This is a genomic window from Chryseobacterium sp. HR92, from assembly GCF_045689405.1.
GTDB classification, from domain to species: Bacteria; Bacteroidota; Bacteroidia; order Flavobacteriales; family Weeksellaceae; genus Chryseobacterium; species Chryseobacterium viscerum_A.
Genome location: NZ_CP139139.1, coordinates 57672 through 115342, shown reverse-complemented (window position 1 = coordinate 115342; position 57671 = coordinate 57672). Strand labels below are relative to the sequence as shown.

Genomic DNA, 57671 nt, shown 5'->3' with positions numbered 1-57671 from the left:
GCTTCTGCTACAGGTATTACCATTACAGCAAAGAAAATGAGAGCTGAGTTCCCGGAATCTATGCTGAATCAGTATCCTGAAGACGAAATCAATTCTAAAACAGTATACGAATGTGCTATCAAAGAAGACCCTATTGCTATTGAGGTTTTCAGATATACAGGTCAGAAGCTGGGTGAAGCAATAGCCAATTTTGTGATGTTCTCTTCACCTGAAGCCATTCTTCTATTTGGAGGGGTAATCAAGGCAGGAGATTTTATTTTAAAGCCTGCTAAGCTTCATATGGAAAGAAACCTTCTGCCAATCTTTAGAAATAAAGTAAAACTGGTATTCAGTGAACTTGACGAAGCTGATGCTGCTATTCTTGGAGCAAGTGCTTTGGTTTGGGAAAAATAACTGATCCTTTTTAAATAATATAGAGCATCCTTTTTAGGGTGCTTTCTTTTTTTCCACAGATTGCACAGATTTTCGCAGATGCGTATGTTGTATTTTTTTGTGTTATCTGTGAAAGTATTGGTGCTATTGGTGTTTAAAATAATTTGTCACATCTATTATTAGAAAATGTTTTATTTTTCCCACGGATTGCACAGATTTTCGCAGATGATTATGTTGTAGTTTCTTTGTGTTATTGGTGAAAGTATTGGTGCTATTTGTGTTTAAATCTAAGAGTAGAAGACGAAAAAAAAACTACAGATTGAGTTGAGATGCTTCGGCTCCGCTCAGCATGACATTGCTAATACTAATTGCTTAAAAAAAACGTGGGTGTTATCTCTGTTATTTTACATTCACCTATACAAATGGCTTCTAATTGTGTTTAAAAGTAATTTGCTACATCTATTATTGCAATTGGAGTTTAAGACATAAAATCATACTTAAATGAAAAAGTTTTTCCTATTTTTGATTGGTCTTTTCTGCATCAGGAAAAGATAATAAAACAATATAATTACCAAAAATGGATAACAATAATTTAGAACAGATTACTTTCGGAGGCGGATGCTTCTGGTGTGTAGAAAGCTGTTTCAATATGCTGAAAGGGGTAAAATCTGCTATTTCAGGATATTCCGGGGGACATAAGGATAATCCGACTTATCAGGAGGTTTGTACAGGAGAAACAGGACATGCAGAAGTGGTACAGATCACTTATGATCCTGCTATTATTTCTTACGAACAGCTGATGGATGTATTTTTCTTTCTTCATGATCCTACTCAATTAAACAGACAGGGAAATGATATCGGAACTCAATACCGTTCTGTAATTTATTATAAAGATGATGCTGAGAAAGCAAAAGCTGAAGAAGCTATCAAAGTATCTCAGGAGTCAGGAAGATGGGCCGGAACTTATGTGACAGAATTAACTCAATTCGATAAATTCTGGGCGGCAGAACAATACCATCAGGGATATTATAATGAAAACCCAACACAGCCTTACTGCAGCGCTGTGGTAGGTCCTAAAATCCAGAAGTTTAAAAAGTATTTTGGTGAACTGGGAATGCTGAATGCAGAATAGGACTTTTTAAGTTTTGGCTAAAGCCGTATTGATGATATATATTGAGTTGGAAACGAGCTAAAGTCCGTTCCTATTGATATCAACCGAATAGCTGCCAACCGATACAAAATAACAGAAGCGAAGAGGAAATCTCTTCGCTTCTTGTTTACGCAAAAATAATTGTTTATATGAAAAAACTAATATCCTGGATTCTGGGTGAAATCTTTTGAGGCATCAAGCGTTGCCTGAGGAATCGGGAAAATTCTTCTGTAAGGCTGGGTAGCTCCTTTTGCGGTTCCCGGCAAATCAAATTTTCCAAACCTGATCATCGCCTTTCTTCTGTACATTTCCCAATACAATTCATATCCTGATTCTTTAAAGAGCGTATCGACATCCAAAGAAGTAAGCGCAACTCCCGGAGCATTATTCTTTAAAGCATCATTTGTTCTTGTTGTTCTTAATTTATTGACATCTGACAACGCTGCTGATATATTACCATTTCTAAAGAAAGCTTCAGCTCTCATCATATAGATCGTTCCTAATCTGTATAATGGAACATCCATTCCGCTGGTTCCGTTGTTTCCGTAACCAGGATCAAATTCAAATTTGAAATTCCTTACTCCTCTGTTGATCTGAGCCTGTGTGAATACTGCTTCTGAAGGATTATCAAAATTAAGTTCCGGAGTAAAATCTGCGGCAAGTGTTGTGTTTTTCTCTGTGAACAATTTATATACTTTGATTCTTCCGTCTGCGGTAAGGTCAAAGCTACCGTTGGCAAGAATTTTAGGTCCGTATTGCTGGCCAACCTGTAATCCACGGTTGAAGTGAAACCACGGTTTTCCCGTACCTTCCACTTTGCTTGTTGACGGCACACTTACATCGGTTCCGTCATTTCTGAACCATGTTCCGTCATCATACTGATAGGTTCTCTGGAAACGTGGATCATCATGATTTCCGTTCCATGAATAATAGAATTCCGGAGTAACACAAGATGCATTGGTCCCTCTATTATCCGGTGATGGCTTCTGGATTCTTTCCATAGACATATACGCCAGGTCATTGTCTGCATTTCTGTTTGAGTTCTTTTTCTGAACAATAGTAAAGATCATTTCCTTACTTGTATCATTGTTGATATCAAAATTGTGGAAGTAGTTTGATTCCAGACTAAAAAACCCACCATTAATCAGCATATCAGAATACTTGATCACCATATCCATGTCATTCCCTCCTCCACTTAAAGCCTGTTCCTTAAAATTGAAAGTACCTGCTGTTTTATTCTTTAAAACAGCTCTGTTAAGATACATATCAGCTAACAGTGCATATGCAGCCTGTTTTGTAAACCTTCCTGCGTGGGTGTTCTGAGTTTTAATATCGGCTAAGTTGGGAATAAGTCCCTCTACTTCAGTAATTAATGCATCAATGGTAGATTCTGCCTTTCTGATCTGAATGGGAGCATTTAAATTATCCGGATCTCTATACGGAGCCTGTCCGTACAAATCGATTGTAGTATATGTGTAAAATGCCAATAACCCTTTGGCTTCTGCCAGAAATAAAGTTTTATTATTGATATTGCTTTTGCTGATACTTCCTATAGCAAATATAGATTTTGTAATTCCTGAGTTCAGCTGATTCCAGGTGGTTTTTACCACATCATTATTGGCATCCCAGGTGAATTCGTGCATGGCTCTCCACTTACCACCATCTCCCCAGTCACTTCCTCTTGTTGGCAGAATGGCTTCATCAGTAGAATATTCCTGTAAAGCAAATACACTTCCATGATCTACAAAAGTTCCGTCACCAAGCTGTCCGTAAGCAGCAGCAAGAGAGGCTTCAGGATCTGCATTTTCAGTTCCCATTACCTCATCAATCACTTTTTCATCCAGATTGGTACATCCTACTAAAGACATCACTGCGATAGACAAAACGATTTTATTTATATTTAAAAATTTAGATTTCATGTTTTCTTTTAACTTAGATTAAAACTTAATAGTAGCTCCCAGAATGAAGGTTTTTGCAGACGGATATGTGGTGTAATCAATTCCTAAAGACTGATTTCCCTGCACCTGCTTGTTGGTGTCAACAAGTGGATCATAACCTGAATAGCTGGTAATGGTAAACAGATTCTGTGCGCTTACATACAAATTGATACTCTTCAAAAATTTCAATTGATTCATGTCAAAAGTATATCCCAATCTTACGTTGCTTAAGCGGATAAAGTCTGATTTTTCAAGATATAAAGAAGATAATTGCGGCTGATTGGTAAAGCTTGCTCCTGAATCATAATATTTCTTCAGCACGTTTCTGTCTGAAGCTAAATTATTGATATTCAAATCCAAAGCCGTATTATTCACAAGATAACCTCCTGTTTGTCCAATGAAAGAAAATGCAAAATCAAACTTCTTGTACTTCATGTAAGAATTGATTCCGAAAGTAAAATTAGGAATGGCTCCTTCAAAAATCTTCCTGTCATTCGGATCAATCTTTCCGTCTCCGTTCAGATCTTCATAAATGTATTTCCCGTTGGCATCAATTCCTAAATAATTATACATATAGAAAGATCCTGCTTCATACCCGTTTCTGTAGATATTTGCGGTAACTCCTGAAAGTCCGGGACCTGAAACTTCACCAGAATTAATTCCTGAAACCGGAAGATCTTTCACCACATTATTTACCGTAGCTCCATTAATGTCAAGATTCCATGTAAAGTTTTCATTTTTAATAATTTCTGAGCCCAGAGAGAATTCAAAACCTTTATTTACAATTTTTCCATCCGCATTCAGCCAAACGAAATCTGTAGGACTTAATGGGGTGGAAGGAATAAATAATATCGGGTTTTTAGTCGTTTTGTTATAGTACTCCAATGAACCATATAATTTGTTTCTGAATAAGCTGAAATCCAGTCCGATATTGGTTTGTGCTACGACTTCCCATTTCAGATTGGGATTGGGTGTTCTTACCACCTGAACTCCATTGATCAGGTTTAAATTATCATATAAATAATACCCTGCACTCTGTGATAACAGGTAACTTGCTTTTGTAATTTTATTGAGAACTTCCTGATTTCCGGTTTCTCCCCAGCTGCCTCTTAGTTTCAATTCATTGATAAAAGAAACATCTTTAAGGAAATTTTCATTTGAAATAGTCCATCCTACAGCAACTGACGGGAAATATCCATATTTATTGTTATCTCCAAAACGTGTGGAACCATCTGCTCTTAAAGAAGCTGTTAAGAAATATTTTTTATCAAAATTATAATTTACTCTTCCAAAGTAAGACTGCAGTTCATTTTCCTGAGAAGTTCCTGGTTGTGGAATAAACACATCCCCGGAATATCCCGGGTTAATTTCTGGTGCAATTCCCGCTCCCTGATTCACAAAGTTTCTTACACCAAGGTAAGTAGCAGTAGCTTTAAATTTCTGATAAGAAAAACCTCCTAATACGTTGAAATTATGTCTGTTTAAGCTAAAATCATACGTTAAATAATGTTCCAAAAGAATATTATAAGAATCAAGATTGGCCTGAGAATAAATTCCTTTTGGGCTTCTGTCCGTAATGTTCGGGAACATTGTGGTATTTCTTTCGGATAAGCTTCTGTCAACCCCTAAATTAAATTTATAATTCAATCCCGGTAAAATTCTCAGTGTTGCTTCTGTATTCCCCAACACTCTGAAAGTATTCGTCTTATCTTCGTAAACGCTCAATAAATAAAGTGGATTGTAATGTGCGTTCATGTTGAAATTGGTATAATTTCCGTTTTGATCATACACAGAACGTGTAGGATTTGCCATTAAAGCATGGATAATAAGCTGTCCGTCAGACCCGGCATTTCCACCATTGGGAATTCCTGTTTCTCTGATATCACTTGCGGTAAGGTTTAACTTAACCTTTAGTCTTTTGTTATCAAAGAAAGACTCTTCCGCATTCAAACGGGCGGTTGTTCTTTTAAAGCTGCTGTTCAGCACAATACCATCCTGATCCATATGAGAAAGGGATGCAAAATAATTCCCTGTTTCTGTGGCTTTTGAGAATGAAACAGAATGATTGGATGAAACTGCATTCCTGTAGATTTCGTCCTGCCAATCTGTATTTCCGCCATGGTCATAAGATTTATCAATTCCTGCAGCTCTGTACTCATCCGCAGTCATTAAATCTAATTTCTTAATCACTGAAGAAAAACCTAAATAAGTATCATACGTAAACATCGGCTCTCCCTTCTTTCCTCTTTTTGTAGTTACCAAAACCACCCCGTTTGATCCTCTCGCTCCATAAATTGCGGCAGCAGAAGCATCTTTTAAAACCGTGATGGATTCGATGTCACTTGTATTCAAAAAGTTGAGTGGATTCTTTGCTGTTGTATTTCCCAACCCTACATTCGGGCTTTGTGCACTCACCGGATCATTATTCAAAGGAATACCATCTACAACGAATAAAGGTGTACTTCCGCTTCGGATGGAACCAATACCTCTGATGGATACATTCACTCCCGCTCCGGGTTCTCCACTGGACTGAACGATACGGACACCGGCAATTTTTCCCTGCATCAGGTTATCCACGGAAATATTCATCCCTTCTTTAAAATTCTCCGCTTTCAGCTGGCTTACTGCTCCAGTTAAATCAGATTTTTTCTGAGAACCATATCCCACCAGAGTTACCTCTTCAATAGACGTTGATTCTTTTTTGGATTCTAATTTTACAGAAATCGAAGTACTGGAGATTTTTACAAGCTGCGTTCCATATCCGTCATAAGAAACAGATAAGGTCTGCCCTATGCTGGCTGAAACTGAGAAATTTCCTGATGCATCGGTAGAAGCAGTTTCACCCGTTTCTACAACAGTGACTTTGGCGCCTTCTATTGCAGAACCGTTCTGATCCGTTACGTTTCCGGAAATGGTTTCGTTTACCTGCGAAAACACAGGATAGTTTGAAGTAAATCCTTTAGCATCAGCTTGGTGGGCCACCAAAAAAATTAATGCAACCGGGATTAGCTTTTTAAACTTAAAAAAATTAATTTTGTGGTACATATCAATAAGTAAAGTAATTGCAAGACGTTACATTGCTTATCAAAAAGCCGCTGTTGTTCCCGCAACAGTGGTTTTCGTTTCAGGCAACTGTTAGTTTTTATTTCGGCATACAAAGTAAAAGGATCTGCCACAATTCTATTTTAACATAATATTATCTTAAAGTCAACAAAATATAAATATCTCAAATTGAGAGAATAGAAACAGACTAAATATCAAACCCTTATACGACTCTATTTTCCCAATATTCACAGAATTTTAAAAATTACTTAACATAATATACAAGTCATTACCTGCAAAGAGTGATTAATTTTGTGTGTAAAATGTATCGAAATGAAAAAGGCTGTTTTACTGGGCTACTGTTTATCTTCATTTAACCTATTCTGGGCACAATCTCAACCTCTCAATGACTTAAAGATTAATGAAATTCAGGTTATTGGCTCTCATAATTCCTATAAAAAAGCCATTCTTCCTGAAGTATACAGTTATTTATCCCAGAAAGACACTCTCAATGCTTTACCCAGGATTCAGTACGAGCATATTCCTATCCCCCAGCAACTGGATCTCGGACTTAGAAATCTGGAAATTGATATCTATGCAGACAGCAAAGGAGGAAAATATGCCCATCCAAAAATTCTGGATCTGGTAAAGACCACCGAACCGTTTGATCCTGAAGGCAAAATGAAAAAGCCGGGTTACAAGATGATTCATATTACGGATATTGATTATCAGACATGGTATTATACATTGGAAGAATGTCTTAAAGATTTGAAAAAATGGTCAGACAAGCATCCTGATCACGATCCGGTTTTTATAACGCTTGAACCTAAAGATGGAAAGGCCAATCAATTTGGAACAGAGCCGGAACACTATACTGCAAAACTTTTTGACGATCTGGATAATGAATTGAAAAAGTACCTGGGAAAAGATAAAATTATCACTCCGGATGATATCAGAGGTTCTTGTAAAACACTGAACGATGCTGCTTTAAATAAAAACTGGCCTAAAGTAAAAGATGTAAAGGGAAAATTCCTTTTTGTAATGGATAATAACGGAGAAAACAGAGACCTGTATGCAAAGGATCATCCTTCATTGAAAGGCAGAATGATTTTTACCAATTCTACTCCGGGAACTCCAGAGTCTGCCGTCTTGTTCATGAATGAACCAAAGAAAGATGATGCTATGATTAAAGATCTGGTAAAAAAAGGATATATCATCCGTACCAGAGCAGATGCGGATACGATGGAAGCAAGAAGTGAGGATTATTCAAGATTTGAAAAGGCAAAAGAAAGTGGAGCACAGATCATTACAACGGATTATTATTATCCCAGCAAATTATTCAAATCCAACTATAAGGTAAGTTTTGACAACAACACCTATGAAAGAAAGAATCCTTTGGCAGGAAAGTAGTCCTGTTTTGCTGTTAGATTTATAATTGAGGAGGCCGTCAGATTGACGGCCTTTTCTTTCTTATTTAAACACGAATGACACAAATACTTTTCACAAATAGACACAAATATCATATGAGATAAAAATGAATATTTAGGAAACATCTCAACTTACAGCTTTATTATTTCTTTTCTTTTCAAATCTATTTCAAAATGATCTGCCGGATCTCCGTGAGAGAGTAATGAAAGGATTTTAAAAACTGATTGTAATTGCTTAATAAATAAGTTTTCTTTCGGATCATTTTCCTGATATAGTTTCACTAATATTTGATACTGCTCCAGCCTTTCTTTGGGAATATCCCTTTTCGCAAGCTCATCTGCAGCTTGAAATTTATACAGATCCAGCAACAAATCATCAAAAGACCACTTTTTAAAGGTTTCAGATCTGATTCCCTTCTCTTTCAGCTGATCATTATTTTGGATGAGTAACAACAGATCTTCACCATTCAGTTTGCTTCCTTTTTGAATAAACTCTTTTGGCCAGTCATCAGGAATCATTCTCAAACGAACCAATTCTTTTAAATGAAAAAGCATAAAATCATGATACGATTTTGTTTTTAAAATGTCTTTATTCCAAAGAATTCTGGTTGTATCATGTTGTAAGGCATCAAACTCTTTTTCGTACAGAGGAAACAATTCATCAAACCGTGGAACCTCATTTACAACTTCAGTTTGTACCTCCATCCTATCGGGAGATTGTATGGTCAGAATTTTATAGGCAGGCAGATAAGCGGCCAGTGAGGGAACCTGAACATTGACTAAAACATTCTCACCAAATTTTCTGATTCCTGTATCATTACTATGCATATGTCCTGCAAAATGAATCTGTAATCCTGCTTCAGCAAATACTTTTGCGACTTCTTCCTGCGGAACACGCTCCAGCTGCCACTTTTTTTCTCCCAACAGGTTTTTAATTTCGTTAGTTGCCCCATCATTAAAATCAATCATCGGATAATGGGTAAATGCAATTAAGGTTTTCTTGTTTTTCTTTGCTTCATCAGCAAGTTTCCTTACCCACTGTATTAAATGCTGTTTGTTGGTCAGCACATTATTATAACCAATACTTGCTCCTTTATAATTGGAAGCATTGTTAGGATTCTCATTGATATTTTTCGGAATATAGGTATTTCCATCTATAGCAACCACCCACACATCTTTCACAGGTTCAACAACATAACTCAAATCCGGAACAGAAAAACCTTCGGCCACTTCATACATTCTTTTGGAATACTCTGCGGTCTCCAGACCTTTTTTGTAAGTATAATTTTTAAAAGTACCATGATCAAAAGGCGTACTCCAGAACAAATCTTCTTTTTTGGGATAGAAGCCAAAATCTTTCAATTCATTCAATATTTCAAGATACCCGGATTCTGCAATATCTTTTGTAATGATCTTATCTATTGATTTTCCGATATTTTCTCTACTATAAATCCCAAACGGCTTCCCATTTTGTCCGAGGAAATCATCTTTTCCGCTATCATTTAGAAGCGGTCCAACAGGATCATGATTTCCTGTTGTTAGATAAAAATTAATCCCATATTTCTGATGATACTGTTCTAAAATTCTATGAAGCCCGCGAAGGTTATAAGCCTGCCCATCATCAGAAAAATCACCGGGCATGGCTACGATTTTAATTCCTTTCGCCGCAATATCATCCAAAGCTTTGAGAAAAGCAAAATAGTTCTCATTGAAAATTCTTGTGGAATGCAATTGAGAATCCATCGTTCTCATAATCGTGGGTTTCTCCGTTTTAGGGTTCATAATTCCCTTGAAATCATGATCCGAAAAACTGCCGTACAGATCCTGAAAATGTACATCAGAAAGAAATGCGATCTGTACAGGCTGCTGCGCCGATAGAAACGTAGATATAAAAATTAAACAGGAGAATATTCTTTTATTCATCTTAAAATAAGACGAAATTACAGGAATGGACGGGGAGTTGTTTTAATTGAATTTTAAATAATTGTGAAGGAAGGTTATTCTCCTATTAATAAAGCTCCTGCATTCTTTCCTGCATATTTTGTGATCATATGCCTGCTCGCATCTCTTAGACTTTTACCGTTATCTGGGTTGATTCCGTCCATTGTAAAAAACTCTACTACATTATCATATTTTGTATACCAGGAGTTACCTAACCCGTTTTCTACTGTCAAAGTATCTGGCCTGGTAATTTTCTTAAAATATTTTAATCTAACAGTGTCAACGGGCAATAACTGATGTTTTGGGTTTTTATCATTACAAGAAGTTAATTTATATTCATCCCCATCCCAATACATACATTGATTCTCTTGATCAAATATTTTTAACCCTCCTTTTCCAGAAGAAAAACTTGCAAATAAAATTAATATCACAGCTCCTATTCCCATCCCATTTTTTGCCATCTGTGGAATATTGAAAATGGGCTGATTTTTTATTACTATCATGATATTTGACATTGTTTCAGAAAGTGAATTACCTTTCGTTACAGTTACATTCACTTCAGTATCATCAGTATCATTCTTATAATTTATTTTTCTTTCTTCTCGATAATGGTTAAAATCAATAAACCCAATGTATTTGCAATATAAATCTAGTATTAATGGTTTTATTTTTTTCTTTTTGTTGTTATCTACAATATCTTCATGATATCCCAACATGGTCCTATAGCTTAAAGTAAAATTAAATTCGTCTAAAAATATCCTCTCCAAATATTTAAAAATACCACTAATTGACGTTTCTGAGCTATCATTACCCGCTTTAGAATATACTTCTTGAAGTAATCTCTTTTTCTCTTGTAAATTTTCTATCATGATCTTAGTAATTATTTGGAAAAAATAAGACGTTTCCATTAAAAAAAAATGCGGAAATCCGTAAATATCAATGGTATAAAGTTTCCAAAATCTTACCAAAAAACTACTATCCCCCACTTTCCTTTTTGCTGCAATTTTGTAATCGAGATCAGGGACAAATACAAACATTAAAAACAAAATCTAAAAACTCTGATTTCAAAAATCACCAGATAAAACGGAGGAAAACTCCGGATTGGGAAGCAGATGTTTCTCCTCCGTTTTTGAAGGTTCACTTCCCTAAAAAATTAAGAAGCGCTTCGAAATTTTAATTGTGTACAGCCTGAGATAAATAGATCTCAGGAGGAAGAAAAACAGTCAAAAAACTTCTAAAATTTTAAGGAATGATCGAGATTATATTAATGCTATTCGGTTTAGCATTCTCAACCAATAATACTAATGCAACAACTGCAAATGACAATAACCCAACTACTGAAACTGTTCAACCTCAAAGTGGTGCTTCAGATCCTGGAGGGTCCACAGGGGAAAGTGGGGGAAGCGATACGGGAGGGGAAACAACTCAAACTCCACCAAAAAAATAGTCATCGCAGGAAAGATTAAATTCATAAATTAACAAACTCAATCAGAACAGACCTACAGTGTCTGTTCTTTTTTTTAAATTTATGCTAAACTTTTTCCATGAAAAAAATATTAATTATTCTTCTATTGTCACTTTTATTCTCCTGTCAAAAAAATGCAGTGGCAATAAAACAAAACTTATTTTATGACAAAGCGTATGAACTACATACCAAAGGAAAAACAGATAGTGCATATGTATATTATGATCAGGCCGAAGATGTTTTCAGGCTCCATAAAGATAGTACAGGGATGGGAAAATGTATTGTCAATAAAGCTATTATTTTAACAGACAAAGGGGATTATTTTGCAGGTCAAGAATTATCGCTTAAAGCACAGCAGTATTTTGACAAAAATAATAAGGATCAATATTCATATATCTGTGCAAATTATAACAACTTAGCTATAGCCAGCAATAACACAAAAGACTTCCCTAATGCTATAAAATATTATGACTTAGCTATAAAATATGCTGATTCCCAAGAAAACAAACTAACCTATCAAAAGAATAAAGCCAATACTTATAAAGATGAAAAAAAATACCAGGAAGCCATCACAATTTATGAGAGTATTCTTCCTCAAATAAAAAATACTAATAAAAAATTATACGCAAGACTTCTTTCCAACTTTGAAAATGTTAAGTCTCTAGATAACCCTCTTTATAACCCGGAGCCACAATTATTACATGCTATTGAAATTGAAAAAGAGATTGATGATAAATGGGCTCAAAATGCTGGATATGCCCACCTCTCTGATTACTACACACATAACGACAAAAAAAAGGCCTTAATATATGCTGAAAAAATGTACCAAATAGCTAGGGAAATTAGAAGTCCGGCTGACCGGCTAGAAGCATTACAGAAGCTCATTTTATTGGATTCTGAAAAAAGTGCAGAAAATTTTCAAACCTACTTGTCATTGAATGATAGTATCCAAAGAGAAAAGGATAAAAGTGACAGCAAATTCGCTTTCATAAGATTTGATGTAGAAAAAATTAAAAGACAAAATGCAGAAAAGGACAACAGTATTTTGAAACTTTTGATTGGAGTAGCAACATTAATTGTTGTTATAATATTTACCGTCATTGGTTACAGAAGAAGACAATTAAAATTAAAACAAGAAAAAGAGATCGAGGTAAAAAACACCCAGCTTAGAATATCGAAAAAAGTCCATGACGTAGTTGCCAACGGCATTTATCAGGTGATGACAAAGATTGAAAACCAGGAAGATTTTGACCGGGATAAAGCGCTTGACGAACTGGAATTTGTGTATGAAAAATCAAGAGATATTTCCTATGATAAAATTGGCGAAGAAAAAGAGTTCAGTAAAGTAATTTCAGAACTTATTGCTTCCTTCAATAGTGAAACTGTAAAAACATTTACTGCAGGAAACAGTCCTGCAATTTGGGAAGCTATTTCTGCTACAGTTAAAGACGAAGTTCACCAAATGATTCGCGAACTGATGGTGAATATGAAAAAACACAGCCATGCCAGCCATGTGGCCGTGAAGTTTGAAAAAATAAACAATCTCGTTGAAATTCAATACAAAGACAATGGAATAGGAATTTCCGGAGACCTTATTTATAAAAATGGTCTGCGTAATACGGCATCCCGCATAGAAGCGATTAACGGAACTATTACTTTTGACACAAAAATTGAAAAAGGGCTGAAGGTAAATCTTTCATTCCCTGTTTCCTAATCATATAGTTATGTTCAAAAAAGTTTTAATCGTTGAAGACCAGGAAATAATGAACCAGGGAATCCTGAATACGATAAAAGAATTAAATATCCCTGATTTTGATTATGTAATGTATTGTGATGAAGCTTTAAGCAGGATCAGAACAGCTTTGGAAAAGAAAAGTCCTTACGATCTTCTTATTGCTGATCTGTCGTTTGAAAAAGATCATATTCCTCAGCAACTTCGTGACGGGCAAGAACTTATTTCTGAGGTAAAAAAGGTTCAGCCTGGATTAAAAATAGTTGTGTTTTCTGTAGAAAAGAAAGCCAAAATAATTGATGATCTGTACAAGATATATCAGGTTGACGGATTTGTAAGCAAGGCAAGGCGTGACGGGCAGGACCTGAAAAACACAATACGGAAAATCTTTAATGGAGAGACTGTAATTCCACAGGAAGTTCTGAATACAATGCGCCATATTTCTTCTGAGTTTGATGTGTATGATATGAAACTACTTGAACTGCTTGCCAAAGGACACAAACAGAGTGAAATAAGTACCTATCTGAAAGACCACCGAATGACACCATATGGGATCAGATCTATTGAAAAGAGATTGAATGAACTTCGGGACAGCCTTGGCGCAAAAAATAATATTGAAATGATCGTAATCTGTAAAGATATTGGCCTCATCTGATCCTATCTGTTGAAAAGATTTTTTTCTCCCTTTTTACGGGATCACGTAATGATGAAATAATAAATGACTATACTTTTGAGGTCTTAACCTATTTTTTTAATTAAATCGTATAACCATGTTCAAAAAAGTTTTAATCGCCGAAGACCATGAAAGCATCAATATTTCCGTTCAGAAAACCCTTGAGGATCTTAAAATCCCCAACATTGATTATGTTTATTATTGCGATGATGCCATAGGTAAAATCCAGAAAGCTTTACGGGAAGAACATCCCTATGACTTATTGATTACAGATCTTTATTATGAGGAAGATCATCATGAACAGAATCTTAAAGACGGAAAAGACCTCATCAGAAAAGCAAAAGAGATACAGCCCAATTTGAAAATCATAGTATTTTCGGCAGAACATAAAACGGGAATTATAGAAAATCTTTTTTCAGATTATCAAATTAACGGTTATGTTCGTAAAGCCAGAAACGATTCAAAAGACTTGAAAAAATCAATTACCTCAGTGTACATTGGTGAAGAATATTTATCTTTTGATCTCAAGCAGGATATGAAAAAGCTCAACAGCTATGAGTTTTCTACGTTTGATATCACACTTGTTTCTCTGCTTTCCAAAGGAGTTTTACAAAAAAATATTCCTATACATCTCGAAGAGAGAAACATTAAACCCGCCAGTCTCAGCAGTGTGGAAAAAAGATTAAACAGCCTGAAAGAAGATCTGCAAATAAACAGCAATGAGCAGCTGGTAGCCTTCTGCAAGGATATCGGAATTATATAAAAAACATTTCATTTCACTTAGAACCTTTCAAAAAATTTGAAAGGTTTTTTTATTTTTTGCCCATTTTACGGAAACCCGTAACGGACCAAAATTTAATGCTCATATTTTTGGACTGTTAAACAATAAACAATTTTTATTATGAAAAAGTATTATGTAAACAAAAAGGCTCAAGCCAATGGAGACCATGAAGTGCATCATGAAGACTGCATATATCTTCCAAATGTTGATAACAGAAAATATTTAGGGATATTCTCTTCATGTAAAGAGGCAGTAAAGGAGGCAAAAAAAGATTATTCGAAAGCGAATGGATGCAAAACATGCTCTAATGAATGTCATACAAGTTAAAAAAACAGTAATCATGGGAAAATTCGTAATCACACAAAGAATCAACAACGAGTATCAGTTTAATCTGAAGGCCGGAAATGGCGAAATTATTTTAACCAGCGAAGGATATGTTCAGAAAGCATCCTGTCAGAAGGGAATTGAATCTGTAAAAGTTAATTCACAGGATCTGTCAAAATACGACAGAAGAGTGGCTAAAAACGGAAAAGATTATTTCGTGTTAAAAGCAAGAAACGGTGAAATTATTGGAAATAGTCAGATGTACAGTACAAAATCCGGAATGGAAAATGGCATCGCTTCCGTAAAATCAAATGCTCCAACGGCAGAAATCGTTGACGAAACTTTAAAAAAATAAAAACTATGGATCTTAAAATTAAACTTGAGCAACTGCATCAGAAAGTAGTAGGCCTTAAAGACCAGATCGGAACAGAAGAAGCTACAAAAAATGCTTTTGTAATGCCTTTCATTCAAATCCTTGGTTATGATATTTTCAATCCTACGGAAGTAGTTCCTGAACACGTCTGTGATATTGGGACAAAAAAAGGAGAAAAAGTGGATTATGTAATCAAAAATAATGATGAACCCATCTTCATCATTGAATGTAAGCACTGGAAAGAAAGCGCTGATGCACATAATTCGCAGCTTCACAGGTATTATCATGTTTCTAAAACGAGATTTGGAGTTTTAACCAATGGAATTGTGTACAACTTTTATACGGATTTGGAAAAGCCTAATATTATGGATGAAAAGCCGTTTTTTACCATCAATATTGAGGATCTGAAAGACAGTTCTATTAAAATTCTGGAAAGCTTTACCAAGAAAGATTATAATCTGGAAAGTATTCTTGATTCTGCAGAAGCATTAAAATATATCAAAGCCATTAGAAAAGAATTTGAAAAAGAGATTGAAAACCCGTCTGACGAACTGGTAAAACTATTAGTGAACCGTTTCTTTGAAAAGCCTTTAACAGCCAATAGAATGGTTTCTTTCAAAGAATATGCTAAAAAGGCTTTAACGACTTCTATTAATGAATCCATCAGCTTCCGGTTAAAATCTGCATTAAGCATCAATGAACAAATAGAAAAAAGAGAAGACGATGTGAAAACATCACAACCCATCGACGAGAATAACGATTCCAAAATTGTAACAACTGAAGAAGAGTTGGAAGGATTTCAAATTGTAAAAGCTATTCTGAGAGAGAAAATTCCGTCTTCAAGAATTGCTTACAGAGATACTCTTTCCTATTTCGGGGTGTTGTTGGATGATAACAACAGAAAGCCACTTTGCAGATTACATTTTAATACAACGAATAAATATCTGGAGACTTTTCACAACGGAAAAGAAGCAGGAGAAAAGATGTTATTAAATACACTGGATGAGATCTACAATTATAGAAATCAGCTTCATCTGACGCTGGAAAACTATTCATAAAACTAATAGCCATGAAAACTTTTATAATTATTCTGAAAGCTTTACGGTGGATTTTGGGTTTTTCATTTCTTCTTATTTCGTTGGGTCAATTTATAGAACAGAGTTTTGAGGCATCAATTGTAATGCTGATATTGGGTATATTTTTAATCCCGCCAACAGGTAATTTTATTATTAATAAAATAAGAATGATCAATCTTGATGGAACTCATAAAATCTTACAAACCATAGACTATTCTGATCTTCATACTATTTTACCCGTCTATCAACAAAATGTATTAAACCACAAAAAAGCATTAACTGAAAAGCAAAAATTAAGGCTTGGGAGAAAAATTTATTATAATACCCTTTGTACTGCTATTTCAGATTTTAATCTCACCCAAAGCAAAATCCTTAAACTGAACGAGATTAAAGTGTATTTCAACTTATCTGATCAGCAAGTACTCTTAGAAAAAAATAGGATCTCAGAAAAAACGGTAAAAAATCTGGTTCAGAAATGTTATGAAGATCGTGTATTGACTGATTTAGAAAGTAAACAAATCACAAACATTGCTATCTTTCTTCAATTTCCATTAGATAAAGCTGAAGAGATCAAAAATAAAATTGCTTTCTCATTATTTAACAGAATACTTGAAGAAAAGATATCAGATAATCGTCTTTCTCCAATAAAAGAAACAGAGCTGAAACAGGTAACAAGAAATCTGAAAATTGACCATCAGAGTATTAAAGTATTTCTTTCTGACCGAAAAATTAAAAGTTTACAGCATGCCAAGTTATTATGGAATCTTGACCATGGTATTTTTCCAGTTATTTACAATCCTTCCATAACGTTAGCAAGAGATGAACAATGCTATTTAAATGTTAATGCAACTCTTATTGAAAACAAGTTGGTTCATGCAGGATATTCACGCACAAGTACCGGTGTTTCTTTCAGAGTTATGAAAGGAGTAAATGCCAGAATTGGCGGCGGAAGATACCGCCCCGTAAAAGAAAATATAAGGGAGACTCATCCCGGAACTCTCTATCTTACCAACTCAAGAATTGTTTTCAATGCCGGAGGGAAAAGCTTCCAAATTCCTTTCTATAAATTGATTTCACACAACGCAAGAGGAGGAAGTCTTGAATTGATAATCCAAAATAAAAGCTATTCACTGCGTATAAATTATAAAGAAACTGAAATATTTACACTTGCATTATCAAGTTCTCTCCGGCAGTACAAAAATGCCAATGATCATCTGAAAATACAGGCGATGAGAGAAATCTCTATGAATGAAAATTTCATCTGAAGACAAAATCAATTAACTATTAATATTCAAGATATGAAAAAACTAATCCCGTTCATCATACTTACCTTCAGTATGCTTATCTTAAATTCTTGCTTAAAAGCCAATGACAATGCAGGACATGGCGGAAGATGTACAGGTTCTTCCTATTGCACGGCCTGCTCCAACTGCTCAAGATGTGGGCACTGTAGTGGCGGTGGAACCTGTGGGGTTTGCGGAGGTGGATCTTCCGGAAGAAGCTCATCATCGGGTAGTTCCAGTAAAAAAAGTAAGGCTGGAAAATACAAACCTTCTGATTCTTATAAATCCTCAAAAACAAAATCCAGTAAACCACCAAAAGTATTTATTGATGAAGTTAATTTCAATATTAATTCCAACAACAGATACATTGCAGGAATACAAGCAACAAATATTTACGAGAAACCATCCTTAAAATCTAAAATAATAGCAACAGTCTCTAAAAGGGCCAAATTGATTGAACTTTCAAGAGATGGTTCATGGTACAAGGTACAGGTAAAATCAAGTAGAACAACAGGATATGTTCATTATAAAGATATAAAATAATCAAAAAAAATGAAACCATTTCTCACCTTCTGTGCGTTATGTTGTTTCTTCGGTATTTTCAGACTTCCTATAGAATATTATACTTTCCTCAGAATTCTTATTTCCATTGGAGCTTTATTAGTTTTATACAATACTTTAAACTTTAAACAACATTATTTCAGTATATTATTTCTAATCATTCTCATTCTTTTCAATCCAGTTTTTCCTTTTTATTTATATCGGAAAAGCATTTGGGTCCCGATTGATATCATCACAGGAATTTTATTTCTGCTGATCAATTTCATAGAAAGAAAAGAACAAAAAAAAGAAGAGGAAATTACCGAAGAAACTACAGAACCTTCATTACCCATTCATCAAAGAACTGTTTCAAGAGACAGAATTATTAATCCTAAAAAAACCAAAGAAGAATAGCCATCATGGAAAACAATCATATAACAGAAAACCTCAAAGCTCATTTTTTACGATTGTATCAAATGGCTATCTGCGATGATGATTTCAGTGCATTAGAATTAAAAATGCTCTACAAATGTGCAGAAGAAAGGGGAATTCCATCCAAAAATTTAGATGAAATCCTTTTAAATCCTATCAATTTAAAATCATTGGTACCACAGACTATTGAGGAGAAAGTAGATTATTTATATGATCTCACCGTAATGATCTGGGCAGATGGAATTGTTTCGCCAAACGAATATTCTGCAATGCAAAAATACGTTCTGATGTTTGGCTTTTTGGAAGAAAATGTAACGGCAATTGTAGACTATCTCATTGAAGCCGTAAAAATCGGAAAGAACAAAAGTGAAATTTTATATGAATTAAAAAACTAACTCATCATGGACACCGCCAGTATAAAAAATTTATTCAAACTCAAATCCGTTCCGATAGAACCGAAACCGGAACCGCTTCCCTCAAATAATGACACCCCAGATGATGAATCTCTGGAAGAAACCAGAAAGAGAACTTATCATGAATCAGGATATAGAGACAGTTCGCGAACCAACGGAAATCATTCTACGCTATCTATCTGCCTCGATGCCGTTTATTCCAAATTTCAGAACGAAGAAAAGGAAATGGTCGAAAAACAGAAAAATCTGAAAGAATCCTACGTCAACGAACAAAAAAACAGAGAAACTGAAATTAAGGCGCTGACAGTATCACAGGAAACAAAAGAAGAGCAGCTAAAAAACAAAAATATAGAAATTGAAAATCATCAGCATACAATTGAAAATTTGAAATCTGAAATCCTTGATCTACCCAGAAACCCGGAAAAGCACAATATAAAAGCGACAAGAGGAGCTTCTGCAAAATTCTGGATCGGACTTTTTCTCTTGCTTCCCATCACTTTATATTTAGGAACATTTTATATCTCAACTTCTTATTCAGCTTTTTTCAAAAGTTTTGATGCAAGAAGTACTGTTATTCAAAGTGTTTTGGATGCACAGGCTTTCAGCAAGGCATGGAACGAAGGAGTTATTGAAGGGGCTTTTGTAACCTTGATTCCGTTTGTATTTCTCGGACTGGGTTATTTGATTCACATGTTTTGGGAGAATAAAACGAGAGCCAATTATATCAAACTGGGATTATTATTTATCGTAACATTTATTTTCGATTGCATTCTAGCCTACGAAATTGAGTCAAAATTATATGAATTAAACAAAACTTTTGAATCACCACCATTTGATATTAAAATTGCTTTTACCAAAATTCAATTTTGGGGAATTATTTTCGCTGGATTCATTGTGTACATTATTTGGGGACTGGTTTTCGACTTTGTAATGAAAGAACATCGTGAAAAAGATAAGATCAAAAACGAACAGGAAATCAGACAGAAGAGGATTGAGTTCTTTCAGGACAAAATCAATATTTTGAAAAAAGACATTGAAGAAATCCTTGCCAGTATCGGAACGATAAAAGAAACTGTTATCAAAACCCGGGGAAGAATCGAAGAGCTTCAAAATATTATTGACGGGGTCATTATTCCGACCAAAGATTACAAACTGTATGCTTCGGAATATGTTCAGGGCTGGATCACTTTTATCGGTGAAAAAATAGCCGTATCAAGAACGGAAAAACAAACAATGATTGATGACTGTATTGCAACTTACAATATTAATCTGGAAACTGTAGGGGCTAATTCCGACAATCAAAATTTAGTGTATTTATCATCTTTATAATTACCTGTCATGAAAAAAATATTCTACTTGTTAATGATCATTTCTTTGGTTTCTTGTTGCAAAGGCAAAAACGATGGAACAAACATAGTAAAGAAAGGTCCTATTGTTGATTCAAACAATATCAATATCAGCATTTTGATTGATTTATCCGACAGAATTGATCCTAACACAAATCCAAATCCTACAATGCAATATTTTCAGCGGGATGCAGAATATATCAAAGCCATTGAAAAAGGATTTTTAAATCATATTAAATCCAAAAGAATCATCACATATGATGATCAGATGCAGGTATTCTTTAACCCGGAACCTTCAGACCCAAAAATGAATGAGCTTACAAAAGAATTGAAAGTTTCCTTCAATAAAGATATTCCCAGAAGTTATTTTGATTCTGTCGACAAAAAATACTCTGAATTGCCTTTAAATATTTATCAGTCAGCTATAAAAGATGGAAAATACGTTGGATCCGATATCTGGGAATTTTTCAAAAACAAAGTAAAAGATTATTGCATAAAAGATGATCACAGAAATATTCTGTTCATTTTGACCGATGGCTATATGTATCATCAAAACACCAAGTTTGACGAAAAAAAGGACAACTCTTATAAAACATCTTATTTAACAACCAAACTTATAAAAGCCAATAACTTAACAACCTCTGGTTTTAAAGATACCATTGAAAAAAATGGCTATGGATTTGTAAAAGCAAATGATGATCTCAAAAATTTAGAAGTAATTGTTCTCGGTATTAATCCTGAAAAAGGAAATCCTTTTGAAGAAGCAGTCATTAAAGAATATTGGGAAAATTGGTTTAAAGAAATGAAAATTAAAAAGTATCAGATCAAATCTGCTGATCTCCCCTCCAATCTGGAACCCATTATATTAAAAACGATTTCAGAAAAATAAAAACACTCTCCAATATATTTAACTATCAAAAAAGCGAAGAATTAAATTTCCTCGCTTTTATTTATTTTCTTATCATTTCCGTATGTGGAATATCATCTTCAAGATATTTATTCCCTGTATCTACAAATCCGAATCCACTATAAAATCTTAAAAGATAATCCTGCGCGGATATTTTGATTTCAGAAGTATGAAAACGGTTTTCTATTGTTTCTATAGCATATTGTATCAGCTGTTTTCCCAGACTTTTTCCTCTCGCCTGTTCGGTAGTCAAAACCCTGCCGAAGGAAGTTTCATCATACTTTATGCCCTTATCAAATACACGGCAGTATGCCAGTATCTGTCCGTTTTCTTCAGCCCAGATATGGACTCCTTTCTGGTCATAATTATCCAGATCAGGATAAGGGCAGTTCTGTTCAATAACGAAAACATCAATACGAGCTTTCAGTACAGAATACAATTCAGGAACGGTAAACTCATCAAAGGTTTTAATTTTCCAGACAATATTACTCATCGAAACTTATATTATTATTGGTTAAAAACTCATTGGTTTTTTGGATAAAATTAAGAATGTTATCTCCACCCTCTTTCTTTTCTGCTGAGGTAACGTATAGTTCAGGAAGATCTTCCCAGGTTTTATGAAGCTCTGCTTTATAATCCTCAACATTCTTAACAGCAACATTGGGCTTTAGCTTATCAGCTTTAGTGAATACAATTGAAAAAGGTATTCCGCTTTCTCCACACCATTGTATAAATTCAAGGTCAATTTTCTGTGGGGTGTGTCTTATGTCTACCAATACAAAAAGATTGACAAGATTTCTCCTGTTCAGAATATAATTCGTGATCAGCTTTTCAAAATCCTTTCGCTGAACTTTTGAAACCTTTGCATACCCATAGCCTGGTAAATCGGTAAGATACCAGTTTTCATTCACTAAAAAATGATTGATCAGCTGGGTTTTCCCTGGAGTCTGTGATGTCTTAGCCAGGTCTTTATGATTCATCATTGCGTTGATCAATGATGACTTTCCTACGTTTGATCTTCCGATAAAAGCATATTCAGGAATATTGGGTTCAGGGCATTCCTGCCATTTTCCGCTGCTCTTTACAAACTCTGCTGTCTTGATAATCATTTTTGAATGTATTTTAGAAAAATAAACCATTAAGAAAAGCTCTTAATGGTCATTTTATGATGTTATTTATTAAACTTTATCTTTTATCCAGTTATACAGGATTTCATTGAATTCATCCGGTTTTTCCATCATGGCTGCATGGCCGCAATGATCTATCCAGAATAAATCCGAATTAGGAATAAACTTGTGCATGTCTTCTGCCACTTCCGGAGGAGTCACATTATCCTGTTTTCCCCAGATCAGACACGTAGGTGTTACAATCTTCGGAAGGTCATTCAGCATATTGTGTTTGATAGCACTTCTTGCCAGCATTACTGTTTTTATTCCTTTCATTCTGTCATTTACCACCCCGAAAACTTCATCTACAAGATCCTCTGTCGCAATCTTTGGATCATAGAAAACTTCTTCCGTTTTCTTTCTGATATAAGATCGGTCATTTTTCCTTGGAAAACTGTCCCCGAAAGTTCTTTCATATAATCCGGAACTTCCTGTAAGCACAAGATTTTTTACCAAATCAGGTCTTGCTAAAGTCAAGATAAGTCCCACATGTCCTCCCATTGAGTTTCCCATAATGGTAACCGGGCCTGAAATATGACTTTCTATAAACTTGATAATATATTTTGCGATAGTGGTAAGATTCGTATTGAGTACCGGCAGATCATAGATCGGCAGCTGAGGGACATATACTTTGAAGCCTCTTTCCGAAAAAAAATCTACCATCTTATCGAAATTACTCAAACCACCCATTAACCCGTGCAACAGCACTAATGGATGTCCTTCTCCCGCTTCTACATAGGAATATTTCTTTTCTTTTTTTGTACTAAATATCATAAAACGCCTTAATAAAGCCTTGCAAAAATACAAATTAAACCTCAAAAAAATTTTGATTATCCTAATTTAAGATAAAAATAATATAATATTCTCCTTTTTAACTTTTTTTTTCAAACACGCTTTATTATGGCTTAAATAATACTTTTTACAAGTGTCTTCATATCAGTATTTTACATTATTAAGATTCAATCTTTAATAAAACTTATTAACATTGAGTCAAAAAGTGGGAAAAAGTGGGAAATTTTGGAAATTATTATATAAATTTGTCCCAAATGAAAAATTTCATTGGGACATATGAGTGTAAAATTGACGACAAAGGCCGCTTAAAAGTTCCTTCATCTTTAATTAAACAGATGGAAAACTTCGAAGACAAGGCATTTGTAGTCAAGAGATCTGTGTTCCAGCCTTGCCTGGAAGTCTATCCTATGAATGCATGGGACAAACTGATGGGCAAAATTAATAAACTGAACAGATTCATAAAAAAGAATGCTGATTTCATACGAATGTTTACGGCAGGAGTAAAGACAGTAGAATTGGATAATGCGGGAAGATTACAGATCTCCAAAGACCTGACGATTTTTGCAAATCTTCAAAAAGATATTGTGATTACCAGCGCGGGAGAGCTCTTCGAAATTTGGGACAAAGACGCCTATGAAAAGGTAATTGCCACCAATGAAGCTGATTTTGCAAGCCTTGCCGAAGATGTGATGGGCTCTTTCGATGAAGAATAACTGTAGGTTATTAATTGATTATTATTAAATAAAAAACACAATTAAGCATGTATCATAACCCCGTTTTGTTGAAGCAGAGTGTTGATGATTTGGTGACGAATCCTGACGGAATATATGTGGACTGCACCTTTGGAGGCGGAGGCCACTCCAGGGAAATTTTGAGCAGACTTTCTGATAAAGGGAGATTGTTCAGTTTTGACCAGGATCTGGATGCACTTAAAAATACAATTGATGATCCTAGATTTACATTAGTTAATCAGAATTTCAGATTCCTGGAAAACTCATTACTGATGTACGGAGTTCCTCAGGTAGATGGTGTTTTGGCCGACCTGGGTGTTTCTTCACACCAGTTTGATGAAGCAGACAGAGGTTTCTCTACAAGAAGCAATGCTCCTTTAGATATGAGGATGAACGTAATGCAGAACCTTGATGCCAAAAGAGTAATCAATGAATATGAAGAAAGTGAACTTGCAGATCTTTTCTATCACTATGGAGAATTAAGAGAAGCAAGAAAGCTGGCGAGAGAAATTGTTCACCATAGAAAAACAAAAAGCATAGATACCACGGAGGATTTGAAAAAGCTTTTCAGCTACATTCCGCCTCATAAGGTTAATAAATTTTATGCTCAGCTTTTCCAGGCGATAAGAATTGAAGTAAACCAGGAGCTTGAAGTATTAAAGGAAATGCTGGTACAGGCTTACAATGTTTTAAAACCGGAAGGAAGGTTGGTAGTTATTTCCTACCACTCTCTGGAAGACCGTTTGGTAAAAAGATTCCTGAAAAACGGAATGTTCGAGGGAGAGCCGGCAAGAGATATCTACGGAAATTATAAAAAGGCATTCGAATTGATAAAGAGTAAAGCAATCATTCCTGATGATCAGGAAATTGAAGAAAACTCAAGAGCAAGAAGTGCCAAAATGAGAACAGGAATAAAAGTATAAAATGTGAATGAGTGAATCGTCAATAGTGAATCATTTAACAAAATAAAATTGACCATTGACATGAAGTAAATTCACTGCGAAGCAAATTGATATAATAAATTGGCAAAAAGAACAACAAATCGCCCCCAGAAAAGACTCACTTTTATAGATATTATAAAAGGAAACTTTCTGAACCGTGATGAGATCAAAATACATTACAAGTATTTTCTCTTGTTGTTTATACTGATGATGGCCATGATTTATACCAACCATCTCGTCAATAAAAAAATTAAAATTGTAAACGCCTTAAAAGAGGAAACAGAAGAATACAAATCAAGAAACGCTTACGCCCAAAGTAAGCTGATCAAAGTAAAAATGGAATCAGAGCTGGGGAAAGAGGTTGCCCGGGATTCATTGATGACCCTGGAAAACCACCCTCACAAATTGCTAATAAAACTGGACAGTACAGATGCAAAAGCAAAATGAATACGACAATAAACGTAAGAAAACGTTACGATGGGGCTACCTCTTTGCAGTGGTAGCTTTGTGCGTGTTTGTAATGTTCTTGGCAAGAATTGTTATTCTTCAGAATACCAATGTTCAGGAAATTAAAGACGATTACATTAATAAAAACTATCGTGAAGCCACTTTAAAGGCTGCCCGCGGTAATCTTTTTGCGTCGGACGGGTCTATTCTCGCAACCACAGTGATGCGATATGACATCTATCTTGATTTCAAAACGATGAAAGATACAGTGTACTCCAATAACATAGGAGCACTAACGGATTCTCTAAGCAAAATGTTCGGAAAATCCAGAGGAGAGTTCAGACAGAAATTTGACGAGCAGAAGAAAAAGAAAAATCAGTACTATACTTTGGTAAAAGGACTGGATTTCGATCAATATGACAGAATCCGAAAGTTTCCGATCTTCAAAAAAGGTAAAAATAAAGGAGGATTTATCGTTGACAGAAACTATAAAAGAGAATTAGCCACTTCAGAAATCGGAGCCGGAACCATCGGTATGGATAACGGAGAGCTTAGATCAGGGCTGGAAGGTGCTTTCTCTAAATATTTAACAGGAACTGACGGAAAAAGGCTGGAGCAAAGAATCAACTCTTCCCAGTGGAAACCTATTGACTTCTGGAAAGTGCAGGAACCGGTAGACGGAGAAGATGTATACACTACCTTAGACCTTAGGATTCAGGATATTGCGCACTCCGCACTTGAGAAGCAAATGATTAATTTCGAGGCCAAACACGGTACCGTAATCGTGATGGAAGTAGAAACCGGAAAAGTACGTGCTCTTGTCAATTTAAGAAGAACAGATTCAGGAGATTACGAAGACTCTTACAACTATGCGCTGAAAGATAATATTGAGCCTGGATCCACCTTTAAAACCATTTCGCTTCTTGCCGCAATGGATGATGGATTTATTGATGAAAATACGACAGTAAATGTAGGAAACGGAGTTTGGGTCTATGCAAAACAGAGAATCTCTGACGGCCACGGAGGTGGAACTTACGATATCAGTGATGTATTGGCAAAGTCCAGTAACGTAGGAACTTCAAAACTAATCACAAAGTATTATGCAGAAAAGCCACAAATTTTCCTTGACCACCTGAAACGTTGGAAATTATTCGACAAAATGGATATCGAGCTTCCGGGTATCACAAAACCAAAGATCGTAACTCCACAAAATAAAAGATGGAATGCCGCAACGCTGGCTTCTATTTCTTATGGATACTCTTCCAATATCAACCTGCTGCAGTTGACAACCTTCTACAACGGAGTTGCCAATGGAGGAAAAATGCTTAAGCCTTTATTCATTGACAAAATCATGAAAGACGGAAAGGTGATGTATAATGCCAAGCCTGAAGTAATGGTAAATAAAATGGCTTCTGAGAAAGCGATTAAAATGATGACCAGTGCTTTAACCAAAGCAGTAGAAAAAGGAACAGGACGAAGCATCTTTACACCCAACCTGAAAATGGCAGGAAAAACAGGAACCGCAAGATTTGAATACTGGCTGCCTGGCCCAATGAAGTACCGTGCATCGTTTGCGGGCTTCTATCCGGCAGACGCACCAAAATATACTTGCTATGTCATGATTAGTGAACCTAATACGGCAAAAGGATTTTATGGAGGTTCCGTATCAGCACCGGTGTTTAAAGAAATTGCAGGAAAAACATTCCTGAAAACACCTCAGAATATCGAAAAAGAAATGCTTGTAGACAAAAAGGTAAACCTTAGCAAAATGGTTGAACCTAATGTAAAAGTAGCAGTAAATGATAAACAAATGCCAAATGTGGTGGGATTAATCGGTAAAAACGTAATCCCGCAATTGGAAAACTTAGGATACCGTGTCGACTATAAAGGAGTGGGAAGAATTAAAGAACAGTTCCCTCTGGAAGGCACAACGATCAGTAAGAACCAGAGAATTTATTTGTCTCTGCAAAATTAAGAACAAAGTTCCGTAAGGACCATTTAAAACAAAATAGGGCAAAGCCTTATTGATAAAGATGATTATAACAGAATTAGTAAACAGAATCCCAGTACTGCAAATTCACGGTGATAGCAACCGTGAGGTGACTGAATTGGTGATCGACAGCAGAAAGGTTACAGAAAACTCTCTTTACATTGCCATGAGAGGAACAGTGGTGGATGGTCACTCATTCATTGCATCTGCCATTGAAAAAGGAGCCGCCGCAATCGTTTGCGAAGAATTTCCTGAAACATTGACTGAAAACGTAACATATGTTCAGGTAAAAGATTCATCTAAAGCTTTAGGTCACCTTGCTTCTAATTTCTATGGAAACCCTTCTCAGAAATTAAAACTGATTGGAGTTACCGGAACTAATGGAAAAACATCTGTTTCTACCCTTCTTTTTGATGTTTTCAAAAATCTGGGCTATGAATCTGCATTGCTTTCCACTGTTGAAATCAGAATCGGTGAAGAGATTATTCCTGCTACCCACACCACTCCTGATGTGATTACCATCAACAGGATTTTAGCGGAAGCAGTAGAAAAAGGATGTGAATTTGCTTTCATGGAAGTAAGCTCACACGGAATCGCCCAAAACAGAATTGAAGGATTACACTTCAAAATAGCAGGTTTTACCAACCTTACTCATGATCATTTAGATTATCATAAAACGTTTGAAGAATATTTAAAAACCAAAAAAAGATTCTTCGACCAATTAGAAGATACAGCTATTGCCATTACCAATGTTGATGACAAAAATGGGAATGTTATGCTTCAGAATACTAAGGCTGCAAAGAAGTCTTATGCTTTGAAAACCATGGCAGACTATCATGGAAAATTATTGGAAGTAGATTTCAACGGGATGCTGTTGAATTTCAATGGAAAAGAATTCTGGACGACATTAACCGGGAAATTCAATGTATACAACTTGCTGCTTGTATTCGGAATTGCTGCTGAACTTGGCTTTGAGCAGGATGAAATTCTTCAGGCGGTCAGTAAACTAAAAAGAGTTTCCGGAAGATTTGAAACCTTCAAATCCGATGGCGGAATTTTCTTTATTGTAGATTATGCACACACTCCGGATGCATTGGAAAATATCCTGGACAGCATCAATGATATAAGAACCAAAAACGAAAGATTAATCACTGTATTTGGGTGCGGAGGAGACAGAGACCACTCCAAAAGACCTGAAATGGGAAATATTGCCTCCAAAAAATCAACACTGGCAATCATCACTTCAGATAATCCGAGAACAGAAGACCCTGCACAGATCATTAAAGAAATTGAAGCAGGTGTTGAACCTCAGAACTTCAGCAAGTACACTTCAATTCCGGATAGAAGAGAAGCCATAAAGATGGCCATAAAGTTTGCAGAACCTAAAGATATTGTTTTAGTTGCCGGAAAAGGCCACGAAAACTATCAGGAGATCAATGGTGTGAAACATCATTTTGATGACAAAGAAGTAATTAATGAGCTCTGGAAATTAATGTCTAAATAGATTGAAAGATTAAACTCATTTAACGATTTAAAAATTTGATGATGACGAAGAATTTTGAAAATTTCCCGGTATATATCAAAAGTTTAGATCTTATTCAAAAAGTTTATGAGTTTCTTCAAAATCCAAGCTTTGAAAAAGAATTTGAATTTAACAACCAGATAAAAAGAGAGTTTTTCGATTAGTAATAATATTGCGGAAGGCTCAGAATATAATAACAATAGACAATTTATTAGATATTTAAAAATTGCAAAAGGCAGCTGTGCTGAAGTCAAAAGCATGCTGATTGTAAGTAAAAGATTAAAATTAGGTGACGAGAATAAAGCGGAAGAAATTATTACCCTTTCAAGAGAAGTTTCTTCAAACATATCAAAATTCATTAAGTATTTAAGTGAGAATATTGAGAAGCCCAATCTTTAAATCTTTAAATAAATTAAATTTTTAAATAATAAAAAAACAGAAACATGCTATACTATCTATACGAATATCTAACCAACCATGGAATCCACGTTCCGGGATTAGGATTGTTGAAATACATTTCCTTCCGTGCCGGAATGGCTGTACTATTCTCTCTGATTATTGCTCTTGTCTACGGAAAAAGAGTAATCAATTATCTGAGAACAAAACAAATGGGAGAATTGGTGCGTGATCTGGGATTGGATGGTCAGAAACAAAAAGAAGGAACTCCTACTATGGGAGGGCTTATTATCATTTTGGCAACCATTATTCCGGTATTGCTGTTTACCAGAATTACCAATGTGTATATTGTTCTGTTGCTGGTTTCAATGTTCTGGATGGGGGCCATTGGTTTCCTGGATGATTATTTAAAGAAAATCAAAAAAAACAAAGACGGTTTAAGTGGCAAATTTAAAATTGTAGGCCAGGTTGGTTTAGGACTGATTGTAGGAATCACAATGTATTTCCACCCGGACATCACCGTTAAAAGAAAATATGCAGATGCTAAAGTGGTGAACAGAAACAATGTAGAGCAAAACTTTATGCCGACTGAAAAAATTACCGTTTCCACCGTCCCTTTTGCCAAAAACAATGAGTTCGATTATAGTGGAATTTTGTTTTGGATGAATGATAAAGATGCCCATGAGTGGGCATGGATTGTCTTTATTCCTATTGTTATCTTCATTGTAACAGCTGTTTCAAACGGCGCCAATATTACAGATGGAATTGACGGTCTGGCAGCAGGAACAAGTGCCATTATACTGTTATCGCTGGCTCTCTTTGCTTACCTTTCCGGGAACATCATCTTTGCAGACTATCTCAATATCATGTTCCTACCCAATATGGGTGAAACCACCATTTTTGCCGTAGCAATGGTAGGTGCGGTGATCGGATTCTTCTGGTACAATACCTATCCTGCACAGGTTTTCATGGGAGACACCGGAAGTTTGATGCTGGGAGGAGTAATTGCCGTTTTAGCCATTATTTTAAGAAAAGAATTGCTGATTCCTGTATTATGCGGAATCTTCTTAATTGAAAACCTGTCTGTAATGCTTCAGGTAGTTGTTTTCAAATACAGAAAAAGAAAATACGGGTTGGAATATGCCCAAAATAATAGACTATTCAAAATGTCACCATTACACCACCATTATCAGAAAGAAGGGTTCCACGAAAGTAAAATCGTGAACAGAATGATCATCATCGGGGTAATATTGGCAATTGTATGTCTGATCACATTAAAAATGAGATAAATTGTAAAAAGTAAGAATGTATTAACGTATTAATGATTACCACCAGGATACATGAATACAATATACATCAATACATAAATACAAAAATTATATGAAAATAGTTGTTTTAGGAGGTGGAGAAAGCGGATGCGGAGCTGCTTATTTGGCTAAAAAGAAAGGTCTGGAAGTATTTCTTTCAGATAAAGGAGCCATTAAGGATAACTATAAGCAGTTTCTTACCGAAAATGAAATTGAATTTGAAGAAGGGAACCACGATGAAGAAAGGATTTTAAATGCTGACTGGATCGTAAAAAGCCCGGGAATTCCGAAAAAGGCAGACATCATCAATAAAATTCATGAAAAAGGAATCAGACTTTCCTCTGAAATTGAATTTGCTTCTGAATTTACAGATGCAAAAATCATTGCCATTACCGGAAGCAACGGAAAAACAACCACTACTTCCCTGATCTATTATATCCTGAAAAATGACGGATTGAATGTAGGTTTGGGAGGAAATATCGGATACAGCTTTGCCAAGCAGGTTGCAGATGAAAATCATGAATATTATGTACTGGAAGTAAGCTCTTTCCAACTGGATGACATTCAGAATTTCAGACCTTATATCTCTTTATTGTTGAATCTGTCTCAGGATCACCTGGATCAGTACAACTACAACTATGAAGAATATGCTTTAGCAAAATTCCGAATCACTGAAAATCAGGAGAATGACAACTTCTTCATCTACAACAAAGATGATGAGATGAGTAAAAATCTTCTTGAAAAACTTGAAATAAAAGCTAAAATGGTTCCATTCTCAACAAAAGAGAAGTTACCTGAAGGAGGTTTTGTGAATGAAGATCAGATTGTAGTAAAAATGAAAGACGAATTCTCAATGAAAGTTGATGAATTGTCTCTATTGGGAAATCATAATGTAGCCAACAGTCTTGCAGCATCCATTGCCGGTAAAATATTAAAAATCAACAATGAAAGCATCAGACATTCATTGATGACATTCCAGGCCGTAGAGCACAGATTAGAGTTTGTTACTGAAATTGATAACGTAAAATATATCAACGACAGTAAGGCAACCAATGTGAACGCTACTTACTATGCTTTGGAAAGTATGAAAACCCCAACCGTATGGATTGTGGGTGGATTAGATAAAGGAAATGACTATACCGAAATTGAAGATTTAGTCAAAAGAAAAGTAAAGGCAATTGTTTGCCTTGGAGTAGATAACAAGAAGATCATAGATTTCTTTAAAGATAAAAAAGAAGTTATTTATGATACTTCAAGCATGGAAGAAGCGGTGAGAATTTCAAAATCACTGGCTAAAAAAGGCGATACGATCTTACTATCTCCGTGCTGTGCGAGCTTTGACTTGTTCAAAAGCTATGAAGACAGAGGACGTCAGTTTAAAGAGCAGGTATTAAAGTAAATGTAAAAAGTATTAATGTATTAACGTATTAATGATCATCAGTTTCATCAATACATTTTACATCAGTACATGAATACAATAATTATGGACGAACAGAACACAGAAAGCAGATTTGAATTTCTAAAGGGCGATAAAGTACTTTGGATGGTCATCCTTGTGATCTCCATTTTCTCTATTTTCCCTGTATACTCTGCAAGTTCAAATCTTGAATACATTGTTAATAACGGGACTACAACTGGTCACGTTATCAAACATATGTTCTTTGTAGTCTTGGGATTAGCAATCATGAGACTGGTAGGAACCATAAAATATGAATACATCGGAAAGCTCAGCAGTATTCTGCTAGGCCTTATGATTGTTTTGCTGATTGTTACCATGTTTACCGGACAGACCATTGACGGAGCCAGTGCTTCCAGATGGCTGAAAATCCCGGGAACACCAATTTCCTTCCAGCCTTCATCATTTGCCTTTTTAATGCTAATCATCTATCTGTGCAGATATTTAACCAAAAAGATCACCAGAGAAAGGCTTCCGATAGAGAATATCATGTATATTTTCGGACCTATTCTGCTTGTTTTCGTACTGGTAGCAAAAGATAACGGTTCTACAGCATTGATGATTTTAATGGTTTCCGTAGTGGTTCTTGTCATAGGCCAGCTTCACTGGAAATACATTGCAGGATTTATTTCTGCCTCATTTGTAGCCATTGTCCTATTCTTATTGATAGCTCTGAATACTAATATGATTGGCGGAAACCGTGTGCATACGTGGATGAGCCGTGTAGAAACATTTACCTCAAGCAAAGCAAAATCAGCAGATGTAGATGATGAAAGCGTAAAAGCGAAAAATTATCAGGTAATGCAGGCCAAAGCAGCCATCGTACATGGCGGAATTACCGGAATGGGACCAGGAAAAAGCGCATTGAAACAAATGCTTCCCCAATCTGCCTCCGACTTTATTTTTGCGGTCATCGTAGAAGAATATGGCGTGATTGGAGCTGCTTTTCTGATCAGTTTATACCTGATCATGATGATAAGGATTGTAATGATCGCCAGTAAGATGCCGGCATTTTTCGGATCGCTGCTCGTGCTCAGTCTCGGGGTAATGATTTTTATTCAGCTTTCGGTAAACATAGCCGTTGCAGTAAATCTGATCCCGGTAACAGGACAGCCACTGCCTTTGATAAGTTATGGAGGAACCTCAATGCTGGTCACCTATTTGCAGTTAGGCATTATTTTAAATATAAGCTCAAGGATTCAGATTTATGATGAAGAAGGAATGGGCAAAAAACAAAGTGTAGCAGAAATAAACGATATCGCTTAAAATGGACAAAAAATTAAAAATATTATTATCTGGCGGAGGAACCGGAGGACACATCTTCCCAGCCATCGCTATTGCTGATGAGATCAGAAAAAGATTTCCTGATGCAGAATTTTTGTTCATTGGTGCCAACGGGAAAATGGAAATGGAAAAAGTTCCACAGGCAGGATATAAAATTGAGGGAATTGACATCGCAGGAATTGACAGAGGAAATCTCTTATCCAATCTGGGACTGCCTTTCAAGATTCTGAAAAGTTTATCAAAATCTAAAAGGATTATTAAAAACTTCGCCCCCGATTTTGCAGTAGGAACCGGAGGATTTGCCAGCGGACCCGCTCTTTATGAAGCAAGCAAAATGGGAATTCCGATTTTCATACAGGAACAGAATGCTCATGCAGGGGTAACCAATAAAATTTTAAGCAAGAAAGCCAAAGCCGTTTTTACAGCTTATCCAAAAGTAGAAGGTTTTCCGGCAGAGAAAATAAAATTTCTGGGGAATCCGATTCGTGAGAACATTGTTTCAGGAATGCAGGATACAGCCCAGGCAAAAGAAAAAATGGGATTGAATAAAGATAAACTTACGATTCTGTCTGTAGGCGGCTCTTTAGGCTCCAGAACATTGAATAATGCATGGAAATCTCATTTAAAACAAATTGTAGATAAAGATTATCAGCTGATCTGGCAGACAGGAAAGCTTGATTATAAAGATATTTTAGCAGAAACAAAAGATACAGACACCAGAAACATTCAGATCCTTGAATTCATCAAAGATATGGAGCTGGCTTACTCTGCAGCCGATATCATTGTTTCCAGAGCCGGTGCTATTGCTATTTCAGAACTGGCTGTAGCACAAAAACCAGTGCTTTTGGTTCCTTTCCCTTTTGCAGCGGAAGACCACCAAACGAAAAATGCCATGAATCTGGTTGAAAAAAATGCAGCAAGAATGGTAAAGGACTCTGAAATGCAGGAAAAATTCTGGGATACATTATCAGAAATCTGCGAAAATGAAAGTGTAAGAAAAGAAATGTCCGACAATCTGAAATATTTTGCCAAGCCAAATGCCGCAAAAGAGATTGTAGACGAAATATTTAATAAACTGTAAAAAGTATCATTGTAAAATGTATTAATGACAAGAATACTCATGAATACATTGTACATAAATACAGCAATACAAAACAAAAAAATGAACATTTTACAAACATATCAGACTTTTTACTTCGTCGGTATCGGAGGTATCGGAATGAGTGCTTTAGCACGCTATTTCAATGCATCCGGAAAAAAAGTATTGGGTTATGACAAAACCAATACAAAATTGACTCAGAACCTGATGAATGAAGGAATTGATATTGTTTTTGAAGACCTTATTGATGAAAGGATCTCCTCTCTTCAGAAAGAAGATACATTGGTTATTTATACACCAGCCATCAAAACGCTTGGAATATTAGATTACTTCAGTGAAAATCAGTTTGAAGTTTTAAAAAGAGCTAAAGTTTTAGGACTGATTACGGAAAACACCAATTGTATCGCTATTGCAGGGACTCATGGAAAAACTACCACGTCTACCCTTGTAGCACATTTATGCAAAGAAGCAGATCTATCTTTCTCATGCTTTTTGGGAGGAATTTCTGAAAACTTTAAATCCAACTTCCTGTACAACGGTTCTACTTATTCTGTGGTAGAGGCAGATGAATATGACAGAAGCTTCCTAAACCTGTCTCCGGACTGGGCAGTAGTAACTTCTACAGATGCAGACCACCTGGATATTTATGGGGACAAAAGCCATATTGAAGAAGGATTCAGACAGTTTGCCGCTTTGGTTCCTAACGATCAGCAGCTCTTTGTAAGAAAAGGAGTAGAAATTGGCAGAGGACATCAAACCTATGCAGTCAATGAGCCTGCAGATTATTATTCAGACAACCTGCGAATGGATCATGATAAAATTTATTTTGACTTCCATACTCCTACTGAAACAATAAAGGATTTTGTCTGGGAAATTCCGGGAATCCATAATGTGGAAAATGCTACCGTAGCACTGGCCATTCTGCATAATTTAGGCGCAGATTTTGATACGCTGAAAAAAGCAATTGCCAACTTTAAAGGAATTAAAAGAAGATATACCAAACATATTTATCAGAACGGTAAAATTTATATTGATGATTATGCCCACCACCCTACAGAAATCAATGCTGTAATGAGCTCAATCAGAACATTTTATCCGGATAAAAAACTAGTAGTTGTCTTCCAGCCTCACCTTTTCAGCAGAACAAGAGATTTCGCAGATGGGTTTGCAGAAAGTTTAAGCAAAGCTGATGAACTTATTCTGCTTGATATTTACCCTGCAAGAGAACTTCAGGAAAACTTTGAAGGAATTACTTCAAGCTGGCTGCTGGACAAAGTAACATTAGATAAAAAAGAAGTATCAACATTATCTGATGCTTTTGAAAAAATAAAAGAAAAAGATTTTGATATCCTTCTTACAGTAGGCGCAGGAAACATTGACACCCTGTACGATCCTATTTGTGAATGGATAAATAAATTGTAAAAAGTAATAATGTATTTACGTATTCATGAATACATTTTACATAAATACATGAATACAAAAAATGTATGAAAAATAAATACAGAATATTAAAAATTGCTGTCACTGTAATCATCCTTGGATTGTTACTGAGTTTCTCATTGAGAAGATTCAGTCACCAACAGATTACAGACAATAAGATTTCTGTAAAAATGAGTGAAAAAACTCCTGTTTATTTTGTAGATGAAAAAGACATCAGGGAAATTGTAAAAAAAGAAAACCCTTCAGGAAAAGTAGGTGATCTTAATATTCCTTCTTTAGAAAAAAGAATCAATTCTCTTCCGGCAGTTGACAGTGCAAATGTCTACCTGAATCTGAACGGAAAACTGAATCTAGATATCAAGCAGAGAGTTCCTGTTTTCAGACTTAATAAAGATGGAAAAGACTTTTATGTGGATGAAAAAGGGGTAGAATTTCCAATTTCAAGAACATATTCCCATCCATGTATGCTGGTAACCGGAAATGTACAGCCGGATGAATATGAAAAACTGGCAGAACTGGTAGGAAAAATAGATAAAGATGATTTCAGTAAGAAATATTTTATTGGAATTTCAAAAAGCAAAGACAGCTACAACCTTCTGACAAGTGAAGGAAATTACCGGGTAGAGATTGGAGATCTGGATAATATTGATTTTAAAGTAAGAGGATTTAAAACCTTCGTGGAAAAATATCTTGTGTATCAGGATCCACAGAAGTACAGCATGGTTTCTGTAAAATACCAAAACCAGATTGTTACTACATTAAATCCTTATTTTAAAGAAAACGACAGTATTTTAAAAGCTGGAAAACTAGAACTGGCAAAGGCTCCTGCAACTGCAACGAAAAAGACTGAGTCTAAGCCAAAGACAGCAGAAGTAAAAAAAGCGAGTCCCGCACCGGCCAGACCGAAAGAGAATACAAAAACGAAAACACATACAAAAGAGACGAAAAAAACAGAGAAAAAATCAACCGCCAAGGCCTTGTCCAAGCCAAAAGTAAAAGTAAAAATAGAATAGCCCCTTCACGGCATTTAACACACAAATAGGAGATCATCCTTAGAGAAAAAAAAGGAAAAAAGTAGAAAAAATCAAATCGATATAAAAATGGAAAATCAAGAGTATTCAGTAGGTCTGGACATCGGGACAACAAAGATAGTCGCGATTGTCGGAAGAAGGAATGCACACGGGAAAATAGAAGTTCTCGGTGTAGGAAAAGCTAAAAGTCTTGGTGTTCATAAAGGTATTGTGAATAATATTTCACAAACTATTAATTCAATCAAGGCTGCAGTATCCGAAGCACAATCCAGTGCCGGTGTTCCTATCCGCAAAGTTACGGTAGGTATTGCAGGAAAACACATCCGTTCTCTGCAGCACTCCGATTATATTATGCGTGAACATCCTGATAAATTTATTACAGACGATGACATTGAAGCATTAAAAGATCAGGTGAAAAAGCTGGTCATGCTTCCTGGAGAAGAAATTATCCACGTACTTCCTCAAGAATATAAAGTAGATTCCGAAGGGGAAATTCAGGAGCCCGTCGGGATGCATGGAAAGCGTTTAGAAGCAAATTTCCACGTTGTAGTAGGCCAAATGGGAAGCATCAGAAATATTGCAAGATGCGTTCGTGAAGCCGGATTAGAAATGGAAGCGCTTACTTTAGAGCCATTGGCATCTTCAGAAGCAGTCCTTACAAAAGAAGAAAAAGAAGCTGGTGTCGCAATTGTTGACATTGGTGGTGGTACAACAGATATTGCGATTTTTAAGGATAATATCATCCGTCATACCTGTGTGATTCCATACGGAGGCGGAATTATTACCGAAGATATCAAAGAAGGATGTTCCATTATCGAGAAACATGCAGAGCAACTGAAAGTAAAGTTTGGTTCGGCTGTTCCCGAATTAGAAAAAGATAGTACTTTTGTTACCATTCCAGGGCTTCACGGCAGACCGGACAAAGAAATTTCTTTAAAAACTTTAGCACAGATCATCAATGCGAGAGTAGAAGAAGTTTTGGAAATGGTCAATACAGAGCTGAAAGCTTATGGTGCTTTTGAACAAAAGAAAAAGCTTATTGCCGGAATCGTTCTTACGGGCGGTGGTTCAAACTTAAAACATCTTCGTCAGCTGGCTAATTATACCACTGGTTTTGACAGCAGAATCGGTTTTGCGAATGAATATATTGCCAACGATAAAAATCAGTACCTGAAAGGCCCTGAATTTGCTACGTCTATCGGGTTACTGATGGAGAGTTTAAAGATCAGAGACAAAAAGCAGAATGCTGATGAAATCATAGAAGTTGTTACAGAACAGCCAAAGCTGGAAACTGCTTCAGCGCAGACAGAAACCGCTCAACCGGTTCAGCAGGCAGCACCCGTTCAGGAGCAGCAGTCTTTTGAAAATGAAAGACAGGAGAACAGAAAGGCGAAATTGACCTTCGGACAGTCGCTTATGGAAAAAGTAAAAAAATTCTTTGAAGAAGTAGAGTAAATTATAAATGATGAATGATAAGCGATAAACGATCTTTTCCTTATCAATTATCATTGATCAATTATCAATTATAATTATTAAAAGTATAGTTATGGAAAATATAGGTACACAAGGATTTTCATTTGATTTGCCAAAAGGAAATTCATCCATCATAAAAGTAATCGGTGTAGGGGGCGGTGGAAACAACGCTCTGAAGCACATGTACGAGAAAGGAATTCACGGAGTAGATTTCGTGATTTGTAATACAGATGCTCAAACTCTAGATAATAACCCGGTCGCTAATAAAGTTCAACTAGGAACCACAATCACAGAAGGTCTTGGAGCTGGTGCAGACCCTGAGGTGGGAGAGAAATCTGCAATCGAAAGTATTGAAGATATTAAAGCTGCTATGGGACAAAACACCAAAATGGTGTTTATCACTGCCGGAATGGGTGGTGGTACCGGTACCGGAGCTGCTCCTGTCATTGCAAAAGTAGCAAAAGACATGGGAATTCTTACTGTAGGTATTGTTACCGTTCCTTTCAGTTTTGAAGGTAAAAGAAGATTGGATCAGGCTGAAAATGGTCTTGATAAATTAAAAAATAATGTTGATTCATTAATTGTGATCAACAATGATAAGCTAAGACAGCAGTTCGGAAACCTTGGATTCAAGCAAGGGTTCTCAAAAGCCGATGAAGTTTTAGCCAATGCAGCCAAAGGCATGGCAGAAGTTATTACAGGTTACTTTGATGTAAACATTGACTTTAGAGATGCTAAATCTGTACTTCAGAATTCAGGTACCGCATTGATGTCTACAGGAACTGCTTCAGGTGAAAATAAAGCTGAAGAAGCCGTAAGAAAGGCTCTTGATTCTCCTTTATTGAATGATAATAAGATTACAGGTGCCAAAAACGTTCTGTTATTGATCAGAAGTGGTGCTGAAGAAGTTACCATGGATGAGATTGGTATCATTATGGACCACATTCAGAAAGAAGCTGGAAATACAGCTGATATTATCTTCGGGGTGGGGGCTGATGAAGAATTAGGAGATGCCGTGAGCGTTCTTGTTATTGCAACAGGATTCTCTAACGACAATAAGAAGTTTGCAGGACCTACAGAGAAAATCAGAATCAGTCTTAATGACAGCTTTGATGCTCCGAAAAACTCCCCTTTCAAAACAAGAGAGGAAAGAGAATCTGCACCTGATACAACCTATGATTCAAGCAGAGCCAATCATTTCAGATTAGATGATGAAGACCACGGTACACAGTTCAAGGTTACATCTATTGAAAAAAAAATGATTCTTGAAGAAGAACAGGTGAAACCCGAAATAAAATTCTCTGATAAAGAGGAAGATATAGTAAATACGCCTGAACAGGGCTGGAGAAACGAAGAAGAAGGTGAGCAGGAATATAGCTTATTTACTATTGACGAAGAGAGTGAAGATCCAAATGACCTGGAAATTCAATCTTTCTCATTTGATTTCGAGAACAAAAAAGATGAGCCACAGACGGGAAGTACTTTCAGCAACTCTTTTTCAGAAGAAAAACCTGTTGAATTCAGCTTCTTTGTAAACGAACCTGTAAGAAATGAGCCTAATACCGATTTTGGACAGCCAAAAGCAGAATTTAATAATCCCAGCAACGCTGCCGTAGCTGAACCGGCTCAGAAGATTGAAACCTTCTACCAGAAACAGGAAGAACCAAAAGCTGAAACAAGAACTGCTTTTGAAAACAAAACAGAAATTGAAACTCCGAAAACAGAAGAATCAGAATTCACTTTTGTGAATAAAACGATCGACCAGGACAGAGTGATTGAAAGAAGAAATAAATTGAAAGAATTCAACTCCCGCTACCAGAGCTTTGACAGCACCAGCGAATTTGAATCTATTCCTGCTTTCAAAAGAAAAAATATTTCGATCGACGGAACCAATGCTTCAGATCAGAACATTAACACGTATCTTTCTGACAACAACGGATCTATGCAGATCAGAGAAAACAGATTTTTAAATAAAGACGTAGACTAAAATAAGCGTATTAATGTATTGATGTAAAATGTATTAATGATTTTACATACTCGTTCATCAGTACATTAATACCTTTTACATTAGTACAAATAAGAATACCATGAGTTTAGAAAATATAATAAGCGAAGCTATAAAAACAGCCATGAGAGAAAAAGACAGAGTAGCTCTGGACTCTCTTCGTGCTGTAAAATCTCAGATTCTTCTTTTACAAACAGAAGCAAGAGGTGCTGAAGTTTCCGCAGAGCAGGAAATTGCTATTCTGCAGAGAATGATCAAACAGCGTAAAGATTCTTTCGAGCAATTTTCTGCTCAGGGGAGACAGGATCTTGCAGAAGTAGAAGAAGCTCAAATGAAGGTAATTGAGAAGTTTTTACCTAAGCAGCTTTCTGCTGAAGAACTTGAAACAGAAATTAAAAATATTATTTCTGAAACCGGAGCTGAATCTATCAAGGATTTAGGGAAGGTAATGGGAGCCGCATCGAAAGTATTAGCCGGAAAATCAGATGGGAAAAGTATTTCTGAGATGGCTAAAAAGCTGCTGTCTTAGTTGAATACGATTCGTTGAAGGCAAATCCCTCAACTTATTTTCTATCAACTATTTATATTAGGATATACAACCTTTGCATATCGATTTGATTAAAGAAGCCCGGAACTTTTCAGTTCCGGGCTTCACTTTCTTTGGATATTAAAGTTTGTTAATCAGTTTTGATTCTAAACTGTAAAAAGAATTAAGATACTACCATATTTCATAGAGTATTTAAGTGGTTGATTGCTTGAGGGAAAGCCTTAAATGTTTTTTTCATGGTCGTTTGTTTTTCAGAATCATTTCAAAATTAATAATAATTTTCCATTATTCCTAGTCTTAATTCACTTTTTTTTGAATATTATTACAATATTAATATTTGATTAATTTTATATGACTAATCGATTGATAGTTTTTATATATTGAACAAACGCAAAGAAATGCTTAACTTTGTGCAGATAAAAACAAAATATATGTATCCAACAGATTTAGTAATGCCTATGAAGGCAGAGCTTACAGATAAAGGTTTCCAGGACTTGACAACTCCAGCTCAGGTAGAAGATGCATTGAAGCAGTCCGGAACTACATTATTGGTAATTAACTCTGTATGTGGTTGTGCTGCAGGTGCCGCAAGACCAGGAGTTGTATACTCTTTAACAGGAGATAAGAAACCAGATCATTTAACAACTGTATTTGCAGGATTTGATACTGAGGCTGTAGTAGAGGCAAGAAAACACCTTGCTCCATTCCCTCCAAGTTCTCCATGTGTAGCACTTTTCAAAGATGGTGAATTGGTTCACATGCTGGAAAGACACCACATCGAAGGGAACCCTGCAGGAGCTATTGCAGCAAACCTTCAGGCTGCATATGACGAGTATTGCTAATAAACAATAATCTAAATATCAAACCGTTACAAATTTTGTAACGGTTTTTTTATTTAATTATGTAAAAAATTTTCAGAAAATTCAAATATCATTATATTTGTTGGAATGGCAACCAAAGCACTTTTCAATACCGTGGTAAACTGGTTCATCCGTCAGAGGATAGATCAGATACAGAATTTCATGGACCATCCCATTGAAACCCAGAAAGGTATACTCTTTTCTCAACTGTTTCATGCTGAAGATACGGAATATGGTAAACTATACGGATTCAATTCGATATCAAGTTATCAGGATTTTAAAAACAAGGTTCCGATTGTTACATACGAAGAAATGGAACCTTATATTGAAAAAGCAAGACAGGGACAAAAAGATATAAGCTGGCCGGGACTCATTAAGCATTTTGCCAAATCATCGGGAACTACCAATGCCAAGAGCAAATTCATCCCTATTTCTGCCGAAAGCCTTGAATACTGCCACATGAAGGCAGGAAAGGACATGGTTTCCATTTATGCCAATAACCATCCCGAAAATCAGCTTTTTAATTATAAAAATTTACGTTTAGGCGGAAGTTCTGAACTGTATGCTGATTTCAACACAAAATTTGGGGATTTATCCGCTATTTTAATTGACAACCTTCCGTTTTGGGTGGAAATTACCACAACCCCAAGCAAGAAAGTATCTTTGATGGGAGAATGGGAAAGCAAGCTGAAGGCGATCACCTCTGAAGTAAAAAATGAAGATGTGGGAAGTATCCTTGGGGTACCAAGCTGGATGATGGTTCTTCTTCAAAAAGTATTAAAGGAAACCAATATCGAAAGTATTTCAGAGCTATGGCCGAATCTGGAGGTGTTTTTTCACGGTGGAATCAGTTTCAAGCCCTACAGGGAGCAATTCAGGCAGATCATCGGAAAAAACATCAATTACTACGAAATTTACAATGCTTCTGAAGGTTTCTTTGGGATACAGGACAGATCAGATAGTGATGAGATGCTTCTGATGCTTGATTATGGTATATTTTATGAATTCATTCCCATGGATCAGTTCCATTTTTCAAATCCGAAAGTGGTAAGTCTGGAAGATGTGGAGGTGGGGAAAAATTATGCAATGGTTATTACAACCAACGGCGGCCTGTGGAGATATCTTATTGGCGACACCGTTGTCTTTACATCCACCAACCCGTTCAGAATTAAAATAACCGGAAGAACAAAACATTACATCAATGCTTTCGGAGAGGAATTGATGATCACCAATGTGGAATCTGCCCTTTCAAAGGCATGTGAAGCTACAGGAGCACAGATCACGGATTTCACAGGAGCTCCTGTCTTTATGAAAGGAAACGAAGGAGGTGCCCATGAATGGATTTTTGAATTCAGTCAGCATCCGGATAATCTGGATCACTTTATTGATGCTTTTGACAAGCATTTAAAGACCATTAATTCAGATTATGAAGCAAAGAGATATAACAATATAACGCTTAAAAGACCTATCGTACATATCGCTAAAAACAATCTTTTCTATCAGTGGCTGGAAGCTAAAGGAAAACTTGGCGGACAAAATAAAGTACCAAGATTAAGCAACGACAGAGAATATATTGAACCTTTGCTGGAAATGAATAAATAAAGATTATTTCTAAATGCAAAGCAATATGTCAAACAACATACACAATAAATGCTTAAAAATAAAAGCCGTAATTCAGTTGAATTACGGCTTTTATTTTTATTTACTTAAATCTTCTTTTACTTTTTTGGCAGCTTCCTCTACTTTTGAAGCTCCTTTTTTGGCAGCTTCTTTTGCATCTTTTCCTACTTTGTTGGCTTCAGCTTTGATATCCTGCCCTGCTTTATTGAGGTCCTGTTTTGTCTTGTCTGCAGTGGCATCAATTTTATCTTTAGCTTTTTGGGCAGCATCGTCAATTTTATTTCCAGCTGCGTCTACTTTCGCTTTTACATCTTCTTTTGCATTGTTGATTTTTGCTGTGTCAACGGTGGTTGGAGTTTCAGTAACGGTGGTTGTAGTAGTGGTAACTGATCCGTCAGTGTTTTCTACTTGTTCTGTTTTCGTTGTTGATTTTGTGCATGCTACAGTGAATACTGAGATCACTGCTGCAGCAAGGATTGTTTTTTTCATATTGTATATTGTTTTAATGATGTTGACTTTATTGTGTTTTAGTCTCTGGAGCAGCCGGTGCCTCTGCAGGTTTCTGTTTCTTTTCTGCTTCAGTTTTTTTCTTTTCCTCTTCCTGTTTTGCTTTATTTTCTTTTTCAAGCTCTGCCTTTATCTTATTCTCCTCTTCCTGAAGCTTTTTAGCCTGTTTTACAGAGTCAAGATATTGAGGGGAAGACATCCTTATCTTTCTGGCAATATCTACTGAAACTGCGCCGGTAGAAAAGGAATCAACAGCAATAGTATCATAGCTCCTTTTAACTTCCTCTTCCGCAGCGAATCCCGGAGATTCTTTTTTGGAACACGCAGTGAGAAGGATTGCGAAAATAAAAATTGCAGACAGTATATTTTTCATGGAACTAATTTAGCAGAAATTCTGCAATTACAGGATAGTGATCCGATAATTTCACAGACTGGTCTACTTTATAGCTTAGAGGAATGATAGATTTTGAACTGAAGATATAATCAATTCTCAAAGGTACTTTATAGTCATGAAAACTGCTTGCACTTCCCTTTCCTGCTACTAAAAAGGCATCCTGAAGATCTTTTCCCAGGTTGTAATATTCATAAGAATTGGGAACAGAATTAAAATCTCCGGCTAAAATAACCGGGTAAGGTGATAAATCTACCATCTTTCTGATTCTTTTCACCTGATCTTCATGGGCCAGAAATGTGGGCGTCATATGAGAAAGTAATGCCGAAATATTTCCAAAACCTAATCCGTCAAGTTTCGTAAACATAGATTTATGAAGTCTGAAAGGCTCAAGATAAACATTCACTATTCTGATGACTTTTCCATTGATATCAATATCAGCGTAGAATGAATTTCCACGCGCTTTTTCATCAATTAACTCGGCCTGTCTAAGAATTTTATGTTTTGTTTTCAGAATAACAGAAGGATATTTTATAAGATCCCGTTTTATGGCGCGGTTGGTATCTTTTTCCTGCACAAGGATAATATCTGCATCCTGTTCTTTGATATAATTTTTTACTTTGTCCCAGCCGTATTCCCCATATTTTACATTAAATGTCAATACTTTAATATCCCGTATTGTTTTCACATTCTCTGTTTTTGGAGAAAAGTTGATCCATCGTCTGATCGGGTTATAGAAAATAAGTGTACCTAATGCAAAAGCAATAGCTATTTTTTGTTTTTTAAAGATCCATATTAGTGTAAGAACTATATGTGCCAGTATAAGATAGGGGAAACCAAGCGATAGAAGATTAAGATTGCCCAAAAGGTTAGGTGGAATCCATGCATTCCCTAAGGTGCATAACAACAAAACGGCAATAACGATATGTATAAATAGTAATATCTGATTCGACTTCATGAAAAAACGGTCTTGGTACGGTTTTCTTTCAACAAAAATCCTACCAAGCAGACAATTTTAACTCTTTTTATGATTATTTATTCTCCGTAGAAAATTTCGCGATGACAGGATAATGATCTGAAATACTTACAGAACGGTCAACTTCATAAGATATTGCCCTTAATGATTTTGAAGAAAAAACATAGTCTATCCTGATGGGGAATTTATAATCGTGAAAACTGGTTGCACTTCCCTTTCCTGCCGTTAAAAACGCATCTTCAAGCCCATCTGACAAATGGTAATATTCGTAAGAATTAGGTACAGAATTGAAGTCTCCGGCAAGGATAACAGGATAAGGTGAATTTTCTATTACTTCACGAATCAAACCAACCTGTTCCTGATGTTTTTTAAAGGTAGGAATCAACCTTTTAACAACACCCTTAACTTTTCTTTCGTTATCATCGGTGTTTCTATTAAGCCTCACCATATCTTTGTCAAATTGGAACGGATGAAGATAAACATCAATAAACCGGTAAACCTTTCCTCTAATTTCAATATCAACCTGCAGCCCGGGAATCCTTACACTTTCATCGTGTGGATCTATTATTTTATATCCAATAATCTTATGTTGAGTTAAGACAGTAACGCCCACTTCAGGACTTGCTTTTTGGTACCCTTCAAATTGATATTCTCGCCCTGAATCCTCTTGCAGAAGAATAACATCCGCATTCTGAGATTTCAGATAAGGTCCGATTTCGGGATTTCCTCTTCCACCCGCCCTGGTATTGAAGGAGACTATTTTTATTTCTGAATTTCCATTTTTAGGAGAAGAATAATTTACCCATCGTTTTACAGGATTGATAAAAGCCAATCCCAGAAACATAAATACAAAAGCTCTCTTTTTCCAGCTGAATACCCAAAATATTGTTAGAATGATATAAGAGATCATCAGCACCGGAAAGCCTAAAGAAAGCAAATTAAACCATGGAAAAACCTTTGGTGGAATATATGCGTTCAATAATGTTCCCAGCAGCAAAACCAGAATTCCAAGATGTAAAATGAATAGTATGAGGCGGAAAATCTTCACAAAATTATTTTAATTGAATCTATACAAATGCTTTTTCCAATTGAGTGCCAGCAGCCACCCTACCAAAGCTCCTCCTACGTGAGCCAGGTGAGCAATACCACCACCATTTCCGGAAAGCCCAAGGTATACGGAAACAACAACAATAATAGGCAGCAAATATTTTACTTTAATCGGAACCGGAATAAACATAATCCCAATTTTAGAATCCGGATACAGTGTTGCAAATGCAGCTACAACTCCGAAAATTGCTCCGGAAGCACCAACCATGGGTGTGGCTACAATACCTTTGAAACTTTCCAGTAATTCTTTTTGTTTAAGAATGGAATCTGTATTCCCTGTAAATTCAACACTTGCACCAGACAGATATGCATTTACATTAAATCCTAGTTGTTCCAACTCACGGGAAAGCTGCTGAACTTCTACAAAGTTCCACAAATTAAAAAGGAAGAATGCCCCGAGACCACTTACAAAATATAAAATCAAATATTTTTTATCTCCTAATGTTTGTTCCAGAATTGGCCCAAAGCTAAAGAGTGTCATCATATTAAATAAAATATGCATGATACTTCCATGCATGAACATATGTGTAATAACCTGCCACGAATGAAAAAAAGGTGAGAACGGATAAAAGCCCGCGAGATAACCAATCATCTGGTTTCCCATGAAGTAGGTAACAATAAATACTATAACATTGATAATAATAATGTTCCTTGTAATTGGAGGTATATTGTTAAACATAAATTTTTAAAATTTGTTTTTAAAATCGTTAAACGGAACTTCATAATAGCATCTTTTCCCATCTGGTAAAAACTCCGGGAAGCCTAGTGCTGTAAAGTCTTTGATAAGCTGTTCCGCATCTTTTTTATAAATAAAGTCAAATCTTGACTTCGATTGCATTTTGCTCCACTGATTATGGTAATACTGCAAAAATTCTTCTTCTGTCTTGTATTCCAGGATTTCAAAAAGGTTTTCCAGGAATTTCATCGCCTGGGTTTCTTTCAGTCCTTCAGGAAGAGAATCTATTCGAAGTACACTTTCATGAGCAATTTTCATGTCAAACCCTAATTCCGGAAGATATTTTTTAATCGAATTATATTTTGTCTTCTCAATCTCATTCATATGATATTCCAGAGAAAATAGAAGGGCATGACTGTTTGTGTTTGATTTTCTGGTAGATTTATTTCCTTCAGAAACCAATAATCTGTGCATTCTTCCGAGATCCAGCATCAGCGTAACATCTCCTTTATTGAAAAGCCAGTAACCGTTCGGAAGTCTCATCAAATCTTCATCAAAATCTTCATCTTCAAATAAATTGATCTTTGAAGGCTCTGCAGTAATATTCTGATGGTACATTTCCGTAAGATTCTGAATTTCTTCCGGATGTACTACATTTTTTTCTTCCAGGAAAGGATTATAATCTTTGTCTACAATGATTTCAGGCATTTTTACAAAACCGCTTCCTCCACCGTTTCCTTTACTTGGTATTGGCTTATTCATCATTTCATCCAATTCCGGATCTCTGTCGAAATCAAGGCTTGGAGAAACATTATAGATCCCTAAAGATCTTTTGATGGTTGAGCGGAGCAAAGCAAAAATAAGATGTTCATCTTCAAATTTCACTTCGGTTTTCTGCGGATGGATATTCACATCAATTTTCTCCGGATCAAGCTCCAGAAAAAGGAAAAATGAAGGTACATATCCGGGCTGAAGCAATCCTTCAAAGGCCTCCTGTACTGCTTTATTGAAGTATGGACTTCTGAAATACCTTCCGTTCACAAAAAGAAACTGCTCTCCTCTTGCTTTCTTGGCTCCTTCAGGCTTGGCAACAAAACCATGCAGCTTGCACCAGATAATATCTTCTTTAATAGGAATCAAAAGCGGCTGAAGTTTTCTTCCGAAAACATCTACGATACGCTGCATCTGGCTTCCTTTTCTCAGTCTGAAAACAGCTTCGTCATCATGAAAAAGAGAAAACTCCAGATTCTCATGAGCCAATGCAACACGCTGAAATTCATCAATTACGTGCCTGAATTCAATATTATTATTTTTCAAAAACTTCCTTCTTGCAGGAACGTTATAGAAAAGATTTTTTACTAAAAAATTTGATCCGTCTGCCGTCTGAACCGGGTCCTGAAACTGGAAAACCCCACCTTCGATATAAATGTTGGTTCCAATAGATGTGTCTTGCTGTTTCGTTCTGAGCTCTACCTGAGAAACGGCTGCAATAGAGGCCAGAGCTTCACCACGGAAGCCTTTTGTGGCAATCTTAAAGATATCTTCTGTTCCTTTGATTTTGGAGGTAGCATGTCTTTCAAATGCCATTCGTGCATCTGTTTCGGACATTCCTTTTCCGTCATCTACCACCTGAATAAGGTTTTTCCCGGCATCTCTGATGATCAATTCAATCTTTGTTGCATCTGCATCTATAGCGTTTTCCAAAAGTTCTTTCACGATGGATGCAGGCCGCTGCACCACCTCTCCCGCTGCAATTTGGTTCGCTACATGATCCGGTAAAAGCTGAATAATATCTGACATAAAAACGTAAATCAACTTACAAAAATAGTCAATGAAAATGGGAATTAAAATACCAAAACCGTGATTTAATATTTAATTATCAACATTTTTGCCTATTTATCCCCAACCAATTTTTTTAATGTTTGTAATGAAGGGCTTTAGCGTGTTTATTTGTCTGGACCGGGAATTTTCATTTCTATAAGCATGAAAAGTATGGTAAAAAAATAACAAAATTGCAGATGTGTAAGATAATTTTCAGAAAAACGCCCCTATTCTATAATAAAATAAGGGCATTTACAGCTAGTTTATACAAAAAATTAATAGTGTGTTTTTATATTTTAATCTTCAAAGACAAGCTTTCTTTTCTTCTCTCTTTGAGGAATTCCATGGATTTTCTCATACAGGTAAGCAAATACATTGGGCTTTCTGTAAATCCTGTTGTATCTGTACTTCGTATTGAAGTGGCGGATATGAATTTTATAGGCATCATACCCTATGACAATCAGAAGACATAGACTGATTACATAAAAGACTCTGAATTCCAAGTAGTAATAAGTCAATCCCGAGAACACGGCTCCCATAACATATGCAAGCATAATACTCATCAGAAGTTTTGCTCTGCCAATCAGTTCACCGTTTTTTCTGTATTTTTTCTGTGTAAACATAGATACCAGGATTCCCAGGTCAGTGGTTGTTCCGGTAAGGTGTGTGGTTTTCACAGAGAAGTTGGAGATACTTGCTGTAAGACCGTTTTGCAGTCCGGTGGCAAAAAGCATCAATGCAACCAGATATTCTGTTTCCTCTAAAGTTTTCTGATAGTAAAACTGCCCGTATATTCCCACGAAAAGAAGACATATAATTTCCAGCACAATAGGCATAGAATGGGCAAAATATTTACTTTTCTTATTAAAATTGATGACAATAAAGTTGGATAGAAAGCTTCCGAAGAAGAATAAAAAGATCCATCCACCTACGACGGCAACCTGAGTCCAGTTTCCTTTACTTATTTCTGCCGCTAAAATAGCATAGTGTCCCGTTACATTCGAGGTAAAAGAAAGAAATATCAATAGGGAAGCAATGTTTATAGTACCTGCCGTGAAGGCAGTCAGCGTCCCCAACCTGATATTATCTCCCAGTGTCCTGCTGTTACTATAATTTCTTAACATTTTTTATTTTTTAAATAGTGTTTTATTTTTTAGACCTCTACAAAGATCTCTGCCAGCCTTCCCCTTTCCGGAAGTCTTTCTCTTACTTCAACGGTAATTTCATGGGATTGCAGTTCTTTGCATTTTTTGATATAAGGAATCAGATCGAACTTACCATTTCCTTTGCTTTTGATGGATGGAGAATAGTAAGCTTCCTCAATATTTTCCGCCTTTACGTACTGGTTGAATGTTCTCTGGAAGCTTCCTGTAAAAACATCACAAATGATTTTATTAACCAAATGAGGATATTTATTACTGATAATTCCATAGGCATCACAGAACTCTTTTGGTCTTATTTTATTAAAAACCGATGTCTTGGTAGTGAATAAAAGATCTCTGATAGAATCTCCGGAATCATACCCGGAAGTCAGAAGTATATTATATTGATCCTGATCTTCTGATGCATCTTTCTCCTTAAGTACTTTTTTCAATATATTCAATGACTCAAGAGAGTAATCTGTTGCAATTAAAATTGTTTTAGCCATGTTCTTTATTATTTTGTATTGTGTTTATCTTTTTTGATAATACAAAATTAGAACGACCATATTAGAGGATCTTTGGAACGGAATTAAAATGTGATTAAAGAGATTAAAATGAGATTAGAAAATTGTTAAGGAGAGTTAATATGACAAAAAAACGCAAAATCGTTAAATGACGAAATTGCTCATACCTTTTATCAGTTACCGGATTGTTTTTCAGACGGAATAAAAGGAATCTGACTATTCTCCTTTCTGCATACTATAGAAATTTGGGAAGCGCATCTGCACTGTAGTTCCCTGATTCTCGTGTGAGCTTACGATCAGTTCACCGTGGTGCATTCTTACGATATTTCTTGCTAGTGGAAGCCCAATTCCATAACCTTCGTAGTTGTTTGTATTGGAGGCTCTGAAGAACGGATCGTAGATTTTATTCATTTCTACTTCAGGAATCCCGATACCATTGTCTTTTACAATGATGTAGACATCTGTATTGGTAGCTCCCAGAGAAACTTTCACCTGCTGAAAGTTAGAATATTTACAGCCGTTACTTATAATATTGGCTACTGCAAGATGGAGCAGCTGTTCATTCCCCTGCACTTTCAGTTTTTTCGGATTATCAGGAAGCATACTGATATCCAGATAGATATTATTTCGGGAATCAATTCTTCTGAGGGTTTCAATAACATCCCAAAGCAACTGATCAATTCTCACCTTGTCCATTTTCTGAATCTTTCCATCGAATCCGGTTTGGGCAATCATAAGTAAGGCTTTGATTTTTTTATCCAGCTTTTCGGCTTCATCCAGAATGATACCAAGAGTTTCTTTGTATTCGTCTGCTGTTCTGCTGATAGAAAGCGCTACATCAGCTTCACCCATAATGGATGTAAGAGGAGTTCTCAATTCGTGGGAAACATTTCCGATCAGGTGATTCTGAGTCTCAAAAGAAGTTTCAATACGGTTGAGCATATCATTGAATGTATCTACCAGTTCATTAAGCTCTTTGTTATCAGGCTGAGACTCCAGTCGTAAGTGAAGATTTTCAGAACTGATTTCCTTTACTTTTCCTGTAATTTTTAAGATAGGCCTGAATAAGGTTTTCGACAGATAAAAAGAAAAGATCATACTGAAAAACAGTGAAAGAACAATACAGGTAAGCAGTGTCCTTTTTAGAAAGCCAAGATAATAAATGACATAATGGTTTTTGGCAGAAGCAATAGCTATATAATCTTTATCATCATATCTGAAGCTTTGTCCTATATAATAGAATTCCTGGTCATTATAATTGGATTCCCCTTCCTTGATAATATTTTTAAAGAAATAATCAGGAATATGAACTTCCTGGGATATTTTTTTGAAATTGGAATCTCTGGGAACGGCAAAAACATAGTCTTTTTCCATCGGAAGTTCCTCATCATTTAAACTATTGAGAATATAGTTTTCCGGAAGGTCGAGATGATCTTTGCTTTTTTCGATCTGAACAATGGTTGCAGTCCTGATCTTCAGCAGTTCATAAAACCTTTGGTGTGAGAAATTAACAATAGAAAAATAAACCAACCCACTGAACAGCAAAATGATGGCGGTAAAAACCAACATCAAAAGCACCATCGTTTTGGTCTGATTTGTAATGACTTTATTAAACATTCATTATGTTTTTTTCAACACATACCCCATTCCTATAACGGTATGAATCAGTTTATTATCATCCTGGCTATCGAGCTTTTTCCTTAAATAGTTGACATATACATCCACCACATTGGTTCCCAGCTCATAATTTACGCCCCAGACTGCATCCAGAATTTCCGCTCTTGAAATTACTTTTTCCGGGTTATTCAGAAAATACAGCAGGAGTTTATATTCTGTGGAAGTAAGAGAAATATCTTCCCCACCACGGGTTACTTTCTTGGTATAATCATTCACCATCAGATCCGAAAACTGAAAAACATGTTCATTATCCGGCTCCGGTTCAGCAATTTCCTGCGGGCCGTTATTATTGCTTCTTCTTAGCAGAGACTTCACACGGGCCACCAATTCAATAAATTTAAAAGGTTTTACCAGATAATCATCACCACCGCTTTCCAGTCCGAGAACAATGTTCTCCGAAGTTCCCAACGCAGTCAGAAATAAAATAGGAACGCTCTGATTGGTTTTTCTTATTTCTTTGCACACATCCAGACCATTCATTTCTGGAAGCATAATATCTAAAATTACCAGATCGAAATCATTAGCCTGCACCAGCTGTACTCCTGTACGCCCGTCAAAAGCTACAGAAATTTCATACCCGTTTTCCTGAAGTCCCTTTTTAATAAAAGATACCACACTGGTTTCGTCTTCGATAAGAATAATTTTTTTCATAGATGAAATAAGGAGTTTCACAAAAATAGGGAAATTTTATTGGGATAGGCAAAAAGGGAAAGAAAGCAGAAGACAAACCCAGCCCTTCTTTTTTCAATAATAATTTTCAATGAATTGATTCTTCCTCTTATCCAAACTCTATAGAATAATATTACCTTTGCTTTTAATAGAGTGACGAAAAAAATAATTCAGGTTACATTGCACACAGTATGAACGACTTTTTAATAGGTATCGGTAAGAGATTAAAGGATATTAGAAAAAAGAATAATTTAACCATCAATGATCTGGCTTTCAAAGCGAATGTGAGTAACGGTCTTGTTTCCAGAATTGAAAACGGCAGAACCATCCCTTCACTTCCTGTTCTGTTGGATCTTATTCAGTCTCTTGAGATTGATGCCAGTTATTTTTTTGAAGGGGTTGAGAAAAAATCCAATGCCAAATTCATCTATGTTCCAAAAGAAAACCAGCAGGTTATAGAAAAAGAGGTAGAAGCTGAAGGATTCAAATATATGCATATCTTCAGCAAAAGTCTTCATTCTTTGGGATTTGAAGCGGTGTTGCTGACTCTTGAACCCAATTCTAAAAGGGAGAAGGTGATTACCGATGCCTGGGAATTTAAATATATTCTGAAAGGAGAAGTAAAATATGTGATTGATAATGAAGAAATCATTTTAAAAGAGGGAGATTCTCTTTATTTCAACGGTAAGTTTCCTCATGTTCCCGTAAGTATCAGCGATGAAAGCTGTGTGATGCTTGTTCTTTACTTTTATACCGCTTAATACCTTTTTTAACGCAAAATTTTTTACCGCTTTTGTCATTCTGACGAAGGAAGAATCTCTTATTTGCATTCAATAATTTGAGATTCTTCAACAATAACATCACCACCTTTGCATCCCTATAATATGGCATTATAATAAGTCAACTTTGCGTTTAAATAATCATCTTATTTTTATATAATCCTTCAATTTTTGATTTTCCAGCACATATAAAAGTTTACAAATATGCAACTTTTGTTTTCCCGTTTTCTTCCAAGATGAACGAAATATTAATTAAAACAGTCCTCATTTCTGGAAATTTCTATTTCTGTTATTTTCTAGAAAAATTTGCGAAAAGTATTGAAATAGTGAATTTAAACATTGTTTGAAACTATTTTCAAGGGTTATCACTCATGAGTTTAAAAGTAAAATAAGCGTAACAAACAGCGGTTATTTGTTAAACAATACTTAATACAAAATATTTATATATATTAAAATTATTAGCGTGATTTGCATAAAAAATTTAATATATGTAAAAATGAAAACAAAATTAGAGAAATTACTTACCCTTGTTTTTGTCTGTTTCATAGTCTTTGTTTCAGCACAAAAACAGTTAATTATAGGAACTGTTCTTGATGACAGCCAGCCTCTCCCCGGGGCAACAGTCAAAATAAAAGGCTTATCTAAAAATATAACGACTGATATTGAAGGAAAATTCACCATCAATGATATCAAAGAAGGCCAATACACTTTACAAATCAGCTATATAGGATATGAATCTTCAGATATCAATGTAGATCTTAAACCGGAACAAACGGTTGATTTGGGAATCATCAAACTTTCTCAGCCCCGAAAAAACATTGATGAAGTAGTAGTTACGGGGACTCTTAAAAATACGGAAGCAAGAGCTTTAAACCTTCAGAAAAATGCCATCAATATTACCAATGTTATTGCTTCTGACGGAATTGGAAAACTACCGGACAGAAATGCAGCAGAAACAGTACAGCGTGTACAGGGAGTTTCTATTGAAAGAGACCAGGGAGAAGGAAGATTTGTTTCCCTGAGAGGACTTCCGCCATTCTGGGCATCCACAACCATTAATGGAAACAGGCTTCCTACAGCTGAAGAAGAAACCACTTCCAGAGCTACGGCATTCGACTTCTTTCCTACGGAACTGATCTCGTATGTACATGTAAACAAATCTTTTACCCCGGATATTGAAGCTGACGGAATAGGCGGCGGTGTTAATTTTATCACCAAAACACCGCCTATGAAAACAGAATTCAAGGCAACTATCGGAAGCGGATATAATGCTAAAGCTGATAAAGGAGTTTATAACCTGGGGTTTTTATATGGAGGAAGAACGAAGGATAAAAAATTCGGCTATTTATTCAACTTTGCGCACTTCATAAGAAACTGGTCTACAGATAACTTTGAGGCGAGGAGAAGTGGTGATGAAGGGGTTTTCAGATTGGAACTTCGCGATTATAACGGAGTTCGAAAGACAACAGGAATCAATACCGCTTTTGAATATGTATTGTCTCCAAAAACAACCTTCTATTTAAAAGGAATGTATGGTACTTTATCGGACGATGAAACTCATTATAAACACAGAATCCGATTTGATAAATTCAGCAGTGCCAATAATACAGCAAGAGTGGAGCTTCAGAATATTCATAATTTACTGATAACGGAGCTTACTTCTGTTTCCCTGGGAGCAGTTCATCAATTAAACAAAGGAAAAATAGATTGGGATCTATCTTATTATGACAACAAATTCAAATATGGAAATATCCCTGATAAACAGAATAATTCTTACTATGTCATCAAGTATACCCAATCTGGTGTAGGCATCAATCCTGATTATATTTCAAATCACGGAAATGGACCAAGAGCTTACTGGAAAGCTGATGGAGGAAAATTAGATTATAAAAATCCGGATGCATTGTTTGGTTTTTACAGTGATCCGAACTTTAAAATGGACGCATCTCAGATGAGATTTACAGATCTTGAATTTTATAAGGTCTTTGTAGAGGAAAAGGATAAAATCGTAGCGGCTTTCAACCATGAGATCAATGCTTCTGATAAACTGACTTTAAAATATGGTTTTAAATACAGAGATAAGGAACGTAACGCAAAGTTCTCTGATATTTTCTACAACTGGAGCAGCGGAACAGCACCTCTTCTGTCTGATTATTCTCAATATATTACGACACAACCCAACGGCCCGAAATATTTAAGTGAAATGAGTGCCCACATCGGCAATACTTTTGGGCCTGTACTTTCAACCAATGGAATGAACCAGTTCTGGTATGATCATCAGGGAAATCTGAAAATCAATACTTCAGATTCAGAAGCGCTGGAATATAATAAAGCATTAGGAAGAAACTTTGATGTGTTCGAAAAACATGCAGACGCTTACGGGATGGCCACCTATAAACTGAATGATCAGATTACCATTTTAGGAGGAATCAGATTATCAAATACCAATACGAAAGTGAAGGGTTACAGCGTGAATGACGATGTACTGACTCCTGTAGAAAATACTAAAAACTATCTGGCTGTTCTTCCGATGATTCATTTGAAATATACATTAAACGATAAAGCTAACCTCCGTTTTGCTGCAACAAGAACCTTCTCAAGACCTAATTTTGGAGATCTGACTCCCGGAGGAACTTATATTGAAGCAGACAACGAGTTCAAAGGCGGAAACCCAAACCTTAATCCTACGTATTCTTTGAATTTTGACCTGATGGGAGAATATTATTTCTCAAACGTAGGGATTGTGAGTGGCGGCGTCTTCTATAAATCTATTACAGATCCTATTTTTCAGGATTCTTTTATCGGAAATTATAACGGAATTACCGGCGTACAATTTACAGCACCTAATAACGGAAAAGCAGCATGGCTAGGCGGTATTGAACTTGGAATTAACAAAAGGTTTGATTTCCTACCAGGTTTTTTACAGTACTTCGGAGTGCAGCTGAATGCCACTTTCATGACTTCAGAAATGGAAAAGCCAAGCGGAAGAACGGTAGCACTTCCTTATCAGGCAAAGGAATTATATAATGCCCAGCTTTTCTTTGAGAAAAAAGGATTCAACGCAAGACTTGCTTACAACTACAAAGGAAAATATGCCGTAGAATATGCTGAAGAGGATATCAATGACTCTTATTATGGTAAATACAGCAATCTGGACTTCGGAGGTTCTTACCAGTTTACGAAATACCTGACTTTGTATGCGGATGTGAACAATATTCTGAACAAACCTCTGATCTATCATTTCGGTAAAAATGAAGACCGTCCTGAACAGGTAGAATATTATGGAGTACGATTCAATCTTGGTGTAAAACTGAACTTCTAAATCATAATCATGGCCAGAACCATCAATAAAAAAACACTGGTAACACTGAAAGCCGCTTTTGCTGCTTTTGGTGTTTACTTCTGCATGTACGGCTTCAGAAAACCATTTACTGTAGCTTCTTTTGAGGGGCTCTCCTATTTCGGGGTAGATTATAAGATTCTGATTATCATCGCTCAGGCAGTGGGGTATTTTATCTCAAAATTCATCGGGATCAAATTTATTTCGGAACTGAAGCCTCAGAAAAGAATCACTTATCTGTTTACTTTCATTGGGATTGCAGAACTTGCGTTGTTAGGATTTGCAGCCGTTCCTGCTCCTTACAATATTTTATTTATGTTTATCAATGGTATTCCGCTGGGAATGATCTGGGGAATTGTTTTCTCTTATATTGAGGGACGCAAAACCACAGAAATCATCGGCCTGTTTTTATGTTCAAGCTTTGTGGTTTCTTCAGGATTTACAAAATCTGTAGGGAAATTTCTGATGGATACTTTTCCCATTTCAGAATTCTGGATGCCGTTTTCAGCCGGACTTATTTTTATCATCCCTTTACTGCTTTTCGGGCTGCTTTTAAATAAAATCCCAAGGCCCACGGAAGAAGATATTTTGCTTAAAAATAAGAGACAGCCGTTGAATGGTTCAGAAAGAAAAGCATTGATCCAAAAGTTTTTTATTCCGATCGTGTGTATTATCTTCTTATATATCAGTTTAACCGTTTTAAGAGATTTCAGAGATAATTTCAACCGTGAGATCTGGGAC

General features: G+C 36.0%; 54 protein-coding genes (2 of these 54 cut by a window edge). 37 read left to right on the top strand and 17 right to left on the bottom strand.

Annotated elements, in window-relative coordinates; genetic code table 11:
• Both SFA27_RS00575 and msrA read left to right on the top strand, forming a co-directional pair.
• Nucleotides 1-393, top strand: the final stretch of a protein-coding gene (locus tag SFA27_RS00575; RefSeq protein WP_047378023.1) for an ROK family protein. The gene continues 576 nt to the left of window position 1, outside the view; the window shows 393 of its 969 coding nt (coding positions 577-969); its start codon lies beyond the left edge, outside the window; its stop codon occupies nucleotides 391-393.
• A 556-nt stretch (nucleotides 394-949) separates the two neighbouring features.
• The gene (gene msrA / locus SFA27_RS00570; RefSeq protein WP_407295439.1) at nucleotides 950-1504 is read left to right on the top strand and encodes a peptide-methionine (S)-S-oxide reductase MsrA; all 555 of its coding nucleotides are present in this window, start codon (nucleotides 950-952) and stop codon (nucleotides 1502-1504) included.
• 176 nt (nucleotides 1505-1680) lie between these two features.
• On the opposite strand, the gene SFA27_RS00565 is transcribed toward msrA, so the two are convergent.
• Both SFA27_RS00565 and SFA27_RS00560 read right to left on the bottom strand, forming a co-directional pair.
• Nucleotides 1681-3441: a RagB/SusD family nutrient uptake outer membrane protein gene (locus SFA27_RS00565; RefSeq protein WP_407295436.1), complete on the bottom strand. Its 1761-nt coding sequence runs from the start codon at nucleotides 3439-3441 to the stop codon at nucleotides 1681-1683.
• Between the two features lie 18 nt (nucleotides 3442-3459).
• Nucleotides 3460-6504, bottom strand: a complete 3045-nt coding sequence (locus tag SFA27_RS00560; RefSeq protein WP_407295433.1) for a SusC/RagA family TonB-linked outer membrane protein — start codon at nucleotides 6502-6504, stop codon at nucleotides 3460-3462.
• A gap of 330 nt (nucleotides 6505-6834) precedes the next feature.
• On the opposite strand from SFA27_RS00560, the gene SFA27_RS00555 reads away from it, so the two are divergent.
• Nucleotides 6835-7911 (top strand): phosphatidylinositol-specific phospholipase C1-like protein, encoded by a 1077-nt coding sequence (locus SFA27_RS00555; protein WP_407295430.1) that lies wholly within the window; start codon nucleotides 6835-6837, stop codon nucleotides 7909-7911.
• A 149-nt stretch (nucleotides 7912-8060) separates the two neighbouring features.
• Here SFA27_RS00555 and SFA27_RS00550 read toward each other — a convergent pair whose 3' ends face one another.
• The gene (locus SFA27_RS00550) at nucleotides 8061-9851 is read right to left on the bottom strand and encodes a metallophosphoesterase family protein (protein WP_407295427.1); all 1791 of its coding nucleotides are present in this window, start codon (nucleotides 9849-9851) and stop codon (nucleotides 8061-8063) included.
• A 74-nt stretch (nucleotides 9852-9925) separates the two neighbouring features.
• Nucleotides 9926-10906 carry a hypothetical protein gene (locus SFA27_RS00545; protein ID WP_047378016.1) on the bottom strand — a complete coding sequence of 327 codons (981 nt, stop codon included), beginning with the start codon at nucleotides 10904-10906 and terminating at the stop codon, nucleotides 9926-9928.
• A 212-nt stretch (nucleotides 10907-11118) separates the two neighbouring features.
• Here SFA27_RS00545 and SFA27_RS00540 point away from each other — a divergent pair, with 212 nt between their 5' ends.
• From SFA27_RS00540 to SFA27_RS00480, 13 genes are all read left to right on the top strand, one after another.
• On the top strand, nucleotides 11119-11316 hold the full coding sequence (locus tag SFA27_RS00540) for a hypothetical protein (protein WP_407295425.1): 198 nt from the start codon (nucleotides 11119-11121) through the stop codon (nucleotides 11314-11316).
• 97 nt (nucleotides 11317-11413) lie between these two features.
• Complete coding sequence (locus SFA27_RS00535) at nucleotides 11414-13048, top strand: sensor histidine kinase (RefSeq protein ID WP_407295423.1); 1635 nt, start codon at nucleotides 11414-11416, stop codon at nucleotides 13046-13048.
• A 10-nt stretch (nucleotides 13049-13058) separates the two neighbouring features.
• On the top strand, nucleotides 13059-13721 hold the full coding sequence (locus SFA27_RS00530) for a response regulator (RefSeq protein WP_407295420.1): 663 nt from the start codon (nucleotides 13059-13061) through the stop codon (nucleotides 13719-13721).
• 115 nt (nucleotides 13722-13836) lie between these two features.
• On the top strand, nucleotides 13837-14502 hold the full coding sequence (locus tag SFA27_RS00525; protein ID WP_264519354.1) for a response regulator: 666 nt from the start codon (nucleotides 13837-13839) through the stop codon (nucleotides 14500-14502).
• Nucleotides 14503-14640: 138 nt separating this feature from the next.
• A complete protein-coding gene (locus tag SFA27_RS00520; protein WP_407295418.1) occupies nucleotides 14641-14847 on the top strand; it encodes a hypothetical protein in 207 nt (68 codons plus the stop codon).
• Between the two features lie 13 nt (nucleotides 14848-14860).
• Nucleotides 14861-15199 carry a YegP family protein gene (locus SFA27_RS00515; RefSeq protein ID WP_047378010.1) on the top strand — a complete coding sequence of 113 codons (339 nt, stop codon included), beginning with the start codon at nucleotides 14861-14863 and terminating at the stop codon, nucleotides 15197-15199.
• A 5-nt stretch (nucleotides 15200-15204) separates the two neighbouring features.
• A complete protein-coding gene (locus tag SFA27_RS00510; RefSeq protein ID WP_407295416.1) occupies nucleotides 15205-16275 on the top strand; it encodes a type I restriction endonuclease in 1071 nt (356 codons plus the stop codon).
• A gap of 11 nt (nucleotides 16276-16286) precedes the next feature.
• Nucleotides 16287-17558: a hypothetical protein gene (locus SFA27_RS00505; protein ID WP_407295413.1), complete on the top strand. Its 1272-nt coding sequence runs from the start codon at nucleotides 16287-16289 to the stop codon at nucleotides 17556-17558.
• 33 nt (nucleotides 17559-17591) lie between these two features.
• On the top strand, nucleotides 17592-18119 hold the full coding sequence (locus SFA27_RS00500; RefSeq protein ID WP_081995508.1) for an SH3 domain-containing protein: 528 nt from the start codon (nucleotides 17592-17594) through the stop codon (nucleotides 18117-18119).
• A gap of 9 nt (nucleotides 18120-18128) precedes the next feature.
• A complete protein-coding gene (locus tag SFA27_RS00495; protein ID WP_407295410.1) occupies nucleotides 18129-18530 on the top strand; it encodes a DUF6804 family protein in 402 nt (133 codons plus the stop codon).
• A 5-nt stretch (nucleotides 18531-18535) separates the two neighbouring features.
• Entirely contained in the window at nucleotides 18536-18943 is a 408-nt protein-coding gene (locus SFA27_RS00490; RefSeq protein WP_047378006.1) for a hypothetical protein, read from the top strand.
• A 6-nt stretch (nucleotides 18944-18949) separates the two neighbouring features.
• Nucleotides 18950-20290: a beta-carotene 15,15'-monooxygenase gene (locus SFA27_RS00485; protein WP_047378005.1), complete on the top strand. Its 1341-nt coding sequence runs from the start codon at nucleotides 18950-18952 to the stop codon at nucleotides 20288-20290.
• 9 nt (nucleotides 20291-20299) lie between these two features.
• Nucleotides 20300-21196, top strand: coding sequence for a hypothetical protein (locus SFA27_RS00480; RefSeq protein ID WP_407295408.1), 897 nt, complete (start codon nucleotides 20300-20302; stop codon nucleotides 21194-21196).
• A 61-nt stretch (nucleotides 21197-21257) separates the two neighbouring features.
• Here SFA27_RS00480 and SFA27_RS00475 read toward each other — a convergent pair whose 3' ends face one another.
• The 3 genes from SFA27_RS00475 to SFA27_RS00465 all read right to left on the bottom strand — a co-directional run bounded on the left by SFA27_RS00475 (nucleotide 21258) and on the right by SFA27_RS00465 (nucleotide 23154).
• Entirely contained in the window at nucleotides 21258-21707 is a 450-nt protein-coding gene (locus SFA27_RS00475) for a GNAT family N-acetyltransferase (protein ID WP_264519362.1), read from the bottom strand.
• Entirely contained in the window at nucleotides 21700-22323 is a 624-nt protein-coding gene (gene yihA, locus SFA27_RS00470; RefSeq protein ID WP_047378044.1) for a ribosome biogenesis GTP-binding protein YihA/YsxC, read from the bottom strand. Before yihA ends, SFA27_RS00475 begins: the two co-directional genes overlap by 8 nt.
• Before the next feature lie 69 nt (nucleotides 22324-22392).
• The gene (locus SFA27_RS00465; protein WP_047378002.1) at nucleotides 22393-23154 is read right to left on the bottom strand and encodes an alpha/beta fold hydrolase; all 762 of its coding nucleotides are present in this window, start codon (nucleotides 23152-23154) and stop codon (nucleotides 22393-22395) included.
• Between the two features lie 272 nt (nucleotides 23155-23426).
• Between SFA27_RS00465 and mraZ the strand changes: the two genes are divergently transcribed.
• From mraZ to SFA27_RS00375, 18 genes are all read left to right on the top strand, one after another.
• Nucleotides 23427-23885 carry a division/cell wall cluster transcriptional repressor MraZ gene (gene mraZ / locus SFA27_RS00460; protein ID WP_047378001.1) on the top strand — a complete coding sequence of 153 codons (459 nt, stop codon included), beginning with the start codon at nucleotides 23427-23429 and terminating at the stop codon, nucleotides 23883-23885.
• Nucleotides 23886-23932: 47 nt separating this feature from the next.
• Complete coding sequence (gene rsmH, locus SFA27_RS00455; RefSeq protein WP_047378000.1) at nucleotides 23933-24826, top strand: 16S rRNA (cytosine(1402)-N(4))-methyltransferase RsmH; 894 nt, start codon at nucleotides 23933-23935, stop codon at nucleotides 24824-24826.
• A 99-nt stretch (nucleotides 24827-24925) separates the two neighbouring features.
• On the top strand, nucleotides 24926-25291 hold the full coding sequence (locus SFA27_RS00450) for an FtsL-like putative cell division protein (RefSeq protein ID WP_047377999.1): 366 nt from the start codon (nucleotides 24926-24928) through the stop codon (nucleotides 25289-25291).
• On the top strand, nucleotides 25275-27266 hold the full coding sequence (locus tag SFA27_RS00445) for a penicillin-binding transpeptidase domain-containing protein (RefSeq protein WP_407295403.1): 1992 nt from the start codon (nucleotides 25275-25277) through the stop codon (nucleotides 27264-27266). The genes SFA27_RS00450 and SFA27_RS00445 overlap by 17 nt, the downstream gene beginning before the upstream one ends.
• A gap of 58 nt (nucleotides 27267-27324) precedes the next feature.
• Nucleotides 27325-28785 carry a UDP-N-acetylmuramoyl-L-alanyl-D-glutamate--2,6-diaminopimelate ligase gene (locus SFA27_RS00440; RefSeq protein WP_047377997.1) on the top strand — a complete coding sequence of 487 codons (1461 nt, stop codon included), beginning with the start codon at nucleotides 27325-27327 and terminating at the stop codon, nucleotides 28783-28785.
• A 41-nt stretch (nucleotides 28786-28826) separates the two neighbouring features.
• Nucleotides 28827-28967, top strand: a complete 141-nt coding sequence (locus tag SFA27_RS00435) for a hypothetical protein (RefSeq protein ID WP_407295400.1) — start codon at nucleotides 28827-28829, stop codon at nucleotides 28965-28967.
• A complete protein-coding gene (locus tag SFA27_RS00430; protein ID WP_407298192.1) occupies nucleotides 28963-29202 on the top strand; it encodes a four helix bundle protein in 240 nt (79 codons plus the stop codon). Before SFA27_RS00435 ends, SFA27_RS00430 begins: the two co-directional genes overlap by 5 nt.
• Before the next feature lie 44 nt (nucleotides 29203-29246).
• Nucleotides 29247-30488: a phospho-N-acetylmuramoyl-pentapeptide-transferase gene (gene mraY, locus SFA27_RS00425; RefSeq protein WP_047377995.1), complete on the top strand. Its 1242-nt coding sequence runs from the start codon at nucleotides 29247-29249 to the stop codon at nucleotides 30486-30488.
• Nucleotides 30489-30579: 91 nt separating this feature from the next.
• Nucleotides 30580-31905 (top strand): UDP-N-acetylmuramoyl-L-alanine--D-glutamate ligase, encoded by a 1326-nt coding sequence (gene murD / locus SFA27_RS00420; RefSeq protein ID WP_407295396.1) that lies wholly within the window; start codon nucleotides 30580-30582, stop codon nucleotides 31903-31905.
• A gap of 69 nt (nucleotides 31906-31974) precedes the next feature.
• Entirely contained in the window at nucleotides 31975-33228 is a 1254-nt protein-coding gene (locus SFA27_RS00415) for an FtsW/RodA/SpoVE family cell cycle protein (protein WP_264519365.1), read from the top strand.
• 1 nt (nucleotide 33229) lies between these two features.
• A complete protein-coding gene (gene murG, locus SFA27_RS00410) occupies nucleotides 33230-34327 on the top strand; it encodes an undecaprenyldiphospho-muramoylpentapeptide beta-N-acetylglucosaminyltransferase (protein WP_255813171.1) in 1098 nt (365 codons plus the stop codon).
• 81 nt (nucleotides 34328-34408) lie between these two features.
• Nucleotides 34409-35767 carry a UDP-N-acetylmuramate--L-alanine ligase gene (murC, locus tag SFA27_RS00405; protein ID WP_407295393.1) on the top strand — a complete coding sequence of 453 codons (1359 nt, stop codon included), beginning with the start codon at nucleotides 34409-34411 and terminating at the stop codon, nucleotides 35765-35767.
• Nucleotides 35768-35832: 65 nt separating this feature from the next.
• Nucleotides 35833-36798, top strand: coding sequence for a cell division protein FtsQ/DivIB (locus SFA27_RS00400; RefSeq protein WP_407295390.1), 966 nt, complete (start codon nucleotides 35833-35835; stop codon nucleotides 36796-36798).
• An 87-nt stretch (nucleotides 36799-36885) separates the two neighbouring features.
• Nucleotides 36886-38271 (top strand): cell division protein FtsA, encoded by a 1386-nt coding sequence (ftsA, locus tag SFA27_RS00395; RefSeq protein WP_047377990.1) that lies wholly within the window; start codon nucleotides 36886-36888, stop codon nucleotides 38269-38271.
• 91 nt (nucleotides 38272-38362) lie between these two features.
• The gene (ftsZ, locus tag SFA27_RS00390; protein WP_264519367.1) at nucleotides 38363-40276 is read left to right on the top strand and encodes a cell division protein FtsZ; all 1914 of its coding nucleotides are present in this window, start codon (nucleotides 38363-38365) and stop codon (nucleotides 40274-40276) included.
• A 100-nt stretch (nucleotides 40277-40376) separates the two neighbouring features.
• On the top strand, nucleotides 40377-40823 hold the full coding sequence (locus SFA27_RS00385; protein ID WP_047377988.1) for a GatB/YqeY domain-containing protein: 447 nt from the start codon (nucleotides 40377-40379) through the stop codon (nucleotides 40821-40823).
• 449 nt (nucleotides 40824-41272) lie between these two features.
• Nucleotides 41273-41683 (top strand): BrxA/BrxB family bacilliredoxin, encoded by a 411-nt coding sequence (locus tag SFA27_RS00380; protein ID WP_027372869.1) that lies wholly within the window; start codon nucleotides 41273-41275, stop codon nucleotides 41681-41683.
• A gap of 105 nt (nucleotides 41684-41788) precedes the next feature.
• Nucleotides 41789-43303, top strand: coding sequence for a GH3 auxin-responsive promoter family protein (locus SFA27_RS00375; protein ID WP_407295385.1), 1515 nt, complete (start codon nucleotides 41789-41791; stop codon nucleotides 43301-43303).
• Between the two features lie 96 nt (nucleotides 43304-43399).
• Here SFA27_RS00375 and SFA27_RS00370 read toward each other — a convergent pair whose 3' ends face one another.
• The 10 genes from SFA27_RS00370 to SFA27_RS00325 all read right to left on the bottom strand — a co-directional run bounded on the left by SFA27_RS00370 (nucleotide 43400) and on the right by SFA27_RS00325 (nucleotide 52793).
• A complete protein-coding gene (locus SFA27_RS00370; protein WP_407295383.1) occupies nucleotides 43400-43810 on the bottom strand; it encodes a hypothetical protein in 411 nt (136 codons plus the stop codon).
• Between the two features lie 28 nt (nucleotides 43811-43838).
• Nucleotides 43839-44201 (bottom strand): hypothetical protein, encoded by a 363-nt coding sequence (locus tag SFA27_RS00365; protein WP_264519369.1) that lies wholly within the window; start codon nucleotides 44199-44201, stop codon nucleotides 43839-43841.
• A 4-nt stretch (nucleotides 44202-44205) separates the two neighbouring features.
• On the bottom strand, nucleotides 44206-45177 hold the full coding sequence (locus SFA27_RS00360; protein WP_407295380.1) for an endonuclease/exonuclease/phosphatase family protein: 972 nt from the start codon (nucleotides 45175-45177) through the stop codon (nucleotides 44206-44208).
• Nucleotides 45178-45250: 73 nt separating this feature from the next.
• Nucleotides 45251-46243 (bottom strand): endonuclease/exonuclease/phosphatase family protein, encoded by a 993-nt coding sequence (locus SFA27_RS00355; protein ID WP_047377983.1) that lies wholly within the window; start codon nucleotides 46241-46243, stop codon nucleotides 45251-45253.
• Between the two features lie 9 nt (nucleotides 46244-46252).
• Entirely contained in the window at nucleotides 46253-46981 is a 729-nt protein-coding gene (locus SFA27_RS00350; RefSeq protein ID WP_047377982.1) for a rhomboid family intramembrane serine protease, read from the bottom strand.
• A 6-nt stretch (nucleotides 46982-46987) separates the two neighbouring features.
• A complete protein-coding gene (gene mutL / locus SFA27_RS00345; RefSeq protein ID WP_047377981.1) occupies nucleotides 46988-48778 on the bottom strand; it encodes a DNA mismatch repair endonuclease MutL in 1791 nt (596 codons plus the stop codon).
• Between the two features lie 317 nt (nucleotides 48779-49095).
• The gene (locus SFA27_RS00340) at nucleotides 49096-49923 is read right to left on the bottom strand and encodes a YoaK family protein (RefSeq protein ID WP_047377980.1); all 828 of its coding nucleotides are present in this window, start codon (nucleotides 49921-49923) and stop codon (nucleotides 49096-49098) included.
• A gap of 29 nt (nucleotides 49924-49952) precedes the next feature.
• On the bottom strand, nucleotides 49953-50447 hold the full coding sequence (locus tag SFA27_RS00335) for a hypothetical protein (protein ID WP_264519373.1): 495 nt from the start codon (nucleotides 50445-50447) through the stop codon (nucleotides 49953-49955).
• Nucleotides 50448-50681: 234 nt separating this feature from the next.
• Complete coding sequence (locus SFA27_RS00330; protein ID WP_047377978.1) at nucleotides 50682-52082, bottom strand: HAMP domain-containing sensor histidine kinase; 1401 nt, start codon at nucleotides 52080-52082, stop codon at nucleotides 50682-50684.
• A 3-nt stretch (nucleotides 52083-52085) separates the two neighbouring features.
• Nucleotides 52086-52793, bottom strand: a complete 708-nt coding sequence (locus SFA27_RS00325; protein WP_264519374.1) for a response regulator transcription factor — start codon at nucleotides 52791-52793, stop codon at nucleotides 52086-52088.
• 209 nt (nucleotides 52794-53002) lie between these two features.
• Here SFA27_RS00325 and SFA27_RS00320 point away from each other — a divergent pair, with 209 nt between their 5' ends.
• The 3 genes from SFA27_RS00320 to SFA27_RS00310 all read left to right on the top strand — a co-directional run.
• On the top strand, nucleotides 53003-53572 hold the full coding sequence (locus SFA27_RS00320) for a helix-turn-helix domain-containing protein (protein ID WP_149389149.1): 570 nt from the start codon (nucleotides 53003-53005) through the stop codon (nucleotides 53570-53572).
• 514 nt (nucleotides 53573-54086) lie between these two features.
• Nucleotides 54087-56912 (top strand): TonB-dependent receptor, encoded by a 2826-nt coding sequence (locus tag SFA27_RS00315; protein ID WP_407295373.1) that lies wholly within the window; start codon nucleotides 54087-54089, stop codon nucleotides 56910-56912.
• A 9-nt stretch (nucleotides 56913-56921) separates the two neighbouring features.
• A protein-coding gene (locus SFA27_RS00310; RefSeq protein WP_407295370.1) for a DUF5690 family protein crosses the window boundary here: on the top strand, nucleotides 56922-57671 show its 5' portion. It continues 555 nt past the right edge of the window; 750 of the gene's 1305 nt are visible here — the first part of the coding sequence; its start codon is at nucleotides 56922-56924; its stop codon lies off the right edge, out of view.

Bases quoted from the DNA above. Each gene is read 5' to 3' on its own strand.
- mraY (WP_047377995.1), top strand. From the start codon at position 29,247: ATGCTATACTATCTATACGAATATCTAACCAACCATGGAATCCACGTT.
- SFA27_RS00505 (WP_407295413.1), top strand. From the start codon at position 16,287: ATGAAAACTTTTATAATTATTCTGAAAGCTTTACGGTGGATTTTGGGT.
- SFA27_RS00520 (WP_407295418.1), top strand. From the start codon at position 14,641: ATGAAAAAGTATTATGTAAACAAAAAGGCTCAAGCCAATGGAGACCAT.
- ftsA (WP_047377990.1), top strand. From the start codon at position 36,886: ATGGAAAATCAAGAGTATTCAGTAGGTCTGGACATCGGGACAACAAAG.
- SFA27_RS00380 (WP_027372869.1), top strand. From the start codon at position 41,273: ATGTATCCAACAGATTTAGTAATGCCTATGAAGGCAGAGCTTACAGAT.
- SFA27_RS00480 (WP_407295408.1), top strand. From the start codon at position 20,300: ATGAAAAAAATATTCTACTTGTTAATGATCATTTCTTTGGTTTCTTGT.
- SFA27_RS00435 (WP_407295400.1), top strand. From the start codon at position 28,827: ATGACGAAGAATTTTGAAAATTTCCCGGTATATATCAAAAGTTTAGAT.
- SFA27_RS00515 (WP_047378010.1), top strand. From the start codon at position 14,861: ATGGGAAAATTCGTAATCACACAAAGAATCAACAACGAGTATCAGTTT.
- msrA (WP_407295439.1), top strand. From the start codon at position 950: ATGGATAACAATAATTTAGAACAGATTACTTTCGGAGGCGGATGCTTC.
- SFA27_RS00360 (WP_407295380.1), bottom strand. From the start codon at position 45,177: ATGAAGTCGAATCAGATATTACTATTTATACATATCGTTATTGCCGTT.
- SFA27_RS00370 (WP_407295383.1), bottom strand. From the start codon at position 43,810: ATGAAAAAAACAATCCTTGCTGCAGCAGTGATCTCAGTATTCACTGTA.
- SFA27_RS00485 (WP_047378005.1), top strand. From the start codon at position 18,950: ATGGACACCGCCAGTATAAAAAATTTATTCAAACTCAAATCCGTTCCG.
- SFA27_RS00565 (WP_407295436.1), bottom strand. From the start codon at position 3,441: ATGAAATCTAAATTTTTAAATATAAATAAAATCGTTTTGTCTATCGCA.
- SFA27_RS00530 (WP_407295420.1), top strand. From the start codon at position 13,059: ATGTTCAAAAAAGTTTTAATCGTTGAAGACCAGGAAATAATGAACCAG.
- SFA27_RS00490 (WP_047378006.1), top strand. From the start codon at position 18,536: ATGGAAAACAATCATATAACAGAAAACCTCAAAGCTCATTTTTTACGA.
- SFA27_RS00415 (WP_264519365.1), top strand. From the start codon at position 31,975: ATGAATACAATAATTATGGACGAACAGAACACAGAAAGCAGATTTGAA.
- murG (WP_255813171.1), top strand. From the start codon at position 33,230: ATGGACAAAAAATTAAAAATATTATTATCTGGCGGAGGAACCGGAGGA.
- SFA27_RS00500 (WP_081995508.1), top strand. From the start codon at position 17,592: ATGAAAAAACTAATCCCGTTCATCATACTTACCTTCAGTATGCTTATC.
- yihA (WP_047378044.1), bottom strand. From the start codon at position 22,323: ATGATTATCAAGACAGCAGAGTTTGTAAAGAGCAGCGGAAAATGGCAG.
- SFA27_RS00545 (WP_047378016.1), bottom strand. From the start codon at position 10,906: ATGTTTGTATTTGTCCCTGATCTCGATTACAAAATTGCAGCAAAAAGG.
- SFA27_RS00320 (WP_149389149.1), top strand. From the start codon at position 53,003: ATGAACGACTTTTTAATAGGTATCGGTAAGAGATTAAAGGATATTAGA.
- SFA27_RS00330 (WP_047377978.1), bottom strand. From the start codon at position 52,082: ATGTTTAATAAAGTCATTACAAATCAGACCAAAACGATGGTGCTTTTG.
- SFA27_RS00445 (WP_407295403.1), top strand. From the start codon at position 25,275: ATGCAAAAGCAAAATGAATACGACAATAAACGTAAGAAAACGTTACGA.
- SFA27_RS00375 (WP_407295385.1), top strand. From the start codon at position 41,789: ATGGCAACCAAAGCACTTTTCAATACCGTGGTAAACTGGTTCATCCGT.
- SFA27_RS00495 (WP_407295410.1), top strand. From the start codon at position 18,129: ATGAAACCATTTCTCACCTTCTGTGCGTTATGTTGTTTCTTCGGTATT.
- SFA27_RS00335 (WP_264519373.1), bottom strand. From the start codon at position 50,447: ATGGCTAAAACAATTTTAATTGCAACAGATTACTCTCTTGAGTCATTG.
- SFA27_RS00350 (WP_047377982.1), bottom strand. From the start codon at position 46,981: ATGTTTAACAATATACCTCCAATTACAAGGAACATTATTATTATCAAT.
- murD (WP_407295396.1), top strand. From the start codon at position 30,580: ATGAAAATAGTTGTTTTAGGAGGTGGAGAAAGCGGATGCGGAGCTGCT.
- SFA27_RS00385 (WP_047377988.1), top strand. From the start codon at position 40,377: ATGAGTTTAGAAAATATAATAAGCGAAGCTATAAAAACAGCCATGAGA.
- rsmH (WP_047378000.1), top strand. From the start codon at position 23,933: ATGTATCATAACCCCGTTTTGTTGAAGCAGAGTGTTGATGATTTGGTG.
- SFA27_RS00510 (WP_407295416.1), top strand. From the start codon at position 15,205: ATGGATCTTAAAATTAAACTTGAGCAACTGCATCAGAAAGTAGTAGGC.
- SFA27_RS00400 (WP_407295390.1), top strand. From the start codon at position 35,833: ATGAAAAATAAATACAGAATATTAAAAATTGCTGTCACTGTAATCATC.
- SFA27_RS00365 (WP_264519369.1), bottom strand. From the start codon at position 44,201: ATGAAAAATATACTGTCTGCAATTTTTATTTTCGCAATCCTTCTCACT.
- SFA27_RS00325 (WP_264519374.1), bottom strand. From the start codon at position 52,793: ATGAAAAAAATTATTCTTATCGAAGACGAAACCAGTGTGGTATCTTTT.
- SFA27_RS00560 (WP_407295433.1), bottom strand. From the start codon at position 6,504: ATGTACCACAAAATTAATTTTTTTAAGTTTAAAAAGCTAATCCCGGTT.
- SFA27_RS00475 (WP_264519362.1), bottom strand. From the start codon at position 21,707: ATGAGTAATATTGTCTGGAAAATTAAAACCTTTGATGAGTTTACCGTT.
- SFA27_RS00555 (WP_407295430.1), top strand. From the start codon at position 6,835: ATGAAAAAGGCTGTTTTACTGGGCTACTGTTTATCTTCATTTAACCTA.
- SFA27_RS00340 (WP_047377980.1), bottom strand. From the start codon at position 49,923: ATGTTAAGAAATTATAGTAACAGCAGGACACTGGGAGATAATATCAGG.
- ftsZ (WP_264519367.1), top strand. From the start codon at position 38,363: ATGGAAAATATAGGTACACAAGGATTTTCATTTGATTTGCCAAAAGGA.
- mutL (WP_047377981.1), bottom strand. From the start codon at position 48,778: ATGTCAGATATTATTCAGCTTTTACCGGATCATGTAGCGAACCAAATT.
- SFA27_RS00535 (WP_407295423.1), top strand. From the start codon at position 11,414: ATGAAAAAAATATTAATTATTCTTCTATTGTCACTTTTATTCTCCTGT.
- SFA27_RS00465 (WP_047378002.1), bottom strand. From the start codon at position 23,154: ATGATATTTAGTACAAAAAAAGAAAAGAAATATTCCTATGTAGAAGCG.
- SFA27_RS00550 (WP_407295427.1), bottom strand. From the start codon at position 9,851: ATGAATAAAAGAATATTCTCCTGTTTAATTTTTATATCTACGTTTCTA.
- mraZ (WP_047378001.1), top strand. From the start codon at position 23,427: ATGAAAAATTTCATTGGGACATATGAGTGTAAAATTGACGACAAAGGC.
- murC (WP_407295393.1), top strand. From the start codon at position 34,409: ATGAACATTTTACAAACATATCAGACTTTTTACTTCGTCGGTATCGGA.
- SFA27_RS00525 (WP_264519354.1), top strand. From the start codon at position 13,837: ATGTTCAAAAAAGTTTTAATCGCCGAAGACCATGAAAGCATCAATATT.
- SFA27_RS00540 (WP_407295425.1), top strand. From the start codon at position 11,119: ATGATCGAGATTATATTAATGCTATTCGGTTTAGCATTCTCAACCAAT.
- SFA27_RS00315 (WP_407295373.1), top strand. From the start codon at position 54,087: ATGAAAACAAAATTAGAGAAATTACTTACCCTTGTTTTTGTCTGTTTC.
- SFA27_RS00440 (WP_047377997.1), top strand. From the start codon at position 27,325: ATGATTATAACAGAATTAGTAAACAGAATCCCAGTACTGCAAATTCAC.